Origin of the sequence: Paenibacillus sp. Lou8.1, from assembly GCF_024213565.1 — a bacterium.
Taxonomy (GTDB): Bacteria; Bacillota; Bacilli; order Paenibacillales; family Paenibacillaceae; genus Paenibacillus; species Paenibacillus polymyxa_B.
In genome coordinates this window covers 173,015-230,685 of the sequence record NZ_JANAVN010000011.1, presented here as the reverse complement: position 1 = coordinate 230,685, position 57,671 = coordinate 173,015, and the positions used below count along the sequence as shown (strand labels likewise).

Genomic DNA, 57,671 nt, shown 5'->3' with positions numbered 1-57,671 from the left:
TTCTTTACAATATGATATGTGAAGTGTTAGTAATGGAAATAAATTTTTATGAAGTAGAAGTAAAAGATTGGTCTGATACTCGACAGGTGAGTATTAGTTGCACTTATTTTTCTATAAGCATTAATTTAGATGATGAGGATGACTATTTAGAACGTTTTCGAGAAATGAATCTCGAAGATCACGGCGTAGATACAAATGTTCTTATTAGTATTCAATTTGTATCGCGTACTTTTGATATTGGATGGTTAAAAATACTCGAAGTTATTGGAAAACTATTGAGGTTGAACGATCAAGATTTGGTTGTTGAAGATGATTCCTCATACCCACTATTAAAAAGAATTAAAGGGCGTTTATTTATCAATAATAATCTAGATGAATATCAAACCAGGTATATCACTAAAGAAAATCTAGAACTGCTGAATTATCCTTATTTAGAAAAAGACTTTTTTAAAGATAGCGGATATCGAAGGTAACTTTTTTCTGTTAATTGCATGATAAAAGTGAAATCAGAATATCTTAAATAACATTTTTCATTACGTCGAACGGGTCGATTATGGTCAGATACTACCATGATTGACTTGTTTTTTTGCTTTCCTCTTTGCCCTAATGCCGTCTGGTGATATGAACAAGCTGGTGAGATTAGAGGATAAAGGGTTGAAGGTAAAGGGTGAAAGACGAGAGATTCCCAATGACGGCAGCTATTTAACTACAGATGGTGAAAACGATGAGGAGGAATGAGCCTTTTTTCCACACAAAAAAATAATTTTTCATCCCTCCCTATCATTAGCCGACCAAAAGAATAAATTTAAAAATTAAGATGACTTTTAATCTAAGCCTGAGAGGAAGAAATATGTGATTGAAAAAATTATACACCTAATAACAAACGCGTCTTTAGATAAAGATGATCGTGTTATAGTAGCTTCTCTAAAGTTATTAAAAAATGATTGCAATTTAGAAGAATTAGAAGGCGATTACTTTGCTCAACTTGTTAGTATGATTCCTCTGGTTAAAGAACAGAGTACAAAGGCACTTTTAATCGAAACAATTGTGGAATCTCCAGAATTCGTTAGCGACGATACGATACTGGACGAATATGTGAAACTTATATCAGAAGGTGCTACTAACGTTCAGGAAGCTGCAAGATGTTTAGGTGCATTTACCGCCTCCGGCTCTACAAACAATCAGATATTCTTACAATTGGCCAATAAATTAAATAATACATTTGCCGTTGAAATACTAGTTTCAATGGGACGTTCTAATTGGGGAGAAATCCCTCATTACCTAGAATCATTTGCTCAAGAGGTTCAAAAAGCACAAAGGATAAGATATCGTTCAGGAATAATTGCAGCCTTTTTATTAATTGTTCATCCTCTATGTTCAGAATATGCTCAAATCAGTTCGTTATCTTTTGGATATCCATTTACTGAAGCAGCTGTGAATGATTGGGCGTGGGTAACTCCAAAAAATACAGAAAATATAGTACAAAGGAAAATAGTAACCTCAAAGGAAGCTGAGGTATTGGTGAAATTAGGGGGCTTATTACGAAATAATATGGACTTGAATTCAAATGAAATTGCAAAGCTCTACACCGAGTTTTTTGAAGATAAGAACCCATTTGATGTTATTTACACTTTACCAAAATAAAAAACATAACGTCCAAGAAGTCGCGCGAGAGTTGTTTGGTATCGGACTTAGTTTTCTCTAGGGAAATTGAAAAAACATCCTCGCTTCAATTGATTGGATCATCTTAAACTGATAAAGTTCAAGCCCTATAACTATGCAAGAAATCGAAGAACCCGCCCCTATCTTTCCCCTAAAACAATGACTTGAGATCCCTCCCCATCTAAAGGCGTTTGACTTGAAAAAGAAAATGTTCGAAGAATACAACGCCGGGGAAAGATGGGCGTCAAAGCAGATAAGTAACGTTCATATTGATATTGTGTTCAATAGGAGGATAATTAAATGCTTATAATAAAGGCTTTAACAAAGATGTTCGAGGATTGGGGTGAAGATATAGATGATTTCTATATTACTTATAATGTTGATATCGGACCCAGTGAAATAAATGGAGCATCAGACATGTTTTCATTTGAACTAATAAGTCCTAAAAGGTTAGCTAGGATGACAGGTCAAGGTGATATTATTATCGGGCATGGTCATTTTATAGCAAGGGACTTTAATGAAATTATACTTGAAGCAACATTAAACCGTATCATTAATAAATGCGTAGATGATGATATGAATAAGGCATACAAAAACCTATCTGCATATTTTCGTTGGGAGATGGACGAATAATTAAACAATATCCCTGGAAACCAGAATTATATTTAGATAAGGCTAATTCTCTATTAGAAAAAATAAGTTAAAATACAAACAATTTTAAATTTTATTTCATCTAAAACCAAAAATACCGTGATGGATCACAAAGAAAAAATAAGGAAGTGTGCAAAGATGAAAAGAACAGATTTACCACTTGTCAGAACAGCAAAATTGGGACGTGACATCATTGCAATTGATGGCTGTCCCTTATCCTGTTGCAAGAGTTGCTTAGCAAGGCATGAAGTTCAACCCAAACACCATTTCACGCTGTTTGACTTTGACGTACCTAAAATGCCTGCTGGCATAAACAAAAAGCAAAAAGATGAACGACTTCGTTTTGAAGACGTTCATCTTTATTTTCATATAGAGATTTCCTCAAAATAAGTTGGGTCATGTATTATAATTTTTTTACCTGAAACTGTAATAATATTATCTTTCTTTAACTGATTTAACACACCGCTAACTGTTTCTCGAGACGTTCCGGATATTTTAGAAATTCCGATTGTTGTCAGTGGACACGAAATGACAATCTCTTCACCGTTTTGTTCCCCTAAATCCTGCCTTAAATAATTAAGTGACTGAATTACCCGATCTTGTGCATTGGGGATTGTAATATATTGTATGCGATGTTCATGAAGTTTTAAGATCACAGAAAACTGCTTAACAACAAATAATAATTGTTTTTGATTGGCTTTCAACATATCCTCAAAAATCGCCGTAGGCATATAATACACATCCACATCTGTCAGTGCTTCTGCCGAGTAATTATATCTTTTATCTGTAAACATACCGCCATAAGGAAAAATTGAATATTGTTTTACATAGTCCTCATATAATAAATTTCCACTTTGATTTACCCGCTCTAACTTTACAAAGCCATCTAACATAAGGTAAATTCGTTCCCTTAAGTCCCCTTCTAAAAATAAAAATTGACCCTTCTTATAAGTTCGCCAATAGACAAACTCTCTTAAGATTTTTAATTTTTTTTCTGATAAATCAGCAAATAAGCTAAACTGTTTTAAATTTTCCACGACATTCCTTTTATTCATAAATACACCTCTCTTGTTTCATAATAGAAATAATATGAATTTTATCATTTATCCTATGTACTGAGCAATTTAGCTCTCCATAAACTATAAATGATCAATGAAACAAGCAGGCCGAATTCGGGAGCAAAAGCCAGCCCAAACTCGACCATATTGTTTAAAGAGCAGTATTTTTTAATGTTATTTATACATGCACAGATCCCTCTTGTTTAGAAATAACCGTGCCTGTTTTTCCTTCTAATGCTTCATATACCTTCTCTAAAGAAGTAATAATGGCTTTTCGTTCTGAATTTGTATTAACAAAATGAATAGCAGCTTCAATTTTGGGAAGCATACTTCCGGCTGCAAAATGTTGTTCCTTTATATATCCTTCTAATTCATCAACGGTTACAAACTCTAACCTTTTTTGATTTGGCTTATTAAAATTCACATACACAAAATCAACTGCAGTTAAAATGACAAGCGTATCGGCACCTACTAATTCAGCTAATTTCTGAGCGGCGAAATCTTTATCAATAACTGCTTCAGTCCCTGTTAATCCTTCTTTAGAATGAATTACCGGAATTCCGCCACCTCCAACAGCAATGACGATATTGCCATCATTTACCAAAGAATCAACCACTTTATATTCAAGAATGCTTACAGGTGTTGGTGACGGTACCACTCGTCTCCATCCTCTTCCTGCATCTTCTTTAAATACCACTTTTGTTTCCTTCATTAACTCTCTTGCTTCGTCCTCTGTATAAAAAGGCCCTATTGGTTTTGTGGGATTATTAAATGCTTCATCTTTTTCATCGACGACCACTCTTGTTACGATTGTTACCACATCTTTATTTATACTCTGTTTTCTCAATACTTTTGCAATCGCATTTCCCATCCAATAGCCAATCATTCCTTGACTCATCGCACCACAAGTATCCAATGGCATTGCAGGGTTTTTTTCCGATTCCGCCGCTTTTTGCTGTAATAAAATATTTCCTACTTGCGGACCATTCCCATGGACAATTACGACATCCACATCATTTTCTATTATTTTCACAAGTTGTTCCGCTGTTTTTTCTAATGCTTCTTGTTGTGCCTTTGCCGTAGCGTTACCGGATTGTATAGCATTTCCGCCTAGTGCCACTACAATTTTTCTTCGTGCCATACTTCAACCCTCCAATTGTTTTCATTTCCAAAAAATTCAAATTGCAATATTCCCCGTAACTAATTCATAGATTGTGAATACTGCCAAAGCAGCAATAGCAACAGATAATATCAGTTCCACCTGAGTAAATATTCGCTTTGGATTATTTTGCTTTTGCAGCTTATAATAGATGAAAATGCCTGGTGCATATAAGGTCATTGCTAATAACAAGTAATCTAATCCAGCCGCATAAACTAACCAAATTCCATAAATACTTGCAACTATACCAATGACTATATTGATGGTTCGGGCTTTTTCTTTTGATCGCAAGCTATACTTCAATTGATAAAATGCTGAAAATACATAAGGAATTAAAATAGCGGAGGATGCTAGAGAAAACGCAAAATTATACGCTTTATCCGAAAAAATGAAGGTTAATAAAAAAAGTTGAATTAAACCATTTGTAATCCATAATGAATTTACAGGGGCTTTATTTTTATTCTCTTTCGCAAACCACTTTGGAAATACCCCATCTTTAGAGGCTAAATATGGAATTTCAGATGCGAGTAAAGTCCATCCTAACCAAGCGCCTGAGGCGGAAATAATCAATCCTAGGTTAATAAATGTAGCGCCCCATTTTCCAACAACACTTTCAAATAAATAGGCCATAGCTGGATTTTTTAAATTAACGATATCCGCTTGCTGCATAAGCCCGAGAGATAATAATGTAATCAATACGTAAATAATAAGTGTTCCTATCAAGCCAATGACTGTCGCTTTCCCGACATCACTTTTATTTTTTGCACGGCCAGATAGAACAACAGCCCCTTCAACACCAGTAAATACCCAGACAGTTACAAGCATTGTGCTTTTAACTTGGCTGCCTACCGCCCCCCAAGTAAAAGTACCGCCTTGTCCCCAAAGTCCATCTATAAATACATTGATTTTAAAGGAAAAGATTCCCACAATAATAAATACGAACACAGGTACTAATTTCGCGATTGTAGTTACTAGATTTATAAGCGCTGCCGATTGTACGCCTCGTAAAATCAGCAGGTGAACACACCAAAGCAAGATACTCGCACCAATAATCGATGCTATATTTTGACCCCCATCAAAAATGGGAAAAAAATAACCTAATGAACTAAATAGTAAAGTTGCGTAAGCTACATTACCAAGCCATGCGGCTACCCAATACCCCCATGCGCTATTAAATCCCACGAAATTTCCAAATCCAGCTTTTGCGTAACTAAAAATACCACCATCCAAATCCGGTCTTTTTTTAGTTAAATTCTGAAAGGATAATCCAAGTGCAATCATTCCGATTCCTGTGATAATCCACCCAATAGTAATAGCTCCGGCGCCAGCTTCTTTGGACATATCACTTGCCAAGTTAAACGCTCCACCGCCTATCATTGAACCAACAACAAGAGCTGTTAAAGTAAATAATCCTAATTTTTTTTCTTCACCCACTACACTCACCTCTCTCTATTTGATAGAGTTAAGGAACAGAGAGAAAAAGAAGGAAGATTAATTCCTTCTTTACTCCATATTTCCTAAAGTAGCTGCTAAAACCGCTTTAATTGTATGCATTCTATTTTCAGCTTGATCGAATACTTTTGAATGCTTGCTGCGGAATACCTCATCGGTTACTTCCATTTCTCTCAATCCATATTTATCGTAAATTTCTTTTCCGTACGTTGTTTCCAGATCATGAAATGCAGGTAAACAATGTAAAAAAACAACATCATCGTTCCCAGTTTCCTTAATCATTTGCATATTTACTTGATAAGGTGAAAGCAGTTCAATACGTTCAGCAAATTTATCTTCTTCCCCCATAGATACCCAAACATCTGTGTAGATTACATCTGCGCCCGCAACAGCCTCTTCAATACTACTGGTTACCATTACCTGGTCACTAAATTTTTTGGCCAAATAAATGACTTCTTGTCCCGGCCATAATGATTTTGGCGCACAAATCCGAACTTCCATTCCAACGATTGAACCACCAATTAATAAGCTATTAGCAACATTGTTTCGGCCATCGCCAACATAAACGAGCTTTACATTTCGCAAGTGCCCTATATGTTCTTGGATGGTTAATAAATCCGCGAGCGTTTGGGTTGGATGCCACATATCCGTTAGACCGTTCCACACCGGTACACCCGAATGCTCAGCTAAAGATTCCACTGTTTTATGAGCAAAGCCGCGGAACTCAATTCCATCAAACATGCGGCCCAACACTTTAGCCGTGTCTTCTACGGATTCTTTTTTACCGAGCTGAATATCACCTTTACCTAAATACTCGGGATGCGCGCCTAATTCTGTACAAGCTACTGTAAATGCGCACCGTGTACGAGTAGAAGTTTTTTCAAACAAAAGAGCTATATTTTTTCCTTCCAAATAACGATGGGGAATGCCATTTTTCTTTTTCTCTTTTAAATCTGCTGCTAAATCGAGAAAATATAACAATTCCTCTTCTGTAAAATCTATCTCTGCAAGAAAACTTCTGCCTTTTAAGCTTGAATTAGTTTTTCCCATATTTATCCCTGCTTTCTCCATAATTTAAATATCTTTTCGAACGATTGGCATACTCATACAACGTGGACCCCCACGGCCACGGGATAATTCCGAGCTCAATATTTCAATTACCTCGATACCGTGTTCACGCATTAAAGCATTTGACACATAGTTACGGTCATACGTAACAACTACTCCTGGCGCAATGGCTAATGTATTGGATCCGTCATTCCATTGTTCACGAGCAGAGGCTATTACATCTCCTCCTCCACAAGGAATAAGAACCAAATCCTTCAAGCCCAAAACCTCTTTGAGAGATTCCATTAAAGAGGTGTGATGGGTAATTTTAAGCGTTTCTTCATCCGGGCCTTTCTCTAAAACATAAATATTCATATTTCCTTGCGGTCCTTGGATCGCTGGATGAATTGTAAATTTGTCATAATCAACCATCGTAAATACGGTATCTAAATGCATAAATGCCCTGCATTTTGGAATTTCAATGGCTAATACTCTCTTAAATTTTTCTTGACGGCTAAATAGATTTAGGGCTAAACGTTCAATGGCTTTAGCTGAAGTACGGGCAGATACACCAATGGCAATGGATTCTTCATTTAAAATGAGCTCATCGCCGCCTTCGATTGGAAATTCATAATTGCGATCCAGCCAAACCGGTACATTATGACTGGTAAATCTTGAATGATGTTTGATAACGTACTCCATAAACAATGATTCACTTCTTCGTGCAGTTTCTCTCATTTTATTAATCGTTAATCCATCACCAATAACAGCTGCAGGATCGCGGGTAAAATATAAATTTGGCATTGGAACTAAATAAAATGGAGAACGATCTTGCATAAATTCAGATAGTTGCATATTCTTACTCGTTTCAATTTCGTTTTTCCGTACACCACTCATTATTTTTTGAATTAAATCTTCATTTGAGAAGGAAAGTAAATATTCTTTTAAAATTTGATGTGAAACATTTCCTTCAGTCCTTCCTTCTTCTAACATTTGGTCAACAAATTCTTCTCTCAGTTTTTTATCCACTAATGCCTCGGCCGCGAGTTTTTCTAAATAAAGAACTTCAATTCCCCGATTGCGTAATGTTTGGGCAAAATAATCATGTTCTTTTTGAATCACCGGCAAAAAGGGAATATCGTCAAATAATAATGGCTGCAAATACTCCGGCGTTAAGTTTTCCAATTCTTGTCCCGGACGTTTTAATAAAACCGTTTGTAATTCCCCAATTTCCGAAGCCACATGCAATGGATGCTTCATTTGTCGTACCTCCTTTTTAATCTTTGATGTTTACAAGTTCATCATAAATAGTCCATGCTTTCCGTCTTGTGCAAACACCAACATTTTTGTTGAGAAATATTTCACGTTTTTATTTTTAAAATAACAAAAAAATGTATTTTTATAATATATTTTGTCAGTTTTATCTGCGGAACCTATTTCATATTACGCATATATGATGAATATCTGGGCTTTAACTGCTGATCTAAAAAAATACATTATCAACTTGCAGCCTATGTAGAATGCGAGCCGTATCAACAAGAAAAAAAGAGCGAAGGAACGCCCGCAAGGTAGCTGTGATGCTTGAGCCAACAAGATACATCACATCTACGGCATGCTCAGATTCGGGCACCCTACGCTCTTTAATTACTAAATTCAAGTAACCTCGTATTCTCTCTTGACAATCTACTAGCTAATTCTACTAGCTATCTTTATCTAAAAATTAAATTAAGTCTTTCTTCTAAAATCTTTCGATCCGATAGGGTTTGGGAAATGACAAGGCAGGTATCATTCCCGCATACACACCCTACCATTTCTCTCCATTTTGAACTATCTAATAAAACACCAATAACATTTGCATTGCCAGGTAACGTTTTTATAATCGTTAATTTATCGATATAATCAATCTTTACAACAACTTCTTTTAACTTCTTCTTTAACTTCAAATCAGTTTGCAAAGGCATTTCTGAGGAAACATTATATATCATAAATCCTTTCGAAGAAGCTATTTTTATTAATTTCAGCTCACGGATATCCCGGGAAATCGTAGCTTGCGTCACTATTACATCTTGTTCTGCCAACAGCTCTACTAACTTCTCTTGTGTTTCTATTTCATATTCGCTCACCAATTGCTTAATTAACCGATGTCTTTTTTCTTTTTTCATAGAAAGACACTCCTTTTCATATTATAGCTTTATCACATTTTGCTCTAATTTTCTATTATTTGCTATAAAGAGGAATACAGACTGTATACTCTATCTTTTAGAATACCGTTTACAGTCGTGTTATTGATGAATGCAAGAGTCATTTATTGAGAGATGAGCAGAATTTATTTTTCATTGATAACGCTGAAACGAACGAAGAGGAACTTCTCATTGCTGGAAGCTCCTCTTCTTGTATGAAAAGTTTAATGGTAGATTTTGAAAAAATGTTGTCGTGATCATTATCACGGTCTAACCTGTAAATTTAAGTTAAAATACAAACAATTTAAATTATGTTTTACCTAAAACCAAAAATACCGTGATGGATCACAAAGAAAAAAACAGGGAAGTGTACAAAGATGAAAAGAACTGATTTACCTCTTGTCTATTCTTGTTCTGGATGTTCCTCCGCAGCACAAACCGCTAACATGATCGCTATACAAATGGATCGAGAAAAAGTCGCTGAAATGTCCTGCATAGCTGGTGTTGGTGGTGATGTCAAACCTCTTGTCAGAACAGCAAAATCGGGACGTGACATCATTGCAATTGACGGCTGTCCCTTGTCCTGTTGCAAGAGTTGCTTAGCAAGGCATGAAGTTCAACCCAAACACCATTTCCTGCTGTCTGACTTTGACGTACCCAAAATAATAGGAGAAGATCCTAACCCCGATCATTATAGGAATGCTTACACACAAATCTTAGAACAAATTGGACAATAATTCTTAATCAAAATAAAGATGTGTATCGAATGATGACTCATCCTTATTTTAAATCCTTAAAGGTGTTGGTACAGTATACAGTAAAAGTATAGCGGGCTCTTATTATGTAACAATATCGTAAATTAGTTTTTACTGGTGGCTCCTAACACATCTTTAAGGGCCACCAGAATTTTTTATACAGCAAAACATCTTTTTAATAAGGAAAATAATTTGGAATATTTAAATGAGTTAGTCTCACAATTTAAAATTAATAAAATTCATATGCGTCCTTGCACATACGAAGATTTAATTAATGTGGGAAAAAAGATTAGCAATCAATAATTACCTATGGCTTATATTGAATTTCTAGAAGCAATGGGAAACGGCACTGATCATACTTTTTTTGCGTGGTGAATCATGTTTTATGGATGAATTGTTATTTACTGTAGTCCTCAGAACTTCTGAAACGAATCTAAGAGGAACTATAACCCGTTTCTCAAACCGTCGTTCTAAGGGGATATTCATTTTTATCGAAAAATAAGTGTTTGATAAAATAGCAAATCATTTCTCTTTAAGTAATTACCATTAAAAGTAATAGGGACCGAAGTTCTATTGAAGTAATCTCTCATATTGTCATGTTTTATAGCATGAACATGAAGATGCGGCTCACTACTGTAACCTGAGTTCCCTACTTTCGCAATTTCTTGTCCAACCTTGACAAAATCATTTTTCTTGACTAATAGACTATTTTTCTTCAAGTGTAACAACAGAATATTATATCCTTTGTGTTTGATGATAATCATATTTGTAGTACTACGACCCAGGGAGTTTGGGACATTATCTTCTACTCCATCCACAACTTCGATAATTCTACCCTCAACCGGACTATATACTGAATCATTATAAATGGGATAGGATTTTAAAGATTCAGGATTATCAAATATTCCTTTTCTTGAACCTAACGGGGTGAGCTTAGTTATATCCACCGCATATTTCAGAGTACGATGCGAAAAGTGATAGTTCATAGATGAACTCATTCCACCATTCACTACCTCGTAAGTCCCTCCTTTCAAGGGGAACGCTAAATCGACTGCATCTTCGTGTTTAGGAGTGGATGTAATGTATGAAATACTAAATAAAATACATATAAAAACTTGATATATTGCTAATAAACCATAAAGATAAAGGAATATTCGTGTTTTTCTATTTAAGCCATTAAATTTAAAAGAGCGTAAAGTAACCATTTGACGGAATAAGGAACATCCAAACAATACAATGCAAACCGGACGTAAATAATAGCTAATTTCTGTCCAATCATTTATAAATAAAATCATGAACGTATATGCACTTGTAAACAAAGCGTGTATATACCACGAAATACGATTTTTAAATGGAAAGTAAGCCATGATCCAGTAAAGTATAAGCGGAATCAGCAGCATTTTTACAAAATAAAAAAACATTCAATTTCTTCCCTTATCATATAATTTGCTTTTTACCTCTTCTTGAAATGCAGTATCCGTTAATAATTTGTAAAAAAACAAATCCAGCTTCTGCTTGAGCCAAATATGATCCACCCCAGAATCATCTTGAATAAACATGGCTAGTTGAATGTCATTTCCCTCCCGATCCGTACAATATAAAGCCTCTGTTAGAACAGAAATGGTAGATCCACCTTTGTTTCCGAACTCTATTAACTTGGAGTTATCCACTTGTCGCTGAATTAGCATTTTTAGATATGGATTTATAGTAGAAGGAACCAATTCCTCCTTGTGTATGAGCTTCATGAGGTAAGCATATTCTTTAGTCGTTGAACGAGGAAGCTTGCGCGATTCCAGCACTTGAAGCTTTCGTACATAATTCTGCCTGGTGTTCCATTTCTGAATACATTCTAACCCCTGATCACGATTTAAAATCTGATGAATTTCAATAGATTTTTTCATATATTCCTCGTAGCTCATCTCACTTATCTTTTGTATCGACTCTTTAAAGCCTATGTTTTCGGTCTCTTGGATATAAGGAGACATGAATCCCGCAGATGAAAAAGGAAAGATTTTATCATGAGAAGAAAGTGAGAGCTTCATAATATTCTCATTTATCTTATCCAAACCCATTTTCGCCATTAGAAATTCTGTATTGGCATTGGAACTATATGCTAACATACCATGAGTAATATCCAATAACGTAATTTTACCTTGAACCTCTTTATGGTTTGCGCGAATGGATTTGATCCAGTTATGATGAGCGTTACCATCGGAACCAGGAATATAAAACTTATTTAATTCCTCTAAAGGAACAAGTTCCTGCTCGTCTAATATTTTCGCCACAACTTGGCGAGCAAATTCGATAGCAATGATCACTTTGGCCGTGCTGGCAAGCGGCATTTTAACTTCTGAGTTATAGCTGATTTTCTCCATACCATTTTTGATCATAAACAAAGATGCTTTACTCGGATTTTCCTTTAAAAAGCTCAGAACATCCATTTCTGTTTTCTTATTATTTTGGCGCTTCGCAATGAACAAAAACAGGATACATATGAGAACAAATATTAAAATTATAGCTACTATCCATAAAATTATTTTCATGTTTTGCTCCTTAATGGACACGCTTAGGCAGAAGTTCACATAAGTCGTCACAGTTCCCCACGGGAATCACTTTTCTTTTAGAAGCTATATAATCATACAAATAACCACCTATACCCATTTTTTTGAAAATAATTATAAAGGGAACCGCCCACCAAAGATACGGTATTCTTGTACAAATTTGTGCAATAGAGTCAATTCCACGTTGTATTTTATTGGGATCATTCAGTGAGAAACTATGCATTCGCCTTTCTAATTCATTAACAAACAGGACACCAACCATCATAGAAAACCAGAATTTGTTTGTGTTGAAAGCTTACATATCCTAATCTTCTTGTTTTTCTTCGAATTGTAATGGATATTTTCCGGAAACTGATCTTTATAAAATGGTATAAATTTTTATATTTTCAAATCGAACCCCTTTTCCAAACTTTTTCTGCTATGCATTAATCGTTATTATTGCTCTTCAAGCCTTATGTACCAGACTTGAAGAGCCTCTCTCCATTTATCAACTAGATCCTCATTGAAGAGCAAAATACCAATGCTTCCTATAACATCATTTTAGCAGATAGTCACTTTAATACACTTTACCAAAAAAGTGATTGCCTTTATTCTCCACTAAAGCTTTTAGCCCATTCAGCAACCCTACGACTGCTCTCTTCTTCTGACAAATCCTCGATCCTGGTCATAATAGACCATCTCACTCCACAAGGATCCAATATACTTCCGAATCGATCACCTGAAACAAAGTTTGTAACTGGTTCCCTTACTTTTGCTCCTCTTGCTACCGCATTTTCAATGACCTGATCAACATTCATTACGTAAATTCCGAAAGAATAACACGCATTCTCTTCATCTGGCGGCAAGACCAATTGATATGTCGGATTCGCTGCTCCCAGCTGCAAAAAACCATTCCCAAAATCTAATTCAGCATGAACAATTATTTTATTGCCATTCTCATCAGGATATTCAGTAATATCCTTAACCCTTGCATTGAAAACACTTTTATAGAACTCTATTGCTTCCGAAGGATTCTTCACTGTAATAAAAGGGGTAATAGATGTAAAGCCGTTGGGTGTTCCCTTCTTTGTATATTTACCTGACACTCCCGTATATTCTCTACTTTCAGTCATTTTGACTCCTCCTTTAAATGATCGTAACAGTTCAATTTTGTGCTTATACCTTTATTGGATTGAATTCATCAATTCATAGTAATATTTGGATGCGCGAGTCTTATTTAGACTATACCAGGCTTCTAATGTTTTAGAAGAAAACACACCCAGAGCTTTCAAAACGTGTACGGAAAATTCCAACGGAGCTGTTCCAGATGCAGTGATTAGTTTTCCATCCGTCACAGCAGACTCCATTTTATAATACTTTTCGCCTGTATAGGTGGGACAAGTCATTTTGAGGTATTCCAGATCATTGCTTGTATGCCAACGTGAATTCAGCAATCCTGCCTGGGCAAGTCCCATGGTAGCACCACAAATCGCAGTAACCCATATACCTTCCTCTAAGCACCTCTCAGCGATTTTAAAAATCGGTTGATGAATGGCTTCTGTCCATGTATTTCCACCGGGTAAAATCAATGCATCCGTGCTCTCAATACGGCACTCATCCAGTTTGATGTCAGGCAGGATTTTCAATCCGCCCATGGTAATGACAGGAGTCTTCTCCATTCCCACGGTAACTATTTTGGATGGGACCAGCCCCTTTTTATAATATCTCCCCGAGTTCAGTTCGGCAGTTAAGTAACCGATCTCCCAGTCTGCCATGGTGTCAAACACATAAAGGTATACCGTTCTATTCATTCACATGTTCTCCTTATTTATAATTTATCAAGTAATACCACCCCTCGGTAATCCATGACTATCCTCATTATAAAAAAGCTTCACTGACATCTGCTGTCAGTGAAGCTTTTAACGTTGATAATATTCCATTAACTCCGACGCAACAGCAACAAGCTTTTTCTTCAAACTCTGTGGTTCGATTACTTGAATGGATTTCCCGTAGGGTAGGAGTAAATAAGGGACATATGTATGAAGTGATTTTTCCTCAAGCAAAAAGATGGCTTGATTGGATGCCCGCTCTTTCAGATGATGCCCCAAAAACCAATGCAGACATAAGTCATCCAATGCCTCTGACCTGCCTCCGATAGTTAAAGAAATTAAACCGTCCTTACCCACTAAATCAGGTAACAGATTTTGCATAAAAAATTCACGAGCCGAAAAAGCCTCAGGACGCTTAAATATGATGGGAGTACGCTTGATTTGTAGAATCCGATCTGCCCGAAAGCTACGGATCTCATTTCTTAGGTGGCAAAATGCAACAGTGTACCATTTATTGTTCCAATAAACCATTCCATAGGGGTCTATCACCCTATTCTTGGGTTGTTCTTCATGGCTTGTGCGATAATCCATTTCTACAGAGAATTCGTTGGCTACAGCCTGCTCCAATTCTGCCAATACCGGCTGAAGAGAAGGGTCTCCTATGCGGTTAATCACTTCAAATCCGGCTAAATGACGGCTAAGTATACTTTCCTGCTCTTGATTCGAATACATTTTTAATTTTGATGTCGCATTGCCTAATGCCTCACTCAAAGGGTATCCAGCTTCTTTTGCAAAAATAGCAGCATGAAGGAGTGCCTTTTTTTCCTCCATATCAAATAGTAGAGGCGCTCTGATAAAATTATTCAGCAAGCTATACCCGCCATTATGACCCGTGTCGGATATTATAGGCACTCCACTGGCACATAGTGCATCAATATAACGATAAACTGTCCTTATATTTATTTCTAACTTTTCAGATATTTGTTTTGCGGTCATTTTTACACCCGAATTCAGCATCCATAGAATGGCCAGCATATTATCGTTTTTTGGCATAACATAAACCCTCATCTTTCATTAAAGCTCAACTTTTATAAATATCTTCTTATACTCCCTCTTACCATCTATTATATGCTTTTTTCTACTCAAAACTCCCCTCCGATATCTCCTGCTTCCAGAAATACACATTGTAAGTACCTCTTCCAATGGTTCATTCTGTAAACTAACTCTCTCTTTTAACCGATAAATACATATGCTGGATTTATCAATAACCACATTACTAGCTGGGAATCTCATAATAACATTTACCAAAAACAACTATAGAAGGAGAGATCTATGGATAACATCGTGACATACGGTCATATCGAAATCATGCCTTATGAGTTCGTCCGCCTTCATGAATTTAAAATCTTAAAAACAGTCAATGACCATGCCCGAATGATCTGTACAGGTATCATTTCGGAGAAAAAGCGAGAGCTGTACGTACGTGCTTCGGATGAAGAAACTCAGGTCAAAGCTTTTGTTACGGACAAAAATGGCAATCGACAGCCCCTTTTTCGAGGCATTGCCTTGGATGTGGAGGAAAAAGTCATTCATGGGGTCCATTACCTGACCGTCGAAGCCATATCTCATACCTACGAGTTAGATATTAAGCGGCATCAACGCTCTTTCCAGAACCCCAAGCTCACCTATACGGGTCTGATCGAAAGTATTGTATCGGACTACTCCAAAGCCGAAGCCATGGATGTTGTGTCCCATAAGAAGCCCATCGGCACCTTTATCATGCAATATGATGAGACCGATTGGCAATTTCTGAAACGTATGGCCTCCCACTTCTACTCTCCGCTCATTCCTGCGGTGGGCTATGGAGTGCCGAAGTTTTATTTTGGCCTGCCTATGGGACTCAGTAAAGGAGAAATTAAATCTACCAATTATAAGGTCACCAAACGGGTTGCGGATTTTCAAACCGCTTCAGAGAACCATATCCCTGGCGTACGTGATGCTGATTTTATCCAATATGAGGTCGAGACGGAGAAATTACTGGAACCTGGCTATGAAGTAACCTTTCAAGGTCATAAGTTGATCGTAGCTGAGGTGCTAACGGAGATGAAAGACGGGGTGCTGACCCATACCGCCAAGCTGTCACCACGAAGCGGCTTACGTCCAATTAAAGACTATAATCGTTCTATTATCGGCGCTTCCATTCATGGCAAGGTACTAAGCGTTCGTCGGGACAAAGTCCGCGCCCAGCTCGATATGGATGATCAGCAAGACCCGAACACAGATTACTGGTTTCCCTACTCTACCATTTATGCATCTGCGGATAACACGGGCTGGTATTGCATGCCTGAAGACGGAGACAGCATCCGCATCTATTTTCCCAGTTATAAGGAAGAAGAAGGATACGCGATCAGCTCGGTTAAAAGAGAACCACAACCTTCCGGGGGAAAATCTACTGCTACTTCTGGACATGCCACAGCTTCTACTTTGTCTGCCGGATCAAAGTCTTCTTCAGCCTTGTCCGCAGCAGCTCCTGCCCCAGATCGAATGGCTGACCCTGCCATTAAGACGCTGCGAACCAAATACGGCAAAGAAATCATGCTCGCTCCGGATCAAATCGTTATTTCCGGGAATGGCATGTCTATTGTCATTAACGATAAAACAGGCATTGATATTGTAAGCGGAAAAAATGTGAGCATTAGCGCGGCTTCGGATATTGTTATGAGTTCCGGTAACATCCAGCTTTCCGCCGGAAAAATCGAGCTGTCTGGTAAAGGCAACACGATTACGCTGGATGACAAAACCACCTTCTCCGGCACGGAAATTAAGATGAACTAACGGAAGGTGAGAACTAGCAGATGGATAAACAAGCGGCGTTACACCATTTTAAAGAGCATCATTTTACACCTTTGCTGGACATTCAGTTGGACATGCTGGAAGCCAAGTTTCAGCGCTGCCAAGCTCAACTGATCTTCGATTTCAAAGAATCGTTTAGGGATTTGTGTATACACATTCTGAGCATGCAGCAACAAGGTCAAAAAGAACCCATTGGATATATCCACTACTCATTGTTGCGCACTCAAATGCTGGAGCAATCCTACCTGTATATGGTCGAGGCTTACTCTGCTGAATGGTACGAAGATGATTCCGATTGCAAGCTAATCTATGACGCTTCATGGGCCTATTCACCGATGAGTACCATGTTGGAAACCTTGGAGCAGGAACGAAAAATATATATGGGGACGATCACTTCAGTGGACGTTGAACGACTGATGTTGGAATCCGCTCCTTTTTTTCACCAGTTTGTGAACTCCCTCCTGCGCTTAGGGATGGCAGAAGTGGTTCAAATGCCTGAGTATCTCGCCATTTATAAAGCTAATCGTGTAGCTATCCGAACGGGCGAGTACAAGGATATCAGCGAGAATCTATATGTCGAAGATCAGGAAGCACTTCTTGCAGATCATGTGAAAGAGCAATTGATACATTCCAGTGAAGAAGAACCCTATGTTTACGAAAACCTAAAGCGGCTTTCTCTTCCCCACCTTCACCTGATGCAAAAGGATTTGCGCTATAACGATTTTAGCCACAGTGACTTACGGGGAAGCCAGTTTCACAGCTGCATATTGATCGGAAGCATCTGGCAACGAGCGAATCTGGAAGGAGGCAACTTTCAGGGATGCCTACTGACCGATACGGATTTTAGATATAGCGATTTGAGAGGTGCTAACTTCAATAGTGCCAGCGGACAGCCGTATCGGGAACATGGAGTTCGGGTGCCGGGGCTATGTGGGCTTCATTTCGAACACGCCAACCTGGATGGGGCTGATTTTACAGATGTACATTCGTTTGAACATGCATATTTTGAGGGGGCTTCGATGAAAGGAACTCTTGTCCCACGAAAGTACCAACAGTATTGGAAATTAAGCGAAGCACAGCGTCAATCTATTGTGTGGACGGAATAAGGAGGAATGTGTATGCGCCATTATTATGTGCTGGTCGATGATCATCGTATTTCCCGAAACATTAAACCGATGAATTTAGACCTTTTTAAAACGCCATTTGTTGGCATGCCTCCGGCTCAGGTTTTAGATGTTCATGCGACAGAAGATGCCGAGTACACGGACTGGCTACCGTTTTCACCCTCACAACCGCTATTTTCCGATTCTATGAAACGGATTCTAGAACTATACAATACACAAGCTCGTTTTAAACAGGTGTATATCGTGAACCGGGAACCTAGCCGTCAAGAATTATATTGGATTTCATCCGTTCCCTCTGTCGATGGCATTTCAGAACAGACTGAATTTTATGCGCACGACCAAACCTTAAAACGACTTGTGCTGGATAGTCAAAAGGTAAATGGACACCATTTTTTTCGACTGTCTAACGTGAGGGAACCCTATTTCATTGTTAGCTTGGAGGCTGCTGAAAGTTTGCTGCGGCGGAGTTTGAGTGGTTTTCGGCTACAAAAGCTAGAACTCTTATAAGGAGGTTTAACCTTGACGGAGTATTGGGATGAATTTTTTTTAAAACTGCATCATCAACAAATATTGAAAGAGCAATTAAGTACAGCGGAAAACAATGAAGGCTGGATGATGATATCTATTGAAGAAGCGATGGAGGGAATTTTGAAAGGCTCACTAACCCTACCGAATGAACAGGAAATTCGATTTCAAACCCTTTCTGTCTTTGAAAATCAACACACCATTTCCCTGCCTGACTCTCTTATTCCAGAAGTTCGGGCTGGACAGACGGTAGATCCGTCGAAAAGCTTCGTTGTTCAGGACAAGCTGGGTGGAATCCTGTTAGGTCTGCACCAAAGCAGGCAAGAACTGGACCCCACGCAAATAGAAATCTATCAACAGCAGATGATTGAGCAAACGAGTCGCGCACAACCAAGTATGAAGCTCGTGGATGAAAAGGCTCTTTCTATTCAAGATACCATCATTGGTTGTTATGAAGCTATTTTTCTAGTTTCCCCCTCTCCCTATTATCAGATTGTCTTTGTGCGTTCCTGGCATGGCAAGGCTGTGATCGGAAGTTGCCAATTTAAGCTGGAGGATGCTCCCCTCTGGGTTCCCTTAACCTATGCCATGCTGCACACCGCAACATGGTCGGAGCTTTCTTGATTTTATACCTTTTATTCAAGGAGGTACTTGTATGTTTTTACCTTTACTTATTAAAGCTCTGGCTCAAGGTGCACTCAGCGGAGAACATTCTTATGTGGTGAGAGGAGCCAAGCTACAGTGCAGTCAAGGCACAGACCCTGGTGTGCTCAATATGATGTACAGCCACGGTGTTTTCATTAAAGATAAACCCGTTCTGAACGTGGACGATGCCATTTGTGGAGCCAATATTAGCAAAATCAATGCTTTTGGATTGTGTAAATTGAAGCAGGGTCTTCCCTGTGAACCGGAGATTGCGTTTGGGTCCAAGTGGACAGGCGGTAAGGAAGACGTATTGATTGAGGGGGCGCCTGCCCTACTCAACAATTCGACCTTAATGTGTAGCTGTCAAGGTGTACAAGAGGCGATATCCTCCTTTTTTGGTGCAGACAGCACGGGATCTGGTGGTGGAGGTATCATCTCCATTACAGATGACGGACAGGATGGTTGATTTTATCAAGCAAGGAGATTAAGGATGAACATCGTAGCGAAAGACCGCTTTACCTATCAGCACTTACATGTCACTTGGCCCTATGGCAAGCTGCGTCTTCACAACGTCCATATGAGTCACGAGCTGGGAGAACATGCTAGACTGGTGATCACGGGTAGTCTAGAAGCCGATCAAGCAGACACAATCATTACCAAAGCAAGCAGTGACGACGAAGTTGAGCTATGGTATTCCGATGCCAAAGATCAGAAGCATCCCTTATTTATGGGACAACTATACTGCTTAGATGTGGAGCACAGACATCAGGAGATCGTGGTAACTCTCGACGTCATTTCTCATAGTTTTAAACTGGATACGCAGCTCAAAAACCGCTCCTTTCAGCACATAAACCAGAAATATGTTGAAATCGTCGACGCAGTGCTGGCCGATTATAAGGGCTCGGACAAGATTGATGAAGCTTTTGAGAAAAAAGCGACAGGCCAGTTTATGTTGCAGTATCAGGAGACCGATTGGACTTTTTTAAAACGGCTGGCTTCGCATGTGGGAGCCCTTCTCGTCCCTAATGTCGTTTCACACCATGCGCAAATTTGGATCGGTATTCCGCAAGCCAGACAGCATATTCATTTGAAAGAGGTTCCTTTTGCGTTGCAGCGCAAGATTGCTCCCTATCTGGATCAGGAGGCTAACGGCTGGAGATCTGCCCATATTGCAGACTATACTCGGTATACCTTTGAGTGGGATCGAATGCTGCAATTGGGAGATGAAGTGGAGCGCAATCACGAAACCTACGTCATCACCAAACGTGAAGGACAGTTGATTCGCGGTTTAATGACCTGGTCGTATGAATGCGCATTGTCACAAGGCTTGAAGGTCCCTAAAATCTATAATCGTACCATCATTGGCGCGGCTATTGAAGGAAAAATACTAGATGTCAGCCGGAATCAGGTTCGGTTGCATTTGGATATAGACGATCAGCAGAATCCCAAGGATGCCCAATGGTTCCCCTATTCTGCTGAAGGGAATCAGGTGTGGTATCTAATGCCGGAAAAAGGTGCGCAGGTGAAGCTGTATTTTCCAAGTGCAGACGAAGACGATGCGATGGTCATACAATCGGTTCGAACGAAACCATCCAGCGTTGCTGTCCCTTCATCTCACGCAGCCCAAGGTGCTGTGGTCGAATCACCAGCAGAACGCCACCAGCGTAAAACTGCCGATCCCGGAGTCAAATCCTTTGCGAACCCGCAAGGAAAAGAAATTTCCTTAGGGAACTCTGAACTGTCGATGAGTGCGCAGGAAGGGTCACTGTACATTTCCATGAATACCCATAACGGTGTCAGCCTGAACAGCACCCAACGTATACAAATTCAAGCCACAGGCAGTCTTAGTCTTTCGGCAGGTAGCATCCTGCTGCAAGGAACCAACGGCTTACACTTGAATACAACAACCGATACACTGGATTTGGAGCAGGAAGTTAACAGCGTAAGTTCAGAAATCCAACTTAAAGCTTCCCTCCATCAATACTACCCAGAACCGATTTTGTCTGACTTTGAGAAGCAAGTCGCTGAAAACGGAATCCAAAGTGTGCTCGGAGCACGCGTTAAGGAAAACGTAGGCGCCACGCTCAAGGGAGAATGGGATGCGGGTATAGAGTTTTTAGGCGGTGTATGGGACTCAGTTGTCGACATAGCGGATATGGGAACCATGGTAATGACTCCTTTCGTTATGCCGGGAAATTACACTGGTAAAGGTTTTCTGGAACGCAATGAGACGCTCGAGGGTATTAAGGGCGGTGCAAAGTTTGGCTGGGACTATATTGCCGATTCATTCCAAGGAAAAAAAACAAAGAAAGATGTGGTTCACGACCTTGAAACCGTGTGGGACGGCATAAAAAGCATACCCGATCCGATTGAGCGAAAATTGAATAATTTCTTCCCTAATCCATTGACCGATACCAAACAGGAAAGTTACGACGCAGGATATGACAGTATCAAGGCCGTTGAACGTGTAGCAGATATTTATGGGTTTGTCAAAGGCGGCGCAATGTTAGTTAGAAAGCTGGGTAAGTTGGGTAAAGAAGAAGCCTCCTTATCTAAGGGACTCAAGGAAGCTGAAGAAAAGAAAGCCGGTAAAGGAGGAACACCGGGGTTATTCGGAGATTCAGCAAAGGCCGACTCTGCTCTAGCCAAGGTTGGAGATGGAAAATTCAAAACGAATGCCATCCGTTTTCCAACCAATTTTGAATCCTTAGGGAGTTACTTGCAAAGTGTAGCAAGAAAGATGAACTTCCGTATAACTAAAAGGTTACCCATTTTCGAAACTGCTGGAGGTCATTATCGGTTTCATGATCCTGGTCCTGACGTTCCGCATTCCAAAGGTTCCGGTGCAAAAATTTCGCCTGAGAGACAAAAACAAATTGATGCGTTAGAATCAGGAGAGTATACGGGTAAAGGGAATAAGGGGACGGAAAAAACTTCACTTCCTAAACCAAAACCAGTCGAACCACGTGGCGAGCCAATTGAGTTTATTCCTGCATTTAAACAAGAAGAACTTGCTCTAAAAACTTATGAGAAATTAAGAGCGACGGGTTTAGATATGAAAGAAATTGAGACTTTTGCCCAAAATACTGGACTTAGTGTAAAAGAAGCGGAGCAATTAAAAACACACTTAATTTTAACGAAACATGTGAATTTACCGGATCACATGTATGGAAAATATTACTACGAGGGATACTTTGATCCCAATATAGACATTGCTCATGGTTGGGAAAAAGCACTAAAAGGTGAATTATCACCTGAAGAAAAAAAATGGTTTAGGGAATTAACAGATCATGAATTAGATGAAAGTAAGCGAATGCAAAATAATGAAGTGTACCGTACTATTGAATCGTGGGATCCTGTAGAAGGAATGACAGGTGATCCCCCTGGCGCTCATGATAATGCACCAAAGCCACCAGGTAGTTATCCAGGATTTAATCCTAAATTTTAAATGAGGTGAATGTATACTTGTACAAGAAATTTGAAGAAACTAGAATACGTATTAAGAATATTGATTGGTTAAATAAAGAGGAGGATAAACCTTCACATGCCATTTTGCTCTTTGAATTTTATAGAAGAAGAGCGATATTTTTAGATCATCTTTCAATATCAACCCCAGTAAGAAGAGCTTTTCACAGTGCTGCTAAAGAGAGTGGAATTCAATTGCCTATAGATATAGAAGCAATTTGCCCCGAATTAGAGTTAATAAAAGATGATTGGTTAGTAAAATGGACTTGTTTATTTAGTTTGGAATGGGCTTATCTAATTGATCAAAAGAATCCCGTTGCTCTTCAGTTTCAAGATATGTATGACCCGATTATTGAATTATTTAAAAGAGGTGGGCGAGTACAGTATCATCATGCTGATATTATATGTGGCCGTTTAGGTAGATCTCGTATACCTAGTAGTAGCTTAAGCTCATATGAGCCAAAAGATATACGCAATGAGTTATTAGATGAAATGGATAATGCATGGTACTACAATCAAATATTAGAGAAGAATTATTTGTTAAATCTAACTATAGAAGAAGATAGTGCTGAGAAAATTGCTGCAAACTTACTGGAACAATTAAGAGACTGCAAGGCTACATTAGGTGATAGTGTTATTATTCAAACCACATTAGGTGAATTATTATTAAAAAACAAAATACATGCATATAAGCAGCTTAGAATTGTGAAAACTGAACTCGAACAATTTAAGATGGACGACTTGAAGATTTTGTTACCTAATGCAGAAAAAGAAGATTTGTCTTTTCGTATTAAGAGGGTTTTAACCAGTCTTAAAGAAATATAAAAGAACCCAACACTAAAAAATTTATAAATGACTTTTAAGCGCTTATTCCATCTCGAACTATGAGCAGGAATGAGCCTTTTTTATATTCTAAAAAAGAATTAAAAAGATAGCGACTCCATTACTCTCCCTGCACAAAACAATAACTTGCCATCCCTCTCCATCAGAGTTAACATACACACACTCAAACCACGGGAGGGAAAATGTACTATGTCAGATTGGCCAGAATGGTTTCAAGAAGCATTACGGCAGCGATTTTATCAATTAGAACTTGCCAGTGAGCAACAAGCCTCGTATTCAACAGAGGGCAAAAATCTATTCACTCAAATGGATCAATTCAAAATGAACCAAAACGAGGATATCCAACGTCTACTATCCGAATGGGAAGAAGTCATAGGCTATCAGCTAAGTCAAGACAAACAATCCATCTATATGGAAGGAGTAAAAGACGGGGTTCGATTGATCCTTCCCGTCATACCTCCCTATCTAAACTAAAATCACACAAAAATACATCCCCTAGCATTCATCGGACAAACCAAAAGGCTTGTTCCAATGTCTACTAGGGGGTACTCTTCTAATCAGGGGAATCTGTTTTACCCCTTAACCGATCCTGCCGCGATTCCTTCCACAATCCGGTCACTCATGATGAGGAACACTAGCAAAATGGGCAAAATGCTGATCATCAACGTAGCTCCGATAGCTCCCCAGTCGGTCGTATATTGTCCAATAAAGTTCTGAACGCCAACGGTCAGTGTTTTGTTTTCGTCCGAGCTAATGAACGTATTGACAAAAATAAACTCATTCCAGTTATAGATCATGTTAATAATAGATGTCGTTGCCATGACAGGGGTTGTCATGGGCAGCACGATTCGGAAGAACATCCGGTTGACGGAGCAGCCGTCCATAACGGCCGCTTCTTCCACTTCACGGGGCAAGGCGTAATAGAAGCCCAGCAAGATCATCATCGTTGTCGGCAGATTAAAAGCAACATACGACAGGATGATGGAGAGTGAAGTATCTGTTAAATGCAATTTGAGAAACATACTGAACAACGGAATCAAGGTGGAATGGACTGGAATCATTAGTCCGACCATAAATAGCCCGAGAACCAGCTGACTTCCTTTCCACCGCATACGCGTAATAGCAAATGTTACAAAGCTGGCCAGCAGCACCGTCAACGCCACGGATATGACCGTAATCCACACACTATTGAAAAAATACCGCCCGATATTGCCGCTGGTCCACACATTCATATAGTTCTCCCAATGCGGCTGGGACGGGAGTGCAAACGGCGGAAGGTTAAACACTTCCTGATTATTTTTAAGTGAGAAAAGCATCAGCCACACCAGCGGTAAAAGCTGCGTCACCGCCAAGATGATTAAAATGATATACAAAGCGGCATAACCGACCCGAGTTAACATTTTGCCGCGGGTAGCGACTCCAAGCGGATAGTTGGCGGCTGCCTGGGTTTTCATATCCGTTCCTCCCTCTTCCTGTCCTTTGTTACCCTCATCTATTAGCAAGACTGCATTATGAATACTGGATGGTGTCACTCGTAGCCGTAACCTTGCGAATTAGCCACGTAGCGATCAGACAGATGAGCAGCAGGGCAAAGGCTGTGGCGCTGCCGTATCCAAAATCAAAGCTGCGGAATGCCTGGTGGTACATGTAAGAGGCCATCACTTCACTGGCTCCATTCGGTCCACCGTCCGTCATGACGTAAATGAGGTCAAAATATTTGAGCGAGCCGACAATGGACAATATGATCGTAACGTTAATTACCTCGCGCAGCAGGGGCAATTTGATACGAGTCGCAATCTGCCAGGCACTGGCCCCGTCGATTCGGGCAGCTTCCATTAGGGTTTCGGGAATGTTTTTCAGCCCGGCATAATAGATCAGGATATAAAAGCCTGCATATTGCCAAATAATCGGAATGAACAAGGCAAACAGCACCAAGGACGGATTAGCTAACCATTCAGGCGGATTGTGGACTCCGACCGACGCCAGTATGGAATTGAACACTCCGTTCGTTGGATGATACATTTTGAGCCACAGCTGTGCAATCGCTACAGATGACAACAGCATGGGAATCAGATAAATTTTCCGCAGCAGATTCGCTCCCTTGATTTTTCCTGACAAAATCATCGCAATGACCAGATAACCGATCAGACTGATGCCTGAAAACAAGGCCAACAGCAGCGAATGCCAGGCACTTTGCCAGAATGCACTGTCTGTGAGCAAATGTTGATAATTGTCCAGCCCCACAAAAGTCATAGAGCCGATTCCATTCCACTGATTCAGGCCGTAATAGCCGGTCAGTACGATGGGCACATATATCACGGCGAATAACAGCAGCAGAGAAGGCAATACATATAGAGCAATGACAAGCTTATTGGACATGACCTTTTCCACGGTTGGACCTCCTTAGGTGGTCAATTTCAATTTCCTTTCTCGATGGCAGCCTTATGCCGCTCGGCAAATTGTTGCGGTGTCACCGCTTTACCAAACAACGCCTGAATCATATTCAAATGTACCTGTGCTGCATTCGGCTTCATCTGTACATCGGCGAACAAGGTAATGCTGCTGGCTTGATTCAGTCCGTTCAGCAAATCGACATACAGCTTGGGCAATTTTTCTTTGGAGGTGTCCACTTTCGTCGCCGGAATTACGCCCGCCTGTGTGACCGATTGCTCTCCCCACTTGACTACGAAGTATTCAACGAACGCTTTGGCCTCTTCTTTTATCTTGGAATTTTCCGAAACGAACAAACCTACTCCCGGACCTCCTACCCAACTGTTCTCGTTGCCCTTGCCGCCTTCAACCATCGGGAATTTAAAGAAGCCAATTTGATCTTTAAATGCTTGCGGGATTGCAGGATTGGTCGTAAAATTCGGCAATTCCCAAGTAGCCATTAAATACATAGCCGCTTTGTCGTTCATAAACTCGGATTTTCCCTCATCATTGGACAAGCCGTTAAATCCTTTGTTAAAGGCATTCATATCCACAAGCGTCTGGACTTCGGAGGCCGCCTGAATTAAACCAGGGTCATCGAACGATCCTGAGCCGTCAATCGCTTTTTTCAGCGTTTCGTTACCTGCTATACGGTCCGCCAGATACATATACCAGAGCGAGCCGGTCCAGCGGTCTTTATTGCCCAATGCAATCGGTGCAACTCCGTGATCCGTAAGTGTTTTCACAACCTGCTTAAACTCGTCAAATGTCGCAGGTACCTTCAAGTTGTATTTTTGGAATATGGCTTTGTTATAATAAATAGGTGTAATGTTCAATTCAATCGGAAGCGCATACGTTTTGCCATTCAGCGCATAAGCTTCGGTCGTTCCCGGTACGAATTTGTCCTTCAGCTTGGAACCATTCAACAGGTCATCCATCGGCGTAAATAATCCACCTTTAACGTAAGGCTCCATAAAACCCGCTGCCCAGGTGATACCGATATCCGGCAATTCATTGGAAGCTGACAGGACTTTGAGTTTGTTTTTATATTGTTCATTTTCCAGCACTTCCTGCTGAATGACGACATTCGGATGATCCTTTTGGTATTGATCTATAATCTGAGTCACAAGCTTGCTCTGCTGTGCCGAGCTTCCCTCTGGCCACAGGTGCATCATTTTAAGTGTAACCTTTCCCCCTTCTCCACTGGAACCGCCTTGACCATCCTTACCAGCACCGCAACCGGATAGCACCAGCATGAATGACAGCAGCAGGGTCAACCCAGCAAACCATTTTTGATGTGAGCGTTTACGCAAACCATACTCGTTGGACATCGTTAGACCTCCGTTTGTTGTATTTATATTTTTGTAACCGTTATCATTTGTAAGTTTAGCACTCCATTCCTGCTTCCAACAGGGTACACTCATTGGGTATAATTCCACTTTTATTGGGTTTGATCTGCCTACTGTCAGTCGATATTTTCCGGCCCTGTACGCATCTGCTGCCTGTAGCGGCTAGGACTTATCCCCTCGGTCGCTTTGAATACTTTAATAAAATATTTATCTGTCCGGTAGCCTGATCGCTCGCCGATTTGGGCAATCGTCAACTGGGTATGCAGCAGCAGCTCCTTGGCCCGTTGAATCCGCAGTCGATGCAGATATTCGCTGAAGGACAAACCACTTTGCTCCTTGAATAAAACACTAAAATAGCTCGCATTCAGGTGTGAATGCGCGGCAGTCTGCGCCATCGTAATGGATTCGTGAAGATGCTCCGCCATATAGATGAAGGCACGTCGTACCGGATCACTAAGAGTAGCCGCCTGGAGATCAAGCTCTAGCAGAACAGGGTCAGCCAGCTTGTCCAGCTTTTCGTACCGCTGCCGCTCCTCTTCCAGCCGAAGCGCTTCATTGACCGCATTCAGCAGCTCCTGCTTATCAATCGGTTTGAGCAAATAATTGACGGCTCCCAGACGAAGAGCCTGCTGGACATAATCAAATTCCGCATATCCCGAGATGACAATGATCGCTGGTCGTCGTGAATCCCGTTCCAGAGAGCGGATTAAATCCAGCCCACTGAATTCCGGCAACCGGACATCCGTAATCAACAGGTGAACTGTCTCCGCTCGCAGTATAGTTAATGCTTCCAAACCATTACCAGATGTCACAATCCGGTATTTCCCGGCGGCCCATTGCTCCAGTGTCTGGTGTATCCCCTGACGTGTTCGCTGTTCATCGTCTACAATGACAATGGTTTTGGATGAAACACTCATTCCTACCGCCCTCCATATTCATCAGGAATTTCAAAAGCGACCACAGTTCCTTCCTGCTCAGCACTATGTATCAGCATACCGTCCGTTGGATAAGATGCGCTGTCATAATAGAGAGCGAGCCTGCGCTGCACATTCACTAGTCCCATACCGGTTCCCTTGCTCTCGCAGGCTGCTCCCCCCATCAACGCTGTACGCACAGCTGCAAGTTCTTCCATTTTCATTCCAGGTCCGTTATCTATGACCGCGATCTTGGTCCAACCAGATCTGGTCGAAGGAGTGACACTGATTTCAACGCGGCCGTTGCCGATGCGATTTTCGACACCATGCAAAATGGCATTCTCTAGAATAGGCTGGATCAGCAGTTTAGGAAGCGGAATTCTAGCTGCCTCTGAAGGCATATGAATTTGCCAGCTCAGACGTTCACCCAGACGCATCTCCATCAGTTCCAGATAACGACGGATTTGCGCCATTTCTTCCCCGAGGGTCACCCAAGAGTCATGATGAGCCGGTTCGATAACATAACGAAACAGCCGCGACATGGACACCATCAGCCCGGCAAGCTCCTCCTCTCCCTTCTCCTGTAACGACCAGTTGAAAGCATCCAGCGTATTAAAAAGAAAATGCGGATTGATCTGCGCCTGCAGAGCTTTAAGCTCGGTCTGGCTTTGTAAAACCTCCTTCTCGCAAATAACACGGATCAATTCATTGATATCGACAATCATCGTATTGTACTCTGCGTTCAATTCTCGCAGCTCGACTGCTGCTGCCGGTTCTGGATTCAGGGCCAATGCCCCTTCCCGTGAACGACGCATCGCCTGAATCAAGTGACCTATCGGTCTTGTAATCAACGTAGACAACATAAAGGACATAAATAGGAATAGCACGGCACCAAGAGACGCGGAAATGATAAGTGTAGTCCGTAAAACCGTAATTCCATCTGTGACGACGCTAACCGGAATCAGGATCAGCAGCGACCAGCCCGTCCGCTCCGACTGCTGAACCGCCTTCACATATTCCCGCTCCCCAATATGAACCGTCTGTGTCTTGCTATGCAGTACACCTGACAAATCCGTCTGGTTCATTGGTTCACCCGACAGCAGCTGGCCTTGACGATCTACAAGCAGCATGGTTTCATCCGCTTCTTCATTGACCGCTGACGCACCATTCAGTCCAAAATAACTTCGCTCCATACGGGTAATCAAGTACCCTCCTCGTGAGAACCAGCGATCCACTAGACTTACCTGCCGAATTGCCAGCAGTGACCGAGGGTCTTCGGGATCAATACCGATCCAGACCAGTCTTCCTTTCATCTGATTCGCTTCACGAATGTCTGCCTGTCCGATACGTTCCTCCAGACTGCCCTCTCTAATCGGAAACAACATCTTTCCTTCGGCGGTATACAGCTCCAGCGAGCCGACACTCGGCATATATGCCTGATAGCTATGCATCACTTGCAGTAGGGATTGACGCTGTCCGAAATTTACCTTGCCCCCGTTACGCTCCTCCAGCAAAATATGCTGAACAGACGGGTGATTTGCGACCTGCTCCGTCAAGTTGTCCATCTGGCCGATTAATGCATCCAGCCTACCGCTTGCTTGTACCGCGGTCTGACCAATATGTCGCTCAGCACTGTCTTTTAACAAGTGAGACACATTGAGATAAATGAACGCCCCTGCTACACTCATCATAATGAGCATCACTAGTATAAATCCGATAAAAATCTGATTACGTAATGTGTTTAATGGCTGAAACCTTGACCTTGAACGCATATGCCTTCTCCCCCTGAACCATCGCAGAAAAAATGGGTGATGATAACGCTTTCCTTTTCCTATTCTATCGCATCATTCGTCTTTGTTGTCGTATTTCAGCAGAGATTAATCAAACTGGGCAGGAATGCTATGAAATTAAAAGGTCGTAGGGTAAACGAAAAATGACTCCCGACAAATGCAGGAGCCATCTACTGACCAGTTAAACCGAAGCTTCTTTCAGATCACCCAAACTAAGGTACCGTCCAGGCTCCGAAACTTGTATATGAAATGGGTATCCTATTGGAGCGCAGCCAAAATGCGGTCGCACAGCTCCATCGTTTTCACGTTGTCCCGTCCACTTGAATCAGGCGTCCGTCCTTCTTGGCAGCAGTTCATGAAATGTGCGATTTCACCAACAAAACCGCGCAAGTACAAATCACGGTATCCGCCCGACATCGCGGAGGCTGACGGTGTCAGAACCGTATCGTTTTCCGCAAGGGATTTCCAAGGAAGCTCTGTATGACTCTCCGACTTGTGAATGATCAGTGTGTTCACTTCATCCGCGTTCGCAAAACCGTGATCAAAGGTTACTGTGATCCCTTCACTCTCGCGTGTCCATGCTGTCATACCTGTGAAGTATACGCTGCCCACTACACCATTTTCAAATTTCAGGGCAATCGTATGGGAAATACACTCACCGTTATCGTTCGCAAATCCGGTAACCTGCACCACTTCCCCGAACAAATAACGTACCAGGTCGACCATATGAACCGCCGCCAGCTTCATGAAATCTTCGCCGGTTTTACAAAACAGGGTACTGTCCACGAGAAATTTCGCCTGAAATGAACGTGCGGCTCCAAGCGAGCCACCCTCAATCAATTCTTTTAATTTTATGTATACAGGTGCGTAGCGCTTCATGAAGCCGACCATCAGAACAACGCCTGCTGCTTCTGCCGCATCTGCAATTTGGGCCGCTTCCTCCGCATTCCAACCCAGTGGCTTGTCTACAAAGACATGTTTTCCAGCCTTAATGCAGTCTAGTACGAGCGAGGGATGATCTGCCGCTTGTGCAATCACGACAACTCCATCACAGTCTTCCTGCTCCAGCATAGCCTTGTAATTGTCATAAGGTGTGCCGCTGCTTCCAAACCGCTGAAGTGCTGTCTTCGATCTGCTTAGATCTCTAGTCGCAATCGCCTGAATTTCAGCTCCTGCCCCAATAACAGCAGGATATATATTGGTTGAAGCGTGAAAGCCCGCCCCGATAAAACACAGCTTCGCCTTGCTCATGTTAGTCCCTCCCATGTACACACTAAAATAATCCGATCCCATCGTACCATATTGCCGAAGTATATATACAGTGGCATAAAGATAAAGGGCGTGATTCTTAAGGAGAACAAGCTAAAAAAACCTTAACAAAGATAATCCCTTATCCTTGTTAAGGCTCTGTCTGCATCACCAGTATTGATCCTTAAATACACATTCAATTACAGGGTTCAGACATTATCTTGTAGATAACGAAGCCCATTTTTGCTCCAGCCACTGATCAAATTCAGCACCCTTGTCGCCTTCGTAGATGTCATAAATATCGACTCTCATCTTGTGCAGCTTCTCGCGAAAATCGTTATAGGTATGGTCGGCTGGCAGGCTTTTTTTAATCCGCACCAGAATCTTCGTCATACCCTTAACAAGTTCACCCTCTTTGCGCACAGGCGGCTGTACATTCTCGCCCCATTCCTGAAGTCTGCGGTAAGCGGCTTCCTGAACGGCATATACCGTATCATTATTCAAACGGTGTGTCAGCAAGTCAATCGTCTGCTGATTCTTCCATGCACCCAGATCATTTACCGCGGCTAGGCGTGTTTTCCAATCGGAGGTTCGGTTTGCAGCTACTTTAAGCTGCTCATATACTTCTGCAAATTCTTGCTGAGTTTCGTTGTTTTCCAAAATCATCTCATCCTTTTCTAAAAATCACTATATTACTGTTCATCACGATTGCCGTTTGTTAAATATAACATACTTGCAGGTCTTCTTCTAAAAAAGATAAAAATGAAATGTATTGGACATGCCAGAAGGCATCATCCGCCTCAGTTGGTTGCCGCGGAAAGGCTTCGTAAATCCCTCCAGATCTCGGGGTAGATAAACCGTATTTTGTAAGGGGATTTACAGAAAATCTGCACGTGCTGGTGTAAATGCATCTAGCAGAATACCGCCATCCTCCAGTGGGATACAGCCATGAAGAGTATCGGATGGAAAATGGATGCTGTCTCCTTCTTTGACGGTCTGGACTTCCTTGGTTTCGCCATTATCGATCATGAACTTAAAACTTCCCTTTATTACATAAGTGACTTGCTCATGGACATGCTTATGCAACAGGATCTCCCCTGTTTGGGCTTTAGCAAACATCACTTTGACATACATAAGCTGGTCGCTGTGGGCCAGCACTTTCCGGGTGGTATTACTGTCAACGATGTCAATTTGAATATCTTGGTCGTTAAAAAACATGGATAATTCCTCCTCTTTTTAAGCACAAATGATTTAGATAAGTTATTTTGAAAAAATTCATAAATCGATTTAGTTTAAAACCAGCGAAAAATAAGCCAAAGTACTCCGGAAAGGGTAGTAAAGTCGGGATCGGCGAACGTTACCCCTTCGGCACCCAAAAAAGAAAAGAGCGGCAAGGTGAGAGCCGGCAGCAGACAGAGCAAGAATCCATTAAGACAACTGGAAATAACAGCTCCTCTGAAACCACCGCTGGAATTGCCGAATATCGCGGCTGCACCACCAGCAAGGAAGCAGGCCATGATCCCCGGCACAATGACAGGCAATCCGATAAACGGGAAAAGAAAGACGCAGGCAACGCCTGTGAAGAAGCTGACCAAGAAGCCTACCAACGCGGAATTGGGTGATTTATCGAACAGTACCAGAACATCCACACCAGGGATTGCTCCAGGTGCGAACACTTGGGAGAAGCCTTTGAAAGCGGGTACAATTTCAGTTGTGAACAGCTTAACACCTGCTTTTGCGATATACAAGCCGGCAGCAAAAATAGCTGACTGTTCGAGGATAAAGACGATATATTCTTTGCCATCCGATAATTTGCTGACATAATCAGAACCAGCAACCAGTCCAGATACCAGTAAAAGCACAAGCATCGTCAAGGTCGTTGCAACATTGGGGTCGCGCAAAAAACTGATGCGGTCATTAATGTTCACATTTTCGGTGTCATTTTCACGGTTGCCAAAAACTTTCCCTAAATAGGTACCTAGAATGTAAGAGGTCATGGAAGCGTGAGCAATCGTATATTCATCCGATTTAATAATGTTTTTGCTGGCATTTCGGAGTAGGTAAGGAAACACCGCCATATAGCTCCCGATTACCAAAGAACCGACGATGATCGTAGTCAGCGAACTAAGGCCCAGACCTTTCATAACGGCTGTAGCGGCAAAGCTCATAAACAAAATCAAGTGAAGAGACAAATAAATGTACTTGAACTTGGTCAGACGGGCAAGCACGATGTTAAGGATCATGGAAAAGAGCAGAATAAGCGCAGCATCCGCCCCGATCTGATCAATGGTTAGTGCCATAATGGCTTCATTGCTGGGTACGACACCTTTAAGGTTGAACGCATAAGAAAAAATTTGGCTAAATTTAGTGAGGACGCCTCCTAAAATGCCGCCGCCCACCTTGATCATGGTGAAGCCCATAAAAGAAAGGGTGGTTCCCGTAATGATCTCCGATACTTTTTTCCTCTGGAATATAAGGCCCAGTAATGTCACAATCGCGATAATGATGGATGGCTCCCTGATAATGCTCATAAACATTTCCATAGTGATCTCCGACTTTCTTTTATTTATTTTCATTCTTACTAAATCGATTTAGTAATACTCGAAAAAAATTTCCCTTCCGGGAATGTAAAAAAAAGCAGAATCATTTTTGTGAATTAAATCACAACTAACTCCATACATTATTCGTCTAAGCTTCATTCCTCCCCTCTCTTCAATCGCAACATCACTAAAATCAGGACATACATAAATGAAAGGGTATTCATGACTCGAATCATAAGATCATTATAGCTCTTTATTTTCTTTTTACAATAGAATTCATAAAAACGTTTTCAAAAAGATAAAAAGCACTTATTCAATCATTCAGTTCAGTTTTTGGACAGATTCTCTGTGGTTAATGACCGGATTCATTCGGATGATTTCTGACAGTTCCTCATGATCCTGTTCTTTTTGATCAATTTTCTCCAGCAGTAGCCGGGCACTTCTTTTCCCCATTTCAAAACTCGGCTGGGAAACGGTGGTGATCGGCGGATTATAAAAAGACGCAAAGGATACATCATCTATGCCAATCAAGGAAAAATCATTAGGTATGGTCAGATGATTATTTTTTGCATAAATCAGCACCTGCTCCAAAATCATGTCATTCGTAGCAATGATTGCAGTGGGCGGATTCTCCATGTGGAATAGTTGTCCAATCAGATTGGGCATTTCATCCAACCTGCCGCTTTTGATGTAGTTTTCATTCACTGGGATGTCATGTTTGCCCAACGTATTTCGATAACCTGACAGTCGCTCACTTCGTGTAGTGATCGCTTTTTTGCCTAAGGGGAACGTGATAATCCCAATGTTGTTATGACCATGCTCAATGAGTGCTTCAACCGCAAGCTCGCTGGCCTTTTCATTATTCAACAGCACTGTGTCTACGCTGATTTCATCGATTTTTCGGTCCACAAACACGAAAGGATAGCCATTCTTGACAAGGGAAACATATAATTTCTTGTTCTCTTCCGTCGGGAAAATGATAAGTCCATCCACTTGCCGAGCAATCATCGACTGGACATACTTTTTCTCTTTGAGCGAATCATCATCGGTATTGCAGACAATGACCTGGACATTTTCCAGTTGGCATTCATCTTCAATGGCACGCACGACTTCTGTAGTAAATCTCGATAAAATGGTTGAAGAAATAACCCCCACAATGAAGGTCTTCTTCTGCTTGAGACTACGTGCCACCTCATTGGGTATATAACTGAGATCCTCAATCGCTTGCTCGATCTTCTTCTTGGTGTTTTCACTCATATAGTTGTATCTCTTTTGTAGAAACTGCGAAACTGTACTCTTCGACACCCCGGCACGTTCTGCAACTTCCTTCATCGTTGTTACCATAATTACCCTCCTTTCCTTTTTGCATGTCAGGCGTGTTATTTTATCAAATATATATTCTGCAACCTGTATGTAAAGTGAATTTCACTTTATTATATACCTTCTTTTACAGCAGGAAAATATAATAAATAAAGAGTTAGAGCGTGCCATCCAGCCCATAAACAACCGCTCCCACAAAAGCTGGACACTAAGCTTAACCATCCGTTGTTACGAATCTATTGAATTCGAACGAAATCTTAGAAAGATACGAATTTTATGAACTTGTTTGATGGAAGATTTGAACATAAAATAAAAATGTAATCGGTTACAATTTCTTTTAAATAAAGGAGGAAGCAGAATTATGAAGAAAAAAGGAATGAAAAAAACATTTTTCGTCATTGCCTCCCTCGTAATGGGCTTCACACTGTATGGCTATACTCCCGCTTCAGTAGATGCAGCCAGTGTGAAAGGATATTATCACACCCAAGGAAACAAGATTGTAGACGAATCCGGGAAAGAGGCGGCATTTAACGGTCTGAACTGGTTCGGTTTGGAAACCCCTAATTATACCTTGCATGGACTGTGGAGCCGTTCAATGGACGACATGTTAGATCAAGTGAAGAAAGAAGGCTACAATCTGATTCGTCTGCCTTACAGCAATCAGTTGTTCGATTCCAGTTCTCGTCCAGACAGTATTGATTATCACAAAAACCCTGATCTGGTCGGATTAACTCCGATTCAAATTATGGACAAGCTGATCGAAAAAGCTGGACAACGCGGTATTCAGATTATCCTTGACCGTCACCGTCCAAGCTCAGGTGGGCAATCCGAGCTGTGGTACACATCCCAGTACCCTGAGTCTCGCTGGATTAGCGACTGGAAAATGTTGGCTGATCGTTATAAAAACAACCCTACCGTCATTGGTGCGGATTTACACAATGAGCCACACGGTCAAGCAAGCTGGGGCACAGGCAATGCCTCCACAGACTGGCGTCTGGCGGCACAACGTGCAGGGAATGCGATTCTGTCCGTGAATCCGAATTGGCTGATTCTCGTAGAAGGTGTAGACCACAATGTACAAGGCAACAACAGCCAATACTGGTGGGGTGGCAACCTGACAGGTGTAGCCAACTATCCTGTCGTTCTGGACGTACCGAACCGTGTCGTATATTCTCCACATGATTACGGCCCTGGTGTGTCTTCGCAGCCATGGTTCAACGATCCGGCCTTCCCGTCCAACTTGCCAGCGATCTGGGATCAAACCTGGGGCTACATCAGCAAGCAAAACATAGCTCCGGTACTGGTCGGTGAATTCGGCGGTCGTAATGTTGATTTGTCTTCTTCTGAGGGGAAATGGCAAAATGCACTCGTAGACTATATTGGTGCCAACAACCTGTACTTTACGTACTGGTCCCTGAATCCGAATAGTGGCGACACAGGCGGGCTGCTGCTGGATGACTGGACTACCTGGAATCGTCCGAAGCAAGATATGCTGAGTCGAATTATGAAGCCTGTTGTTTTCGTAGCGGAACAAGCGAAAGCAACCGCAGAATAGGCCTGTCGCCTGCTCCACGGGTATATGACAACGGCCCATCCTTTGGGCATTTGACACAGGACAGGCTGCCCATGTTTTTTGCTAATTATCGTGAATGAGTAACTACGTAGTATACTCTCATTGTAAAAGCCGCTTTCCCTCCTTCAGGATCAGGTCATGCCAGACCTATGGAGGGGTGAAAAGCGGTTTTTTTAGGTAAACTTACATAAACGTATAACAGATATTGAAGATTGACAATGAGCTATTTACTAAATTATCATTACCTTTTAATGTATTTCATAATGAAGAGGTGGTGCTCAAAAATGTTTGGAATTGTAAATTATGAAGTATTTTTGCTTACTGGAATCCTCCTAAATCTAATTCCTGGTGCAGACACAATGTATATAATTGGAAAAAGTGTTGCGCAGGGGAGAAAAGCCGGTGTGTATTCTGTTTTCGGTATCATTAGTGGTTCTTTGATCCATACGCTGTTAGTTGCTTTTGGTTTGTCAATTATACTTACAAAGTCAATTATCTTGTTCAACATGATTAAAATAATTGGAGTTATTTATTTAGTTTATTTAGGAGTAAGAATGTTATTGGATAAAACAAATGCAAGTTTTAGTGCCTCTGAATCCAATAAACAACACAGTAACAGAAAAACATATTTACAAGGGATGATGACAAGTCTTACGAATCCCAAGGTTTCTTTGTTTTTCATTGCCTTTCTTCCACAATTTATTGATACAAAGGCTTCTGGTCCCATTCCATTTATCATTTTAGGACTTACATTTTCGTTCACCGGATTATTATGGTGCTTGTTTATTGCCTATTTTTCCTCTTACATTACCCAAAAAATAAAAGTCAACCAAAGGCTTGGCAGCTATTTAAACAAAATAACCGGGATAATCTTCATCGGATTAGGATTAAATCTTCTTCGAGCAAAGGCTCCTCAATAAACTTGATTAATTGTTCACAGTGTTCCACTAACAGGAACATTTTTGAATTCATCATATGACCACCTACATAGCTAAATGGTGGTCATATTTTTTTCAAAAATCGACACAATAAAAAAATAGCAAACTAAGCTTTTTCTCCCCTTTTTGACACATCCCTTCCAGTTTTACACATTGTAAATCCCACAATGAATGGGTCATTTTGTAAACTAAATCTCTCTTTTAACCGATAAATACATATGTTGGATTTAAATTTAGGAAGGAAGATTTCATGTGATTATTTGGAAGGGTTTCGGTATTTTAAACATCGTTATTCCAGGGATCTTATTTGTTATTGTCGGGAGTTTAGTATCCGCTCTAGGGCTTGACTCCATAGATTCCCGGCTACCGATGGCTTTTGTGTTCATTGTGTCGGGGGTTATTATCTGGTACTTGGGAAAGGCGCTTAACGCCGACTCGGACAAAGTGCTAGTTGATATGGAAACGGGGCAACGTTATCGAATGGGAACCCAGCACAGCCTGTTTTTTATCCCTATGCATTATTGGGGCCCTGCCGGTCTAGCGATCGGATTTATTTTAATCGTTGCATCGATATTTATTTAACGTTGATTGCAAACATGAGCGATTCCAAACACCGCAATGCGAGCCAGTTGCTCCCATTGCGGTGTTTTTTCTTTTTGAAGGTCAATTATGATCAGATACCACCATGGTTTACCTGTAGCCAATGGATTTGGGGCAGGCAGGCGAAAACCTAGCTCATGCTTCGTCCCAGCTGCTCCACCTTGCTCAGCCAATCGTTGCGCTGCTGATCCGATAATTTATTCATGAGATCAATCGCAGTAGAATGCACTGGTTTGACACCACATAGATGCAGCGTGGAATCCTTCATCATTCGATGCCCAGGCTGTCCCTGGAAAAATCGGTAGTACCAGTGTGGACCGTCCATCGTTGTAATGAGGCGGGCCGTTCTTCCTTTTAGAAGCTTGTCAGGCAGGGGTTTTCCTTTTTGATACTTAAACGCAAATCCCGGCATAAAGGTACGGTCAATGAATCCTTTCATTAATGCAGGCAAGCTGCCCCACCAGATCGGAAAGACAAAAACGAGATGTTCTGCCCATTTAATCGACTCCTGTGCTTGAATCAAATCAGGCTCCAGCGGCAATTTATTACGATATCCACCTAATAGATTTGGATTAAAATCAAGCTCGGATAGCTGCAACAAACGAACCTCTGCCCCTGCGGCCTTCGCCCCTTTTACATAGGATTGAGCCAACGCTTCTCCATAACTGCCAGCGACAGGATTCCCTTGAATTACCAATATTTTTTTAGACATATAAACCATTCCTACCTTCATATTATGTTTTTAGTTAGAAAACACTAACTTTATATTTAAAAAGAAAAGGTCACTACTGACCTTTACTTAATAAAGCAGTTAAACGTTGTTTGACCTCTGTTGCAAATGGGACCAACTGCTGTGGAAGTTCACCTTCCAGGCTGGACACGGACAAGCGTGTAATAGCTCCAATGATGAGCACACCGGATAGCTGAGCATCCTGCTTCGGCAGTTCACCTTGTTGAATCCCCTGTTCGATGAATTCAGTCAACGCCTCCAGCGGCTGACGGACATTTTGGCTCTGGCTTGCTTCAACATACAACTCATGATGCTGTGATAGTAGAAGCAAGCCATACTGGTCCTCATCATGCATATTCAGCACTTCATCCACCAGTTGATGGAAACGACTGACGAAGCTCCCACTCTGCTTGCGATAGAAGTCAATTAATGTGGTGTAGCTATTGCAATATTGCCCGAATACTTCCAAGGCCATCGCATCTTTACTCTTAAAATGCTTATAAATCGCGGCATCCGTCACACCGGCAGCCTCTCCAATTTCTTTGACCGAAATCCCGTCAATTCCTTTGGTTGCAAATAAGCACATCGCTGCCTGCAGAATATCTTTCTTTTTGCTGTCTATATGTGTTTTCTTATTCATAAGCTTATAGTAAGCGATAACTAACTAAAATGCAAATTATATTTATGCAGGCTCATTCCCTCTTCATACCTTCATTTAAAATATATTGAATCCAACCTAATACACCATGTTTTTATATGTGATTAATTATAAACACCTTAAATTATACGTGTATCACCCCATTTTATTCATATAAAATAGATATGTAACCGAATAAAACGGGCGCTAGGACAGTTGGGACTAATTATGCTTGAGATGCACGCAGCCACCCAGCAGGGAAAAGACTCAGGCAATCTTGGCCTATGGAGCGACGAGCACATTTCCCCGCTGCAAAAAAGTCGTGCAAGCCATCCATGACCAAGGCTCCAAAGTCGGTCTTCAGCTTTGGCATGTCGGATGCAAAGGCTCGTTGCCCCAAGAAACAGCTGTATCTGCCTCTGGGTTGCCTCACCGCAAACCGTATCATCCACTGGATCGCACACTAAATTGGACAATTTCCACAATAATAGGTGTGCCGGAGAGAATTGCCTCTCCTTCGTTAAGGCGAATCGTCAGCGATTCAGGTGTCAGGCTATACAATGTGCTTTCTTGTATCATGCCGTTAATGTATAGATTGGCGTAACTGTTGCTTCCGACATTAAAACGCTGAAAGACCTCCTGTACACCATCTACAGAAAATTGATCTACCATAATCGTGATTGAAGATTCAATTGTAGCAGGCGCAAAATAAAAATACCGCTCAGCTATGGGTATAATTTCAATATTTGAAATGTCAGCTGCCGGACCGGTTGGGCCTGTTATTCCTTGGGCGCCGGTAGGGCCCGCTATGCCCTGTGCTCCAGTAGGGCCAGGTGCACCTGTTGCACCTGAACTACCTTGGACTCCAGCCGGACCTGGCACTCCTGGCGCTCCCCGTGTTCCTGCTGGACCCTGTATTCCTTGGACTCCCGGTGCTCCCGCAGTTCCCGGTATGCCTTGCGCTCCTGCTAAACCTGGAATGCCTTGTACTCCGGTCAAACCAGTTTCACCCTGTAACCCTGTCAAACCGGGAATGCCTTGTGCTCCTGTCGAACCCGGAACACCTCGCTTTCCCGTCTGGCCCATTCTTTTCCTCCGCTTGACAGGAATATTTCTACACCGCCGGTGCATGATTAGCTTTGGATGCTTTTTGGCATTGAACCTTGTTTTTGTTCTACCTTGGAATGAATAACTTGTTTTACACTTTTTACGTTTGTTGGTCTTGCAATGTACGGTTCTCTTTCCTTGCCTTCTTAGTGATGAATCGCGTCTCCTCATACCAGCCGTATGCACCTCCTTCTCTCATGCTATGTATTGTATGCACATCCCCCTTTAGGGTTTTAGGCATCTGTAGCATGCCGATTCCAAGTATTCGCTTCCATCTATATTTGTAGCAAAATAGGGCCTTCTCCATTTACCCTATTATTAATAGAAAGGTTAATATGCCGTTTCCAAATAGGTTGAAAAATCATTTATTGATTAAGAGCCAGCGAATGGCTCATTACCAGTAAAGAAAGGAGATGAGAACTATGCCAATCATAAAACCTGTGTTCACAGCAGTAGCTACAGCTCCAGTGTCAACAGGTGGTGCCGTAACCACGACTATAGCCCCAGCCACGACTCGCTTTTTTGCAACCATTACAGCTGGAATGATCGGAGCAACAGTAACAACCGTTCCTGCTGCAAGTTTTGTAGATGACGCTGATGCTCCAGTTGTTGCTTTGCCAACATTAGCAGCTACGGATTCTTCTAATTATTATATTAACGGAGTTATTCAGCAGAGCTCCTTATTCACCCTAACCACAGCAAGTTTGGTCATTGCCTCCGTAGATATTACACCAGGTGTCCCAGTTGTTATAGAAATAACAGATTTTAGCAGTACAACCTCCACCATATCAACTCAGCCCACCATCTCTGCCCCTACCGTAACGATTATCACTTAAGACGTTTCATTATTTTGATTCAAGATGGACTGAACGGTCATTCACGCTGTACATTACCCCATATAAGCTAGAAAAGACCGATTCAGATGTCGATATCTGAATCGGTCTTTTAGTTCAAGATGATAATATTATCGTTTTATCAATGACTGAGTACTGTATGGTTAAGGCAAAATAGCAAAGGAGCGCACCGGAAATCCGGGGGAATCCTGAATGCTCGGAACGATATTATATATAACCGCGCCCGTCGGGGGCAGCTTGTCCAAATTCGTCAGCACCTCAACTTGATAACGATCTTGCTCCAATATGTAATATTCCCCTACCAGCTTGCCAGCATTGCGATAAGCTACAGAGGAATCAGTATCTAGTGTTTCATGTCCAATGGCAGCTACATTCCGTTCTTCTACCAAAAAGCGTAGCGCTTCCAGCGACCAGCCCGGACAGTGTGCATCTCCAGCGTCGTCCTTGTTTGAGAAGGCATCTGAATCAGGCCAACGTTTGCTCCAATCACTGCGAAAAGCGACAAAGGACTGATCAGCAATGCGTCCATGCTCTTTCTCAAAGTCCAAAATATCCGCAACCGTAAGTTCATAGTCAGAATTGGCTGCAACGGCTGCTGAACGGTCAATGACAACTAGCGGCAAAACCAGTTCCTTCAACGAAAGCTCATGCAAGTAACGTTTGCCCTTCACAAAATGAACGGGTGCGTCAATATGAGTCCCATACTGACCGGGAAAGCAGTATTGTTTTACAAAAAAGCCATCGTCGTGGGTAAACAGGGTATCCACCTGAACATTATCGAATACTGGAAAATGAGGGATTTCAGGATAAAAAGCGTGGGACAAATCTACCCACTCTTTTTGCTTCAACAACTTCAAGATATCTGCTAAATGCTCTGCCATGATGCCCATTCCTCCTCAGCTTTATTACAAGCCATTTTACCTGAGGATTCTTCAAAAATCTATAAATCGAAATGAAATCGTTAACATTCTGAGAAAAACACATAAACAATTCCATATATTCATATATACATTTCCTATTTCGTGTGATTGTTAACGTTTTCATTATTACATATACGTATTGATTGGAAAAAGAAGGGGTCTATTGAATTATATAAAAAATTCGACAAAAATTTTAGTATGTAACTTTTATTATATTAACAAATACTGGAACACGAAGTATGATAGAAAATGTAGAAACCACAGGAGCACCCGGGACTCCCTTCGTTCATCTACTCCATTAATCCAATATACGGAGGTATTTTATGAAAAAGAGATTTTCACTCGGAATCGCAGCGGCTCTACTGTTCACTACTCTGGCTCCTATAGGTGCACCTGCTCATGCAGCCAGCGATATTGGCAAGGAGACGCTCGGCAGCAAAAACGGATGGGCAGCCTTTTCTACAGGCACAACAGGTGGAGCTGCGGCGACTACCTCCAATATTTTCACCGTAACGAATCGCAAACAACTTGTCGATGCCTTAGGCAAGAGCAGCAACACAGCGCCTAAAATCATTTATGTCAAAGGCACGATCAACGCCAACGTCGATGACAATAATAAACCGTTAGGATTGGACGACTACAAGGACCCTAAATATAATTTTGACGCCTACCTCAAAGCGTATGACCCATCCACATGGGGGAAAAAGGCTCCGTCTGGCACATTGGAAAAGGCACGCGAAGCTTCACAAAAAAATCAAGCCAGTCGTGTCGTCATTGATATTCCGTCCAATACAACCATTGTCGGGCTGGGTAGCGACGCCGTCATTAACGGCGCAAACCTCCAGCTAAAAAAAGGGACAGACAACGTCATTATCCGTAATATTGAGTTCCAGGATGCCTATGATTATTTTCCTCAGTGGGACCCAACGGACGGCAGCACAGGCAACTGGAATTCGGAATATGACAGCATTACAATTAACGGCGCCACACATGTATGGGTAGACCACAATACCTTCAATGATGGATCTCACCCTGATAGCCAAAACGGTACGTTTTACGGTCAAGAATACCAGCATCATGATGGACTTCTTGATGTGATTAACCAAGGCGATCTGGTTACGGCTTCTTACAATCACTTTTACGATCATGATAAATCGTCGATTATTGGCAACAGCGACAGCAAAACAGCAGATGAAGGAGCTTTACGTGTAACCTTGCATCACAACTATTATGAAAACACGGTACAACGCACACCACGCGTGCGGTATGGACAAGTCCATCTGTACAACAATTACTATACAGGTGATGTAAAACGCTCCGAATATCCTTCACTGTATATATGGGGTGCAGGTAAATCCTCCAAAATCTTCGCCGAAAACAATGTCATTGACGTTGCCGGTTTATCTGCAGCTAAAATCGTGACTGTCTTTGGAGGAACTGCCCTGTCAGATACGGGCACAATCCTGAATGGACAAGCTGTTAACGCAGGCTCCAGCGTGGGTCTTAGCTCCTCTGTAGGCTGGAAACCATCGCTGAACGATAAAATTTCCCCATCCGCCAGTGTGAAGGCAGAAGTCACTTCCCAAGCCGGTTCCGGTAAGCTGTAAGCACTGCCCGCTAACACCAATAACCACAGGCTCATACAACCTATGATTTTACACCAAAAAGGCTGTTTCCTCCGTAGAATGATTCCACACGGAGAGAACAGCCCTTTTTATTTCTCATTGGTTTAGTTATAAATTACGTTGCGTATTAACTGCCGTATTGTTCTACCAAAACCGGCTTTTCAAATGCGTTATCCAGCTTACGAAGTTTAGCCTTTACCGCTTCTGGTGGCTCAACCGCAGGCGCATCTGGATGCAGCAACCATGATTTTACAAAGTGCGTATCGGATAATTGAAAGAGTGGAGGCTCTTTCTCAAAGTCAATTTTCATAGCATAAGAACTGCGGGCTGCAAAAGCATCCCCTACAGGTGGGTGAAGCAGATCCGGAGGTGTTCCCGGAATAGCTGCCAGCTTCTGACCATGGCTGTCCAAACTTGGCATAGAAGCGAGAAGGCCCCATGTATATGGATGTTTCGGGTTGTAGAAAATTTCATTAACCGTACCTGTTTCCACGATTTGTCCTGCGTACATAACGGCAACACGATCCGCCATCTTCGCCACAACACCGAGGTCATGCGTAATAAAGATGATGGAAGTATCGATCTTTTTCTGAAGATCCTTCATCAGCTCCAAAATTTGAGCTTGAATCGTTACGTCCAACGCTGTCGTCGGCTCATCGGCAATCAGAAGTTTCGGATTAGCAGCCAATGCCATCGCAATGACGACACGTTGACGCATACCGCCACTAAATTCATGCGGATATTGGTTAAAACGCTGTTCAGGATGTGGAATGCCTACCAGATTCAGCAACTCAATACCCCGCTTGCGAGCAGCATCCTTGGATATTTTTTCATGCTTGAAAAGCACTTCCGTGATCTGCTTGCCGACTTTCATCGTCGGGTTAAGCGAAGTCATTGGGTCCTGAGAAATCAGGCCAATTTCCTTACCACGAATTTTTTGCATCTGTTTTTCTGTTTTATTAATCAGCTCTTGTCCGTCAAACATAATTTGACCCTTTTGATAGATGCCCGGAGGGGTCGGAATCAACTTCATAACAGCTTGTGAGGTTACACTTTTGCCTGAGCCGGATTCGCCCACAATCGCCAGCGTCTCTCCTTTATTGACATGAAAGTTTACGCCACGAATGGCCTGCACTAGTCCCTGACGGGTCTTGAAAGATATCGTTAAGTCCTTCACTTCCAAAAGGCGGTTCATCTCATCACTCTTTCATTTATTATTCATCACTATTATTGACCACTATCTAAAAAAACGACGTCCAGGAGTCAAGGTATATACGATTAATTTTACTCAGTTTAGTACCTACCAGTCAAGCTATATCTAAAATATCACCAAAAACCTCTCATACTATGTTAGATAAATGGGATATTAGGCCGAAAAAACGATCATTTTTACCCATTTTTGTACTCATTTATAACATGTGCTGGATATAGCTGAAGCGTGCTCCACCCAATGGCGAACGGGTGCAGAGTAGTTCTCCGTTCAATCGGGTAGCAATTTGACGACAAATAGCCAATCCAAGACCTGTGACACCATTCGAGCCCGCATAGAATCTTCCGAACACCTCGGCTGCCTCTTGTTCGGTCAGCCCTCCTCCATCATCATCCACATGCATAACCCATACAACCTCCGGTGTTGTCCCTGTCTCCAAATGAATGACAACCTCCGTAGAGGTGTGCCGAACTGCATTTTGCAACAAATTCAACATCATACGGAACAATTGCTCGGCCGGAACGGCCACATGCAGGCCCTCTCCCTCCACTCGAAGCGAGATAGAACGTTCAGCAGCCACTGGCATCAATAAATGAACAGCATCCTCTGCCATGCTTCTTAGATCAATTAGAGATACAGGCCATTCCTCATTCAGCGCTTCCAGCCTTGATAGCTGGAGCAGCTTTTCCACCATGTCAATTAACCGCTGGGACTGCACTTTGATGATACTCAGCCCCTCGTCCTGGGATACCACTTGATCCTGAATGGCATATACATAGCCTTGAATGGACATTAACGGTGTCCTTAGCTCGTGAGATACATTTTGTAGAAATTCAATTTGACCCTGGTGGTGCTGCTGAATACGGGCGGACATGGAATGAAAGGTACCGATCAGCTCGCCGATCTCACTTTTATCCGCCTGCGGAAAATCACTATCCTGCGGCTGATTAGGCTCATAGTTGCCTACCGCCTCCTTCAATCGTTTAAGCGGACGCACTAGACGCGAGACAACCATCAGACCAATGACGAGAATCACCAAAAAACCCGCGATGATAGACAGTAATGTGGTTCTCATTAACGGTACATACAGTGCTCTCAAGGAAGATAAGGGTGAGTATACAAAAATACGAAAAGGTTGTCCGGGCAATTCCTCATTCGTAAACAGTACCTTTTTACCTTGAAGCACAGCTACCCCTTCATGTGTAGCGGTCAGATCCTGGGGAGACGGATGAACCGATGCAAAAAATCCCTGGCGGATCAAAAGCAAACGCTCGATCTTTTTGCCTTCCATTCCAGAGACGCTTGAGTCGATGATGCGGTTATCCGTGCTTAAAATAAAGTAATCGGCAGATAAAAGCACGCCCTTGATAACATAGTTCAATTCAGCATTATCCAGTCGATCAAAGCCTCCGTCGCTCATAATATGGACGGCTTTGCGCGCCTGCTCATGGAGCTTGGATTTAGCCTGATTCACCAGAATGTCGTCGATAAGCCTGATGAATAAAACGACCGTAATACAGACGGTAATAAGCATGGCGATGGACAGGGAAAGCAGTATTTTAGCTCTCATCGTACGCATGGTTATAACTCCTGAACCGTTGCTTTATAGCCGAAACCCCATACGGTGTTAATGACGAGCGTAGAGTGATATTCAGCTAACTTTTTACGAATCCGTTTGACCAGATCATCCACAACCCTCACATCACCTATAAAATCATAGCTCCACACCTGCTGAATCAGATGTTCTCTGCCAAAAGGTCTTTCCAGATGATTCGCAAGAAACAGCAGCAGGTCGAATTCACGTGAGGTCAAATTTAGCTCTTGTCCGTCCACTGTGACTTTACGAAAGTCAGCAAAAATACACAGATTGCCCGCATGGCAAAGATCTGCGCTTCCTGCCGCTTGCCTATCGTCCGATGCAGACATTCCGGCCTTGCTCAGCCTCAGCATCGCTTTAACCCTTCCTACCAATTCTCTTGGATTAAAGGGCTTGGTCAAAAAATCGCTGCATCCCAGCTCTAACCCGTGAATACGGTCGTTTTCTTCTCCACGGGCAGAGATCATAATGATGGGCATTTCTGTAAAATCTCGAAGCTGAGTCAGTAGAGAAAGCCCATCAATGCCAGGCATCATAATATCAAGAACGAGACAATCCGGACGGTTCGTACGGATATGCTCTACCAGTGTTTTACCACTGGAAAAGGAAGTGACCTCGTAGGATTCTTTTTTCAAATATTCAGATATTAATTGCAAAATGAACACATCGTCATCCACTACTACTATTTTTGTCATGGCCTTAACCCCTTGCCGTTGTTCTGGATGCTTCCATCCTCTCTTTAAGCTTAACAGAAGCCCAGCAGAATAGACAAAAGACGGGTATACCGTTCCCGGTCCCGTCTTTCTTATCATGAATCGCTGCTGTATATGCCAGGCGAGCTGAAAGCTAATTACACATCAATCTTATTTCTTGGTTGTTACTACTTTAGCAGCTGTTTTTGGCGCTGTTTTCACTGTTTTTGCTGGGACTACTTTTTTAACTGGAGCTTTGTGAGTCACTTTTTTAGCTACGACATGATGTGCACGAGTTTTATGAGCTGTTGCTTTGTGTTTAACAGCATTATGTTTTTTGGCATGATGTTTAACTGTACGGTGCTGCACTTTCACTGCTTTTGTTTTGTGGCTAGCCACTTTTTTCGCAACGGATTTTTTAGCAGGGGCTTTCTTCGCTTTGGTTGTTGTTTTATGAGCTGTTACAGCTTTTTTAACAGGTGCTTTCACCACAGGTGTTTTCTTCACAGGTGCTTTTGCCGGTGTTTTGGTAGCCGGAGTCGTAACCACAGGAGCTTTGATCGCTGGTGCAGTGCTCGCTGGAGTCGTTGTTGCTGTAGCGGCGAATGCACTGCTTGCTCCTCCCAGTACACTTACTACGGTTAATACGGCTGCTGCATTTTTAGTCCATTTTTTCATGATTGAATCACCTCTCCTTTAAAGTATCTTTAGCTTATCAGGAGAATTCGGGATAATTGTGGAGCAAATGTGTGAAAAGTATATGAAAAAGCGTGCAGACTCATGTATTTAGAAAATACATGAGTCTGCACGCTATGAGTTCTACAATAACCATCTTCACTAGCCAATGGCGATCCAGGAAATAATACCATAATTATGCGCGGTTTCGTTCCACTTGGTTACGACGATCACTGCTCCATTCGGCGTCTGAGATTTCAGCGTTGCATGAAAGAGAGGGTGGTTCGTCATCGCTACCAACGTGTAGTCTGGGTTTACAAAAGGCTCCCCGAATACAATGGTCACTTCCGTCTCTCCTTCACTACCTTTCAAAAGAAACGGCGCTCTGCCAAACTGCTGCAATGCGGGCTGATTCGCACAAGTACGGACCGGAGTGATGCTCAAATGCTCCGGCTTCACTGCGTTTAGCTCCAGCTCACGTGAGCCTACAGAGCCTTCCACCAGATGATGACCTTCAATGCTCTGCTCTGCCACATGATGGCTTTGTACCGCAGCAGCCTGCAGATGCTCTGGACCCACAGCTTCCGGGCTCAGTACCTCGCTGTCGACGGCCTGAGCTTGCAGATGGCTGCGAGATATACTGTTTGCCTGAAGTCTGTCGCCACTGACACCTTCCTCTGGCAAAAGTCCGGAGAGATGAATATCTGTGGACAGCTGAGCCAGTGTCACCGAGCCCGGCTTTAGGTGATGCGAATCAATAACTTCCTCTCCAATGTGGTGGCTTTCAATAGCTTCCTCAGCCACATGGCGGGACTGTATCGTTCCATCTGCCAGCTTGCCGGACGTCACCGCACCTTCCTGTATAGCATCCTCAGCCACCGCCTGCCAGCCTACATGCTGTGGCTGAATTGCCCCTGCTTGCAGATGTTCCGACTGGATTGAATCCAGCGCGATATGCCTGGACTGCACCACGCCCTCTGCCAGTGCGGACCCTTGGATCGCCCCATCGGCCAAATGCTGAGCGTGTACGGCATGCTCCGTCAAATGCACGGAGTTTACGCTGGCTTCTGCCAGATTCGAAGCACGCACCGCCCGAAGCGCAAGCTTCTCAGCGTTCACGCTGCCTGCCTGAAGCGCGTGAACCGATACACTCCCGGGGGCAATATGCCGGGTCATCACTGCCGAAGCCTCCAAATGGGCAGAGGTGACAGATTCAGGAGCCAGATGGCTCGACTGGACGGCCTCTTCTGCCAAATGATTGGCTTGCACCGCTTCGTCCGTAATATGCCACGGCTGGACCGAATGAGGAGATATTTTGGCAGCAGTCACGCCATCATCCGCCAGTTTGTCGGACGTAACCGACTCATCCTGCAAAGCATCGGTTGATATCGCCTGTGATGCGATATGCACACCCTGAATGGTTCCAATTTGTAGATGGTGCGGCTGAATGGACTCCGGTGCGATATGCACGGACTTCACTGCCCCCTCTGCCAGCGCTCTGTCCTGTACTGCGCCCGTTGCCAAGTGCCGGGGATGTACGGCATGCTCAGACAATTGTGAAGGGCCGACGCTGCCTTCCGCGAGATTCGTCGCTTGCACCGAGCGTGCCGCCAGCTTTTCCGAGGTGACGCTTTCTGCTTGAAGCGCACGACCTGACACACTGTCCACGGCCAGATGTCTCGCAAACACCGAGGAAGCCTGTAAATGATCAGAGGTGACGGATTCCGGGGCCAAATGGTTCGACTGGATGGACTCTTCTGCCAAATGATTGGCTTGCACCGCTTCGTCTGTAATGTGCCACGGCTGGACCGAGTGGGCAGACAGCTTGGCGGCAGTCACGCTCTCATCCGCCAATTTGTCGGACGTAACGGATTCATTTTGCAAAGCATCGTTCGATATCTCCTGTGAGGCGATATGCACACCCTGAATGGTTCCCGTTTGCAGATGATGCGACTGGATGGACTCCGGTGCGATATGCACGGACTTTACTACCCCTTCTGCCAGCGCTCTGTCCTGTACTGCGCCGGGTGCCAAATGCCGGGGATGTATCGCCTGCGCAGACAGATGTGAAGGGCCGACGCTGCCTTCCGCGAGATTTAACGCTCGCACCGAGTGTGCCGCCAGTTTTTCCGAGGTGACGCTTTCTGCTTGAAGCGCACTACTGGATACGCTATCCGAGGCCAGATGGCTCGCAAGCACCGTTGAAGCCTGCAAATGGGCAGATCTGACGGATTCCCGGGCCAAATGGTTGGACTGGACAGCCTCTTCTGCCAAATGATTGGCTTGCACCGCTTCGTCTGTAATGTGCCACGGCTGGACCGAGTGGGCTGACAGCTTGGCGGCAGTCACGCCCTCATCCACCAGCTTGTCGGACGTAACGGACTCATCCTGCAAAGCATCGGTCGATATCGCGTGTGAGGCGATATGCACACCCTGAATGGTTCCCGTTTGCAGATGATGCGATTGGATGGACTCCGGTGCGATGTGCACGGATTTCACTGCCCCTTCTGCTAGCGCTCTGTCCTGTACTGCGCCCGTTGCCAAGTGCCGGGTGTGTATCGCTTGCGTGGACAGATGTGGAGGGCCAACGCTGCCTTCCGCGAGATTCGTCGCTTGCACCGAGTTTGCCGCCAGCTTTTCCGAGGTGATGCTTTCTGCTTGAAGCGCACTACTAGATACGCTATTTGGAGCCAGATGGCTTGCAAGCACCGCTGAAGCCTGCAAATGGGCAGAGGTGACAGATTCCCGGGCCAGATGATTGGACTGGACGGCTTCTTCTGCCAGATGTTTGGCTTGCACCGCTTCGTCTGTAATGTGCCACGGCTGGACCGAGTGGGCTGACAGCTTGGCGGCAGTCACACCCTCATCCGCCAGTTTATCGGACGTAACAGACTCATCCTGCAAAGCATCGGTTGATATGGACTGTGACGCGATGTGCTCTCCCTGAATGGTTCCAATTTGCAGATGATGTGGCTGGATGGATTCCGGTGCGATGTGCACGGACTTCACTGCACCCTCTGCCAGTGCTCTATCCTGTACTGCTCCAGCTGCCAGATGCCGAGTGTGCACCGACTGCGCAGAAAGATGTGAAGGGCCGATGCTGCCTTCCGCGAGGTTCATTCCTTGTACCGAGCGGGCTGCCAGCTTTTCTGAGGTGACGCTTTCCGCTTGAAGCGCACGACCGGACACACTATCCGGGGCCAAATGTCTCGTGAGCACCGAGGAAGCCTGTAGATGCACTGAGGTGACCGCTCCTGCAGCCAGATGTGCCGAATCCACGGCCGCCACAGCCAAATGGTTGCTTTGTACAGCTTCGTCCATAATATGTCCGGACTGCACGGCATGGGCAGACAGTTTGGTGGGAGTTACGCTTCCCTCCGACAGTTTGGCAGAGGTGACCGATTCATCCTGTAAGGCCGGAGTCGCTATAGCCTGCAATGCGATATGCTCTCCCTGAATGACCCCGCTTTGCAAGTGCTCCGATTGGATGGATTCGGGCGCAAGATGTACAGACTTTACAGCGTTCTGGGCTAATTCCGTCTCCTGCACTGCTCCTGCAGCCAAATGCTGAGTGTGTACGGCTTGCGCAGCCAAATGTCCGGGACCCACGCTGTTTTCTGCCAGATTGGAAGCCTGCACAGCACGGGCCGCTAGCTTCTCAGAGGTGACACTTTCTGACTGAAGTGCATGACCGGACACACTGTCGGGGGCGAGGTGTTTGGTTTGGACCGATGCAGATTGCAAATGATTAGAGGTGACAGATTCCGGAGCGAGATGATTCGCCTCCACCGCTTCAACAGCCAGATGGTTACTCTGCACCGCTTTATCCGTAATATGCCACGGCTGCACGGAACGAGCAGACAGCTTAGAGGAAGTGACACTACCCTCAGCTAACTTAGGAGCCGTAATCGCCAAATCATTGATTTTATCCGTGGCCACACTTTCCGGCGATAGTTTCAGTGAAGTAACGGCATGATCCTGCAAATGATGGGAGTACACCGCTCCGCTGGCCAGGTGCGCGGTTTGAACAGCACCTTCCCCTAGTATGTCTGCGGTAACGGACTGTTCTTGCAAAGCTGAGGTTCCAACACTGTCTTCCCCAAGATGTTTGCTCAGCACAGAACTCTGGGCCAGATGGGTCGAATCGATGGATTGAGCCTGCAATGCCTTTCCACCCACACTGTTGTCGGCAAGGTGGTTTTCACGAATTCCCCCCGTTGCAATGTGTGCGTGTGTAATGGCTTGAGGGGCAATCTTATTTCCAGTTACCGCTCCTGTGGCAATTTTAGGTTCTGTCACTGCTTCGTCAGCAATTTTGTCAGACTTAATCGCGCTCGAAGCAATGTGATTTTCCTTGACAGCCTGATTCGCCACATGGTGTTCCAACACTGCCCCCTTCCCTAATTTCTCGCTCGTCACAGCCCCGGAATGCAAATGTTGTTCCGTAACCGCCTCCGATGCAATATGATCTTTTCGAATGATTTCGGACTGGAGGTGTACGGAAGAGACTGCCTCCGGAGAAATTTGGGGACCTTGTATGGCTGCTGTAGCAATATGTCTGGTAAGTACCGCCTCGTCGGCAATTTTGTGTGGTAAAATGCTCTGATCCGATATCTTGGATGAAGTGACGGATTGATCGACAATTTGCAATGAGCCTACAGATTGATCTGCCAGTTTATTGGACTGAATGCTCCGATCCGCCAGGTGGCGGGCTGTCACTTGGCCCGTTCCAAGCTGCTCTTCCCCGATGGAGCCAGGACTCAGATGCTTTCTTTCAATCGCTCCAGCCTGAATGTGTGCACTGGTCACTGCCTCAGACTCCAGATGACGCCCGCTGACAACGCCTTCCTCCAATTGTTCCTTGCCCACAATTCCATTGGATAGCTGCTTGCGATTAATCGAACCGGGGGCCAGATGCCTTGCATGAACGGCATGCTCGGTCAGGTGTGCACTCTCAATGCTGCCAGCTTGGATTTTAGCTCCATCCACAGCACCATCCCGCAGTTTGGAAGTGGTCACAGATTGATCGCCCAGCTTGGAGCTGTCGACAGCTTCATTAGCCAAATTGTTCGATTGAATCGTACCACTGCGAATTTTATCCGAGGTGACCGACTGATCTTGAAGCATATCTGAAGACACGATCCATTGTTTGAAGTGACGGCTCTCAATGGAGCCATTCGCAATATGATCACCGCTGATAATCTTATCAGCCAGCTTCTCAGGAGTGATGCTGCCATCTCGAAGTTTTTCACCACCGATGGAGCGATCCTGCAATTTACTGCCTGACACCGATGCGTCCGACAGATGTTCCACCGTAATGGAGTCTGCGGCAATCTTCGAAGAAGTCACAGCACCGTCGGCTATCTTAATCGTTTGAACGGCATAATCCGCCAGAGATTCCGTGTGGATGCTCTCTTGTTTCAGCTTGCTGAAATCTATGGAAGCGGGAGCGATCTTCTCACCCGTCACAGCGAAATCGCTCAAATCGTCTGTATAGATGAAAGCATTGTTTACATGTGGGGCCTTTTTATTGCTCAAAATTTCCTCCACATCAATTGGATCAGGTTCTGGCTCTGGCTCCAGCTCTGGTTCTGGTTCTAGCTCTTGGGGTTCCTCTATCGACACTTGAGTCTCCTCAGCATCCGCACCTTCAACCTCTGTCTCATGCGAAACCTCGATTTCAGGTTCGACAACAGTCTGTAGCTCCGGCTCCTCTTTGGTTGGGGGAGGCGGAGAAGCAACTTGATGAAGTCTTGCTTCTGTCTCCCTCTCCGCAGGCTGTGGCTTCACGCGCTGTATCATACTTAATTCATTCATATCCGGGTCAATTACACTATAGAGCGGCTTTTTGTTTCTTATGGTTTTGCGGCTCTTATTCTTCAAGCAGCTCTCTCCCTTCTCGTATTTATCGTTACAGCATCATATGCAGGCCCTTAGGCACTTGCCACCCTGTGCAAGGATACACTTTTGGGTAAAAAGGATACTTACTGAAATCCACGTTTGAAAAAAAATAGTTAAAAGTTAAAATAGTAAGGGTGAAGATCGCTACAAGAAGAGAGGAATTACAATAACATGATTATCAAACCAAGAACACGTGGCTTTATCTGCACCACTGCTCATCCGGTGGGCTGTGCCCAACATGTTCAGGAGCAAATTGACTATGTACAGGCCCGTCCTGCTATCCAGGGACCCCGTAATGTACTTGTGATCGGGGCATCTGCCGGATATGGGTTGGCTTCTCGCATTACTGCTGCCTTCGGTGCGCGTGCCAATACAATTGGTGTATATCGCCCTAGTAATGCTACGGCCACACGTACAGCATCGGCAGGCTGGTACAATTCTGCTGCATTTGAAAAAGCTGCTCAGGAAGCTGGGCTTAAATCCTTAAGCGTGACAGGCGATGCCTTCTCGAATGAGGTCAAAGCCAAAACGGTGGAAGCCATTCGCGAAGAACTGGGACAAGTCGATCTGGTGGTTTACAGTGTCGCTTCAGGTCGTCGTACAAATCCTCGCACAGGCGAAACGTTTAATTCCGTGCTCAAACCTATTGGTAAGCCTTACACAAACAAGACCGTTAACTTCCACACCGGGGAAGTCAGCAGCGTGACGCTTGAACCCGCAACAGAAGAAGAAGTACAAGCAACGGTAGAGGTTATGGGTGGTGAGGACTGGAAATTGTGGATTGACGCCTTGCGTGAAGGCGGTGTATTGGCTGATACTGCAACAACCTTCTCCTTTTCGTATATTGGTTCAGATATTACGCAAGCCATCTACAGAGAAGGCAGTATCGGAAGTGCAAAGGATCATTTGGAGGAGACAGCGCATCAGCTGAACGATCAGCTGAAAGTTACAGGCGGACGCGCCTTCGTCGCAGTCACCAAAGGACTCGTTACCCAATCTAGCTCCGCTATCCCTGTCGTTCCTCTGTATATTTCTGCTTTATATAAGGTAATGAAGGAAAAAGAGCTGCATGAAGGGTGCGTAGAACAGAGCTACCGCCTGTTTGCTGAGCGTCTGTACGCACCAGAAACTCCTGTAGATGAAGAAGGACGTATTCGTATTGATGATTGGGAACTGCGCGAAGACGTACAGGCAGAGGTTGAAAAGATATGGGAGGCGCTGACGACCAACAATATCTACGAATTGTCAGATCTTGAAGGATATCGTCACGAATTTTTCCAACTGTTCGGCTTTGAGTTTGAGGGCGTAGACTATGATGCTGACATCGATCCCATCGTAACTATTCCTAACGTGCGCTAAGTCTTTTCATATCGTCATTATGTCAGAAAAACAAAAAAAGCTGTTCTCCAGCAGAGAAACATTTCGGTCTGCATGGAGGACAGCTTTTATTTTTTAATTAAAAGGGACACTTGTGTGCGCTTCAAACTGCAAAATGAAGCAAACATTGCAATTTTAAATTTCATTTGATATTGTACCAGTAGGCATAGCAAAGTCCCTCTTCCTGACAAGAGGGTAAACACAGTTGGACAAGTCCTACCTTGACTGACCGTGATACTATTTGCTCAGCCCATCACAACCATATAAGGAGGTGTACAACATGGCAAAAGACGTTCTGTGTGAAGTCAATTCATGTACGTACTGGGCCCAAGAAAATAAATGTAGCGCTAGCTCCATTTATATCGTAAGCAACAGACCTGAAGACACTCACAAATCCGAAGAAACAGACTGCAAAACCTTCGAAGCCAAGTAAATCTTTGAATTCAAGCCTAAGCTTTATAATGAAGGAGCCCATGCCCGGGTTCCTTCTTTCTTATGATATTCTAACAAGAATGATAATTATTATCAAGTCCTTTTTCGGTACAGAAAAGCGCTATTCAATCCACACAATCATTTCTCTGCTCAACGTCTGGTTGCAGGCTTACTTTATAAAGCCACGTCGAAAAGGACCCTGCTGTTCTCTCTAAAAACAAAAAAAGAAGCGTCGCTCTGAACGATTCGCTTCTTGTGCTTGACCTTTTGTAATTGTTCTTGCTTGGTCGGCTTCATTCGTATGTGCTGTGAAATCTCGCCATAATGGTCATTCGTTTTGCGGCTTTGTGCCGCGCAATAGATTCCAGCGCGCTTTGCCTTGCTCAGCGCTTTTTGTGTTTGAGTACGTGCCATACGGCTTCACTCTCCTTTATTGGACTCCTTTTATCATAGCATCCAATAGTCAAATCGTGAATGGTTTGTCTGACTCAAGCATTCTTCAATTCATTAAATGTCTGAAAAAACATCTGGATCGCCACTGGAGGCCGCTACAATAAAAACAATAACTATAAAAATGATGATCAGTGTATAAATCAGTGTACCGATAATACTACATACCAATCCAGCAATGGCCATACCTCTGCCTTGCTCGCCATGACGGTTAATTTCCTTCAGGGAAAGACTGGACAAAATAATACCCACAATTCCGATAATCAACCCGAGATAGGGAATGACCACAGATAAAATCCCAAGCACCATCGAGGCAACAGCTTTACTATTTGTAGGTGGAACTACTGGAGGCGGGTTAAATGGGGCGTTATAATCGTTCGTCTCCTGAAAAGGATCGGAAGATTGAGGCTCCTTGTACAAATCACTCATCTGTTAAATTCAACTCCAATAAGTAAAATAGCAATTATATAAGTTCTAGGGTACCACAATCTTACAAATCAGGACAGTACTTATTTCAATTTTTTAAATTAGAACGTTAAAAAGAAGAAACATAGCGATATTAGCACTTTTTGAGGTAACCGGGCATACAGTATTTTACCTGTTACAGATCAATTGCGCTCCATGAGAGCATCCTGCCAAGGAGGTCGGAGCTATGCTATATCGTGCAACATCCCGCAGAAAGGGCTCGCCTCACAAACGTTTAAATGCAGAAACACTTAGGAAAATATCCGCTGCCATGCTACCCTTTTACAAAGCTATTGCAACCCGACGTGCTTTTGCCGTCCAATGGTCACGAGCTGTCGTTCAGGGCAATTTGGATCGGATGAAATCCCTTCTCTGCTCAGTAGCGCCATTTGCCGCCAAACAAGGCTTAGGCACGAATGGCATCGGCTACTTCATTTCCTTTTTAGCTCAGCCACCGATGCTTTATTATACGAATGGAACGACGATTCCACCGGGGACTGTGCAGTTTA

General features: G+C 43.2%; 56 protein-coding genes (2 of these 56 running past the window's edge). 22 read left to right on the top strand and 34 right to left on the bottom strand.

All coding sequences use genetic code 11. The annotated features are described in order from the left end of the window. The 5 genes from NLX78_RS17405 to NLX78_RS26590 form a co-directional block, all read left to right on the top strand. Positions 1-473, top strand: the 3' portion of a protein-coding gene (locus NLX78_RS17405) for a hypothetical protein (protein ID WP_250260749.1). The gene continues 55 nt to the left of window position 1, outside the view; the window shows 473 of its 528 coding nt (coding positions 56-528); the start codon falls outside the window, past its left edge; it ends in the stop codon at positions 471-473. A gap of 133 nt (positions 474-606) precedes the next feature. Beyond that, complete coding sequence (locus NLX78_RS26595) at positions 607-738, top strand: hypothetical protein (RefSeq protein ID WP_302057417.1); 132 nt, start codon at positions 607-609, stop codon at positions 736-738. Between the two features lie 114 nt (positions 739-852). Continuing rightward, complete coding sequence (locus NLX78_RS17400; protein ID WP_254351098.1) at positions 853-1,644, top strand: hypothetical protein; 792 nt, start codon at positions 853-855, stop codon at positions 1,642-1,644. A gap of 318 nt (positions 1,645-1,962) precedes the next feature. Then, complete coding sequence (locus NLX78_RS17395; RefSeq protein ID WP_254351097.1) at positions 1,963-2,295, top strand: Imm8 family immunity protein; 333 nt, start codon at positions 1,963-1,965, stop codon at positions 2,293-2,295. Between the two features lie 120 nt (positions 2,296-2,415). Further along, entirely contained in the window at positions 2,416-2,703 is a 288-nt protein-coding gene (locus NLX78_RS26590; RefSeq protein WP_367988363.1) for a putative zinc-binding protein, read from the top strand. Here NLX78_RS26590 and NLX78_RS17385 read toward each other — a convergent pair. The 6 genes from NLX78_RS17385 to argR form a co-directional block, all read right to left on the bottom strand. Continuing rightward, on the bottom strand, positions 2,679-3,368 hold the full coding sequence (locus NLX78_RS17385; RefSeq protein WP_254351096.1) for a Crp/Fnr family transcriptional regulator: 690 nt from the start codon (positions 3,366-3,368) through the stop codon (positions 2,679-2,681). The two genes, NLX78_RS26590 and NLX78_RS17385, sit on opposite strands and share 25 nt — an antisense overlap. 181 nt (positions 3,369-3,549) lie before the next feature. Then, the gene (arcC, locus tag NLX78_RS17380; protein WP_254351095.1) at positions 3,550-4,512 is read right to left on the bottom strand and encodes a carbamate kinase; all 963 of its coding nucleotides are present in this window, start codon (positions 4,510-4,512) and stop codon (positions 3,550-3,552) included. Positions 4,513-4,548: 36 nt separating this feature from the next. Next, a complete protein-coding gene (arcD, locus tag NLX78_RS17375) occupies positions 4,549-5,964 on the bottom strand; it encodes an arginine-ornithine antiporter (RefSeq protein ID WP_254351094.1) in 1,416 nt (471 codons plus the stop codon). A gap of 69 nt (positions 5,965-6,033) precedes the next feature. Beyond that, positions 6,034-7,032: an ornithine carbamoyltransferase gene (gene argF, locus NLX78_RS17370; protein WP_254351112.1), complete on the bottom strand. Its 999-nt coding sequence runs from the start codon at positions 7,030-7,032 to the stop codon at positions 6,034-6,036. 24 nt (positions 7,033-7,056) lie between these two features. Next, positions 7,057-8,289: an arginine deiminase gene (arcA, locus tag NLX78_RS17365; RefSeq protein WP_254351093.1), complete on the bottom strand. Its 1,233-nt coding sequence runs from the start codon at positions 8,287-8,289 to the stop codon at positions 7,057-7,059. A 449-nt stretch (positions 8,290-8,738) separates the two neighbouring features. Beyond that, a complete protein-coding gene (gene argR, locus NLX78_RS17360) occupies positions 8,739-9,191 on the bottom strand; it encodes an arginine repressor (RefSeq protein WP_254351092.1) in 453 nt (150 codons plus the stop codon). Positions 9,192-9,586: 395 nt separating this feature from the next. On the opposite strand from argR, the gene NLX78_RS17355 reads away from it, so the two are divergent. Next, positions 9,587-9,946, top strand: coding sequence for a putative zinc-binding protein (locus NLX78_RS17355; RefSeq protein ID WP_013311396.1), 360 nt, complete (start codon positions 9,587-9,589; stop codon positions 9,944-9,946). A 506-nt stretch (positions 9,947-10,452) separates the two neighbouring features. On the opposite strand, the gene NLX78_RS17350 is transcribed toward NLX78_RS17355, so the two are convergent. The 5 genes from NLX78_RS17350 to NLX78_RS17330 form a co-directional block, all read right to left on the bottom strand. Continuing rightward, positions 10,453-11,385, bottom strand: coding sequence for a M23 family metallopeptidase (locus NLX78_RS17350; protein WP_254351091.1), 933 nt, complete (start codon positions 11,383-11,385; stop codon positions 10,453-10,455). Then, the gene (locus NLX78_RS17345) at positions 11,386-12,507 is read right to left on the bottom strand and encodes a serine hydrolase (RefSeq protein ID WP_254351090.1); all 1,122 of its coding nucleotides are present in this window, start codon (positions 12,505-12,507) and stop codon (positions 11,386-11,388) included. Between the two features lie 605 nt (positions 12,508-13,112). After that, positions 13,113-13,637, bottom strand: coding sequence for a VOC family protein (locus tag NLX78_RS17340; RefSeq protein WP_254351089.1), 525 nt, complete (start codon positions 13,635-13,637; stop codon positions 13,113-13,115). Between the two features lie 51 nt (positions 13,638-13,688). After that, entirely contained in the window at positions 13,689-14,315 is a 627-nt protein-coding gene (locus NLX78_RS17335; protein WP_254351088.1) for a type 1 glutamine amidotransferase family protein, read from the bottom strand. A gap of 108 nt (positions 14,316-14,423) precedes the next feature. Continuing rightward, a complete protein-coding gene (locus NLX78_RS17330) occupies positions 14,424-15,386 on the bottom strand; it encodes a helix-turn-helix transcriptional regulator (protein WP_254351087.1) in 963 nt (320 codons plus the stop codon). Positions 15,387-15,665: 279 nt separating this feature from the next. Here NLX78_RS17330 and NLX78_RS17325 point away from each other — a divergent pair, with 279 nt between their 5' ends. From NLX78_RS17325 to NLX78_RS17290, 8 genes are all read left to right on the top strand, one after another. Beyond that, positions 15,666-17,168 (top strand): hypothetical protein, encoded by a 1,503-nt coding sequence (locus NLX78_RS17325; RefSeq protein ID WP_254351086.1) that lies wholly within the window; start codon positions 15,666-15,668, stop codon positions 17,166-17,168. Positions 17,169-17,188: 20 nt separating this feature from the next. Continuing rightward, entirely contained in the window at positions 17,189-18,292 is a 1,104-nt protein-coding gene (locus NLX78_RS17320; RefSeq protein WP_254351085.1) for a pentapeptide repeat-containing protein, read from the top strand. Between the two features lie 12 nt (positions 18,293-18,304). Further along, positions 18,305-18,817, top strand: a complete 513-nt coding sequence (locus NLX78_RS17315) for an imm11 family protein (RefSeq protein WP_029515572.1) — start codon at positions 18,305-18,307, stop codon at positions 18,815-18,817. A 12-nt stretch (positions 18,818-18,829) separates the two neighbouring features. After that, entirely contained in the window at positions 18,830-19,459 is a 630-nt protein-coding gene (locus tag NLX78_RS17310) for a hypothetical protein (RefSeq protein ID WP_254351084.1), read from the top strand. Between the two features lie 31 nt (positions 19,460-19,490). After that, entirely contained in the window at positions 19,491-19,946 is a 456-nt protein-coding gene (locus tag NLX78_RS17305) for a DUF4280 domain-containing protein (protein ID WP_023989777.1), read from the top strand. A 24-nt stretch (positions 19,947-19,970) separates the two neighbouring features. Then, on the top strand, positions 19,971-22,928 hold the full coding sequence (locus NLX78_RS17300) for a contractile injection system protein, VgrG/Pvc8 family (protein ID WP_254351083.1): 2,958 nt from the start codon (positions 19,971-19,973) through the stop codon (positions 22,926-22,928). A 17-nt stretch (positions 22,929-22,945) separates the two neighbouring features. Next, positions 22,946-23,770, top strand: coding sequence for a hypothetical protein (locus NLX78_RS17295; RefSeq protein WP_254351082.1), 825 nt, complete (start codon positions 22,946-22,948; stop codon positions 23,768-23,770). 207 nt (positions 23,771-23,977) lie between these two features. Then, positions 23,978-24,262 (top strand): hypothetical protein, encoded by a 285-nt coding sequence (locus NLX78_RS17290; RefSeq protein WP_254351081.1) that lies wholly within the window; start codon positions 23,978-23,980, stop codon positions 24,260-24,262. A gap of 98 nt (positions 24,263-24,360) precedes the next feature. On the opposite strand, the gene NLX78_RS17285 is transcribed toward NLX78_RS17290, so the two are convergent. From NLX78_RS17285 to NLX78_RS17240, 10 genes are all read right to left on the bottom strand, one after another. After that, on the bottom strand, positions 24,361-25,242 hold the full coding sequence (locus NLX78_RS17285) for a carbohydrate ABC transporter permease (protein WP_013311404.1): 882 nt from the start codon (positions 25,240-25,242) through the stop codon (positions 24,361-24,363). A 55-nt stretch (positions 25,243-25,297) separates the two neighbouring features. After that, the gene (locus NLX78_RS17280) at positions 25,298-26,179 is read right to left on the bottom strand and encodes a carbohydrate ABC transporter permease (RefSeq protein ID WP_039273005.1); all 882 of its coding nucleotides are present in this window, start codon (positions 26,177-26,179) and stop codon (positions 25,298-25,300) included. A gap of 26 nt (positions 26,180-26,205) precedes the next feature. After that, positions 26,206-27,549, bottom strand: coding sequence for an extracellular solute-binding protein (locus NLX78_RS17275; RefSeq protein WP_254351080.1), 1,344 nt, complete (start codon positions 27,547-27,549; stop codon positions 26,206-26,208). A 134-nt stretch (positions 27,550-27,683) separates the two neighbouring features. Continuing rightward, entirely contained in the window at positions 27,684-28,484 is an 801-nt protein-coding gene (locus NLX78_RS17270) for a response regulator (protein ID WP_254351079.1), read from the bottom strand. A 2-nt stretch (positions 28,485-28,486) separates the two neighbouring features. Next, the gene (locus NLX78_RS17265) at positions 28,487-30,253 is read right to left on the bottom strand and encodes a cache domain-containing sensor histidine kinase (RefSeq protein ID WP_254351078.1); all 1,767 of its coding nucleotides are present in this window, start codon (positions 30,251-30,253) and stop codon (positions 28,487-28,489) included. Between the two features lie 276 nt (positions 30,254-30,529). After that, complete coding sequence (locus NLX78_RS17260; RefSeq protein ID WP_254351077.1) at positions 30,530-31,522, bottom strand: Gfo/Idh/MocA family protein; 993 nt, start codon at positions 31,520-31,522, stop codon at positions 30,530-30,532. A 213-nt stretch (positions 31,523-31,735) separates the two neighbouring features. Then, positions 31,736-32,179: a HEAT repeat domain-containing protein gene (locus NLX78_RS17255; RefSeq protein WP_254351076.1), complete on the bottom strand. Its 444-nt coding sequence runs from the start codon at positions 32,177-32,179 to the stop codon at positions 31,736-31,738. A 216-nt stretch (positions 32,180-32,395) separates the two neighbouring features. After that, entirely contained in the window at positions 32,396-32,737 is a 342-nt protein-coding gene (locus NLX78_RS17250; protein WP_023989787.1) for a cupin domain-containing protein, read from the bottom strand. Positions 32,738-32,811: 74 nt separating this feature from the next. Continuing rightward, positions 32,812-34,050, bottom strand: a complete 1,239-nt coding sequence (locus tag NLX78_RS17245; RefSeq protein ID WP_254351075.1) for a PTS ascorbate transporter subunit IIC — start codon at positions 34,048-34,050, stop codon at positions 32,812-32,814. Positions 34,051-34,380: 330 nt separating this feature from the next. Beyond that, positions 34,381-35,403, bottom strand: a complete 1,023-nt coding sequence (locus tag NLX78_RS17240) for a substrate-binding domain-containing protein (RefSeq protein WP_061828751.1) — start codon at positions 35,401-35,403, stop codon at positions 34,381-34,383. Positions 35,404-35,740: 337 nt separating this feature from the next. Here NLX78_RS17240 and NLX78_RS17235 point away from each other — a divergent pair, with 337 nt between their 5' ends. From NLX78_RS17235 to NLX78_RS17225, 3 genes are all read left to right on the top strand, one after another. Next, a complete protein-coding gene (locus tag NLX78_RS17235) occupies positions 35,741-36,934 on the top strand; it encodes a glycoside hydrolase family 5 protein (RefSeq protein WP_254351074.1) in 1,194 nt (397 codons plus the stop codon). 302 nt (positions 36,935-37,236) lie between these two features. Then, positions 37,237-37,872, top strand: coding sequence for a LysE family translocator (locus tag NLX78_RS17230; RefSeq protein WP_069290131.1), 636 nt, complete (start codon positions 37,237-37,239; stop codon positions 37,870-37,872). Positions 37,873-38,142: 270 nt separating this feature from the next. Then, on the top strand, positions 38,143-38,472 hold the full coding sequence (locus NLX78_RS17225) for a hypothetical protein (RefSeq protein ID WP_061828748.1): 330 nt from the start codon (positions 38,143-38,145) through the stop codon (positions 38,470-38,472). Here the strand turns inward: NLX78_RS17225 and NLX78_RS17220 are convergent. From NLX78_RS17220 to NLX78_RS26580, 5 genes are all read right to left on the bottom strand, one after another. Beyond that, positions 38,469-38,663 (bottom strand): hypothetical protein, encoded by a 195-nt coding sequence (locus NLX78_RS17220; RefSeq protein ID WP_254351073.1) that lies wholly within the window; start codon positions 38,661-38,663, stop codon positions 38,469-38,471. The genes NLX78_RS17225 and NLX78_RS17220 overlap by 4 nt on opposite strands. After that, positions 38,621-39,202: an NAD(P)H-dependent oxidoreductase gene (locus NLX78_RS17215; protein ID WP_103049409.1), complete on the bottom strand. Its 582-nt coding sequence runs from the start codon at positions 39,200-39,202 to the stop codon at positions 38,621-38,623. Before NLX78_RS17215 ends, NLX78_RS17220 begins: the two co-directional genes overlap by 43 nt. Positions 39,203-39,275: 73 nt before the next feature. Continuing rightward, positions 39,276-39,860: a TetR/AcrR family transcriptional regulator gene (locus tag NLX78_RS17210; RefSeq protein WP_069290133.1), complete on the bottom strand. Its 585-nt coding sequence runs from the start codon at positions 39,858-39,860 to the stop codon at positions 39,276-39,278. A 223-nt stretch (positions 39,861-40,083) separates the two neighbouring features. Continuing rightward, positions 40,084-40,230, bottom strand: a complete 147-nt coding sequence (locus NLX78_RS26750; RefSeq protein ID WP_367988353.1) for a hypothetical protein — start codon at positions 40,228-40,230, stop codon at positions 40,084-40,086. Between the two features lie 71 nt (positions 40,231-40,301). Further along, positions 40,302-40,943, bottom strand: coding sequence for a DUF4183 domain-containing protein (locus tag NLX78_RS26580; protein WP_302057416.1), 642 nt, complete (start codon positions 40,941-40,943; stop codon positions 40,302-40,304). A 443-nt stretch (positions 40,944-41,386) separates the two neighbouring features. On the opposite strand from NLX78_RS26580, the gene NLX78_RS17195 reads away from it, so the two are divergent. After that, complete coding sequence (locus NLX78_RS17195) at positions 41,387-41,800, top strand: DUF4183 domain-containing protein (RefSeq protein ID WP_061828743.1); 414 nt, start codon at positions 41,387-41,389, stop codon at positions 41,798-41,800. 161 nt (positions 41,801-41,961) lie between these two features. On the opposite strand, the gene NLX78_RS17190 is transcribed toward NLX78_RS17195, so the two are convergent. Then, entirely contained in the window at positions 41,962-42,699 is a 738-nt protein-coding gene (locus tag NLX78_RS17190; RefSeq protein WP_061828742.1) for a cyclase family protein, read from the bottom strand. A gap of 362 nt (positions 42,700-43,061) precedes the next feature. Here NLX78_RS17190 and NLX78_RS17185 point away from each other — a divergent pair, with 362 nt between their 5' ends. Continuing rightward, positions 43,062-44,345: a pectate lyase family protein gene (locus NLX78_RS17185; protein WP_254351072.1), complete on the top strand. Its 1,284-nt coding sequence runs from the start codon at positions 43,062-43,064 to the stop codon at positions 44,343-44,345. A 145-nt stretch (positions 44,346-44,490) separates the two neighbouring features. Here the strand turns inward: NLX78_RS17185 and NLX78_RS17180 are convergent, their stop codons facing one another. The 5 genes from NLX78_RS17180 to NLX78_RS17160 form a co-directional block, all read right to left on the bottom strand. Next, positions 44,491-45,558: an ABC transporter ATP-binding protein gene (locus NLX78_RS17180; RefSeq protein ID WP_013311421.1), complete on the bottom strand. Its 1,068-nt coding sequence runs from the start codon at positions 45,556-45,558 to the stop codon at positions 44,491-44,493. 214 nt (positions 45,559-45,772) lie between these two features. Further along, positions 45,773-47,152 (bottom strand): sensor histidine kinase, encoded by a 1,380-nt coding sequence (locus tag NLX78_RS17175; protein ID WP_250260728.1) that lies wholly within the window; start codon positions 47,150-47,152, stop codon positions 45,773-45,775. 2 nt (positions 47,153-47,154) lie between these two features. Next, positions 47,155-47,865, bottom strand: coding sequence for a response regulator transcription factor (locus NLX78_RS17170; protein WP_061828739.1), 711 nt, complete (start codon positions 47,863-47,865; stop codon positions 47,155-47,157). 168 nt (positions 47,866-48,033) lie between these two features. Further along, the gene (locus tag NLX78_RS17165) at positions 48,034-48,540 is read right to left on the bottom strand and encodes a hypothetical protein (RefSeq protein ID WP_254351071.1); all 507 of its coding nucleotides are present in this window, start codon (positions 48,538-48,540) and stop codon (positions 48,034-48,036) included. Between the two features lie 159 nt (positions 48,541-48,699). Then, positions 48,700-54,420 carry a WIAG-tail domain gene (locus tag NLX78_RS17160; protein ID WP_254351070.1) on the bottom strand — a complete coding sequence of 1,907 codons (5,721 nt, stop codon included), beginning with the start codon at positions 54,418-54,420 and terminating at the stop codon, positions 48,700-48,702. A gap of 189 nt (positions 54,421-54,609) precedes the next feature. Between NLX78_RS17160 and fabV the strand changes: the two genes are divergently transcribed. Together fabV and NLX78_RS17150 are read left to right on the top strand one after the other, a co-directional pair. Next, complete coding sequence (fabV, locus tag NLX78_RS17155; protein WP_254351069.1) at positions 54,610-55,797, top strand: enoyl-ACP reductase FabV; 1,188 nt, start codon at positions 54,610-54,612, stop codon at positions 55,795-55,797. A gap of 298 nt (positions 55,798-56,095) precedes the next feature. Continuing rightward, positions 56,096-56,248 carry a DUF1540 domain-containing protein gene (locus NLX78_RS17150; RefSeq protein ID WP_013311427.1) on the top strand — a complete coding sequence of 51 codons (153 nt, stop codon included), beginning with the start codon at positions 56,096-56,098 and terminating at the stop codon, positions 56,246-56,248. 173 nt (positions 56,249-56,421) lie between these two features. Here NLX78_RS17150 and NLX78_RS17145 read toward each other — a convergent pair whose 3' ends face one another. After that, a complete protein-coding gene (locus NLX78_RS17145) occupies positions 56,422-56,661 on the bottom strand; it encodes a hypothetical protein (RefSeq protein WP_069290141.1) in 240 nt (79 codons plus the stop codon). A gap of 93 nt (positions 56,662-56,754) precedes the next feature. Continuing rightward, on the bottom strand, positions 56,755-57,126 hold the full coding sequence (locus NLX78_RS17140) for a DUF4190 domain-containing protein (RefSeq protein ID WP_254351068.1): 372 nt from the start codon (positions 57,124-57,126) through the stop codon (positions 56,755-56,757). A gap of 223 nt (positions 57,127-57,349) precedes the next feature. On the opposite strand from NLX78_RS17140, the gene NLX78_RS17135 reads away from it, so the two are divergent. After that, on the top strand, positions 57,350-57,671 hold the 5' portion of the coding sequence (locus tag NLX78_RS17135; RefSeq protein WP_254351067.1) for a hypothetical protein. It continues 266 nt past the right edge of the window; the window shows 322 of its 588 coding nt (coding positions 1-322); the start codon lies at positions 57,350-57,352; its stop codon lies beyond the right edge, outside the window.

Bases quoted from the DNA above. Each gene is read 5' to 3' on its own strand.
- NLX78_RS17175 (WP_250260728.1), bottom strand. From the start codon at position 47,152: ATGCGTACGATGAGAGCTAAAATACTGCTTTCCCTGTCCATCGCCATG.
- NLX78_RS17300 (WP_254351083.1), top strand. From the start codon at position 19,971: ATGAACATCGTAGCGAAAGACCGCTTTACCTATCAGCACTTACATGTC.
- NLX78_RS17355 (WP_013311396.1), top strand. From the start codon at position 9,587: ATGAAAAGAACTGATTTACCTCTTGTCTATTCTTGTTCTGGATGTTCC.
- NLX78_RS17350 (WP_254351091.1), bottom strand. From the start codon at position 11,385: ATGTTTTTTTATTTTGTAAAAATGCTGCTGATTCCGCTTATACTTTAC.
- argF (WP_254351112.1), bottom strand. From the start codon at position 7,032: ATGGGAAAAACTAATTCAAGCTTAAAAGGCAGAAGTTTTCTTGCAGAG.
- NLX78_RS17165 (WP_254351071.1), bottom strand. From the start codon at position 48,540: ATGAAAAAATGGACTAAAAATGCAGCAGCCGTATTAACCGTAGTAAGT.
- NLX78_RS17150 (WP_013311427.1), top strand. From the start codon at position 56,096: ATGGCAAAAGACGTTCTGTGTGAAGTCAATTCATGTACGTACTGGGCC.
- NLX78_RS17195 (WP_061828743.1), top strand. From the start codon at position 41,387: ATGCCAATCATAAAACCTGTGTTCACAGCAGTAGCTACAGCTCCAGTG.
- NLX78_RS17210 (WP_069290133.1), bottom strand. From the start codon at position 39,860: ATGAATAAGAAAACACATATAGACAGCAAAAAGAAAGATATTCTGCAG.
- NLX78_RS17345 (WP_254351090.1), bottom strand. From the start codon at position 12,507: ATGAAAATAATTTTATGGATAGTAGCTATAATTTTAATATTTGTTCTC.
- NLX78_RS17190 (WP_061828742.1), bottom strand. From the start codon at position 42,699: ATGGCAGAGCATTTAGCAGATATCTTGAAGTTGTTGAAGCAAAAAGAG.
- NLX78_RS17215 (WP_103049409.1), bottom strand. From the start codon at position 39,202: ATGTCTAAAAAAATATTGGTAATTCAAGGGAATCCTGTCGCTGGCAGT.
- NLX78_RS17315 (WP_029515572.1), top strand. From the start codon at position 18,305: ATGCGCCATTATTATGTGCTGGTCGATGATCATCGTATTTCCCGAAAC.
- NLX78_RS17235 (WP_254351074.1), top strand. From the start codon at position 35,741: ATGAAGAAAAAAGGAATGAAAAAAACATTTTTCGTCATTGCCTCCCTC.
- NLX78_RS17275 (WP_254351080.1), bottom strand. From the start codon at position 27,549: ATGTCCAACGAGTATGGTTTGCGTAAACGCTCACATCAAAAATGGTTT.
- NLX78_RS17335 (WP_254351088.1), bottom strand. From the start codon at position 14,315: ATGAATAGAACGGTATACCTTTATGTGTTTGACACCATGGCAGACTGG.
- NLX78_RS17285 (WP_013311404.1), bottom strand. From the start codon at position 25,242: ATGAAAACCCAGGCAGCCGCCAACTATCCGCTTGGAGTCGCTACCCGC.
- NLX78_RS17270 (WP_254351079.1), bottom strand. From the start codon at position 28,484: ATGAGTGTTTCATCCAAAACCATTGTCATTGTAGACGATGAACAGCGA.
- NLX78_RS17250 (WP_023989787.1), bottom strand. From the start codon at position 32,737: ATGTTTTTTAACGACCAAGATATTCAAATTGACATCGTTGACAGTAAT.
- NLX78_RS17240 (WP_061828751.1), bottom strand. From the start codon at position 35,403: ATGGTAACAACGATGAAGGAAGTTGCAGAACGTGCCGGGGTGTCGAAG.
- NLX78_RS26595 (WP_302057417.1), top strand. From the start codon at position 607: ATGCCGTCTGGTGATATGAACAAGCTGGTGAGATTAGAGGATAAAGGG.
- NLX78_RS17230 (WP_069290131.1), top strand. From the start codon at position 37,237: ATGTTTGGAATTGTAAATTATGAAGTATTTTTGCTTACTGGAATCCTC.
- arcC (WP_254351095.1), bottom strand. From the start codon at position 4,512: ATGGCACGAAGAAAAATTGTAGTGGCACTAGGCGGAAATGCTATACAA.
- NLX78_RS17320 (WP_254351085.1), top strand. From the start codon at position 17,189: ATGGATAAACAAGCGGCGTTACACCATTTTAAAGAGCATCATTTTACA.
- NLX78_RS17245 (WP_254351075.1), bottom strand. From the start codon at position 34,050: ATGAGCATTATCAGGGAGCCATCCATCATTATCGCGATTGTGACATTA.
- NLX78_RS26580 (WP_302057416.1), bottom strand. From the start codon at position 40,943: ATGGGCCAGACGGGAAAGCGAGGTGTTCCGGGTTCGACAGGAGCACAA.
- NLX78_RS17180 (WP_013311421.1), bottom strand. From the start codon at position 45,558: ATGAACCGCCTTTTGGAAGTGAAGGACTTAACGATATCTTTCAAGACC.
- arcA (WP_254351093.1), bottom strand. From the start codon at position 8,289: ATGAAGCATCCATTGCATGTGGCTTCGGAAATTGGGGAATTACAAACG.
- NLX78_RS17260 (WP_254351077.1), bottom strand. From the start codon at position 31,522: ATGAGCAAGGCGAAGCTGTGTTTTATCGGGGCGGGCTTTCACGCTTCA.
- NLX78_RS17385 (WP_254351096.1), bottom strand. From the start codon at position 3,368: ATGAATAAAAGGAATGTCGTGGAAAATTTAAAACAGTTTAGCTTATTT.
- NLX78_RS17265 (WP_254351078.1), bottom strand. From the start codon at position 30,253: ATGCGTTCAAGGTCAAGGTTTCAGCCATTAAACACATTACGTAATCAG.
- NLX78_RS17325 (WP_254351086.1), top strand. From the start codon at position 15,666: ATGGATAACATCGTGACATACGGTCATATCGAAATCATGCCTTATGAG.
- NLX78_RS26750 (WP_367988353.1), bottom strand. From the start codon at position 40,230: ATGCCAAAGCTGAAGACCGACTTTGGAGCCTTGGTCATGGATGGCTTG.
- NLX78_RS17170 (WP_061828739.1), bottom strand. From the start codon at position 47,865: ATGACAAAAATAGTAGTAGTGGATGACGATGTGTTCATTTTGCAATTA.
- NLX78_RS26590 (WP_367988363.1), top strand. From the start codon at position 2,416: ATGGATCACAAAGAAAAAATAAGGAAGTGTGCAAAGATGAAAAGAACA.
- NLX78_RS17140 (WP_254351068.1), bottom strand. From the start codon at position 57,126: ATGAGTGATTTGTACAAGGAGCCTCAATCTTCCGATCCTTTTCAGGAG.
- NLX78_RS17145 (WP_069290141.1), bottom strand. From the start codon at position 56,661: ATGGCACGTACTCAAACACAAAAAGCGCTGAGCAAGGCAAAGCGCGCT.
- NLX78_RS17340 (WP_254351089.1), bottom strand. From the start codon at position 13,637: ATGACTGAAAGTAGAGAATATACGGGAGTGTCAGGTAAATATACAAAG.
- NLX78_RS17290 (WP_254351081.1), top strand. From the start codon at position 23,978: ATGTCAGATTGGCCAGAATGGTTTCAAGAAGCATTACGGCAGCGATTT.
- NLX78_RS17395 (WP_254351097.1), top strand. From the start codon at position 1,963: ATGCTTATAATAAAGGCTTTAACAAAGATGTTCGAGGATTGGGGTGAA.
- NLX78_RS17185 (WP_254351072.1), top strand. From the start codon at position 43,062: ATGAAAAAGAGATTTTCACTCGGAATCGCAGCGGCTCTACTGTTCACT.
- argR (WP_254351092.1), bottom strand. From the start codon at position 9,191: ATGAAAAAAGAAAAAAGACATCGGTTAATTAAGCAATTGGTGAGCGAA.
- NLX78_RS17330 (WP_254351087.1), bottom strand. From the start codon at position 15,386: ATGCCAAAAAACGATAATATGCTGGCCATTCTATGGATGCTGAATTCG.
- NLX78_RS17305 (WP_023989777.1), top strand. From the start codon at position 19,491: ATGTTTTTACCTTTACTTATTAAAGCTCTGGCTCAAGGTGCACTCAGC.
- fabV (WP_254351069.1), top strand. From the start codon at position 54,610: ATGATTATCAAACCAAGAACACGTGGCTTTATCTGCACCACTGCTCAT.